The sequence below is a fragment of the Peptoniphilus sp. HMSC075B08 genome, from assembly GCF_001815405.1.
GTDB lineage: Bacteria > Bacillota > Clostridia > Tissierellales > Peptoniphilaceae > Peptoniphilus_A > Peptoniphilus_A harei.
In genome coordinates this window covers 1-57,671 of record NZ_KV820433.1, presented here as the reverse complement: position 1 = coordinate 57,671, position 57,671 = coordinate 1, and the positions used below count along the sequence as shown (strand labels likewise).

The following is a 57,671-nucleotide window of genomic DNA, read 5'->3' as shown; positions in this document are numbered from 1 at the left end:
CTAACATAAATTGTGCAAGTTCACTAATTGTAAGTCCAGATGATCTTTTTGTCCTACCTTCAGCAGTTACAATATAAACTGTCTTACCATCTCGGCTAATTCCAACAGCAGTTCTTGCTCTTACACCGTCAATAGATTTTATGTCTTTTGTATATTTTTTTATTGCTCCATTTTCAACTAGAATGGCATGACCGCCAATCATCATCTTCCAATTTCTGTTAGGCTCAATATTTGTTCTTACTGTAAGCTTATCTCCAACTTTAACATTATCTTGCATAAATTTTTCTGCATTTTCGGAGAATTGTAAAATCTTCTTCCCTTTAGGCACAGCCATATCTAAATTCTTCCTATAAGAAATTTGTTCTACGACATCATTTTCTGATAAAAGTAATTCCCCAGTTGTCTTATCTCCCCTAGTCTTTGAAGTCCAGAAAGAGTCATACATTTGAATTTTTGATTGATGAGAATATTCTTTAGATGGTTGGTACCAATAAATAGTCTTGTTCAGTCCATCTATTGGAAAAGACTTGCCATTAGGCGCCGTTACACTTCCAGCGAACTTTGTAAGATCAATAAAGGCCTTGTTATTGCTATCAATCCCAAAGGACCAAAGGTCTGTTAAGACTGCTGGAGATGATTTTATTTCCCCATTAATAACAGATGGTCCCAGTGGAGCTCCTTGAAGTTTCATTGTGAAGAAGTCACCATTTACAAGGGCAACTGCATTAGTCCTGTTGGCCATTTGTGAAACAGTGGCCTTATTAGTATAAGTACCTCCACCTGCAACAGTGTTGATCTTTACATGGGGATTGTTTAAATCTACCTTTATTACATTTGTCTCTGCACTTCTTTTATTCTTCTTAACCTTGTATTTGTATCTAACAACTCCTGGAGCAATTGGCTCTTGAAAGAGTAGTTGGTTTTCTGCAAACACATTAGAAGTTATAAAAAGTAAAAATAAAATCAATGCAATACTAATTTTTTTCTTATTCATTTTATCTACCTCACTTAATTAAAAATTATAAATCATACTTTCTTCATTCTCAAAGAATACGTGGATTTGTAACAAAAACTTAATTATGAATTATAAAAGACCTAGATAAGGAAGCATCCTCAACTAGGTCTTTATATAAATTAAATATACAATAAAAAATATCCTGTCATCCAGGATATTCTTTAATTTATTTATTTAATATTTCGTCAAAAGTTTTTGTGAATTCTTTTATATCATCTAAGCTTGTATCACCCATGTGGCCAACCCTAAAAGTTTTGCCAGCAAGTTTTCCATATCCATTGGAAATTAAGAATCCCTTGTTCATAAATTCGTGACTTAAAATATCAAATTTTAAATCCTTAGTATTCTTAACACAAGTTATTGTTGGAGAAAGATGGTCCTTGTTACCAAAGATTTCAAAGTTTTCATCTGCCCATTTTTTAAAATATTGGGACATCTCTTCATGTCTCTTAAATCTATTTTCAAGTCCTTCTTCATTAATAATATAGTTAAGTTGATACTCTGCAGCAACCATATTAGAAATTGCTGGAGTTGATGGATATTGGTAATCGTGTTCTTTAACATAATTATACAAAAGAAGTAAGTCTAAGTAGTGACCTCTGTTTTCAACAGTCTTTGCCCTTTCAACAGCTTTCTCAGAAAAAGATGCAAAGCTAAGTCCTGGTACTAGTGAAAGACACTTTTGTGAAGATGTAATAGCAATATCAATTCCATATTTATCTTGATCAATTGGAGCTCCACCAGCAGAACTTACTGTGTCAAGTGCCCAAACAATGTTAGGATACTTGTCAATAACTGGCTTAAGTCCAGCTAGATCATTTAAGATACCAGATGAAGTTTCATTGTGAGTGATTCCTACAAAATCATAGTCATTTTCCTTCAAAGCTTCTTCTAGTTTATTAGGATCAGTTACTTCTCCGTCTTCTGCTCTTAATATATCTGTCTCTATTCCATTTTCAAGTCCAAGTCTTTGCCAAAGGTCCCCAAAAGTTCCTATAGAACATATAAGAGCCCTTTTCTTAGTGCAAGACCTAATAGCACCTTCCATAAGTCCAGTGCCTGATGATGTTGAAACAAGGATTTCTTCCTTTGTTCCAAATATCTTTTGCATATTTATTGAAATTGATTTTTGAACTTCTGATGCTTCCTTAGTTCTATGTCCAATAACAGGTTTTTCAAATTGTTTTAAAACTTCGCTGCGAACAGACACAGGACCGGGTAAAAATAATTTCATTTTTGTTCCCCCTTTTATTACTAACAAATAATAATACAAATCAATTTTACCGTCAAATAAAAATATTTGTAGGCTTGTATATAATATTTTTGTTTTCTACTATCTTAGATTATATTTATACCTCTAAAGTGAAGATCTCAATCATAAGCTTCTTGTGATAATTTAAATTATAAATTTTTGCCAAATAAAAAACTCTGCCCTAAGACAGAGTTTAAAAATTAATTTTTATTTTAGCTTTGCAAAAATCATCTTACCTGCAGAAGTTTGAAGGGCCGATGTAACAACTACATTTACCTTTTCTCCAATTAGGTCCTTACCATTTTCAACAACGATCATAGTGCCGTCGTCAAGATAAGCAAGACCTTGCTTGTGCTCCTTGCCCTCTCTCACAATTAAAATCTCCATTTCTTCTCCAGGAAGGTAAAGGGGCTTAACTGCATTGGCAAGCTCGTTGATATTCAAAACATCTAAGTTTTGCACCCTAGCCACCTTGTTTAAATTAAAATCATTAGTAACAATTTTTCCATTTAATTCTGTGGCAAGTTTTAAAAGTTTTGAATCTACTTCAGGAATTTCTTCTATTTTTCCATTGTAAATTATAACTTCTACATTTTTTAATTCTTGGATTTCTGCAACAGTATCTAGCCCTCTCCTGCCACGATTTCTCTTTAATCCATCAGCAGAATCGGCTATATGTTGTAATTCTTCTAGTACAAAAACGGGAACAACAAGAGGGCCTTCAATAAATCCAGCCTTTGCTATGTCTAGTATCCTTCCATCAATAATGACAGAAGTATCCAAGACTTTTGGAATGCCTGTGTATTCTTTTACTACATCCTTTGGCTTAACATTTCTCTTTGCAGCCAAGGATGTAAGATCCCTAACTTTTTCTGATATAGTGTCCTTGTTTGACATTCCAATAGTAAGACCTAAATAACCAAGCATACCATAGAGTAAAATAGAAATTACTGAACCCACATAGGGAATTGGTATCTTGTAAATAGGTTGTGAAATTAAGAATGCTATTATAAGACCTAATATTAGGCCTACGGCACCAAGTATTACTTCTGTAAAAGATTTTGTTTGGATTTGTCTTTCCCAAATAACTAATAAATCTTCCAAGGCTTTAAAAACCCTTGGAGAAAGTATAAAAAATATAAGTGCAAATAAAAATACAATAACCACAGAAACACCTGTGATAATTTTTTGACTTCCAATACCTCTTACAAAATCAATATCTGATAAAACAGATACAATAAAAATACCTACTAATGCGCCGATTACAGTAAATAGAAACTTAAATATTTTGGACACAATTCTTCGGTTTTTGCTAATAAAAATCCCTCCTTATCCAAAAATGGCATCGTCAATTAACTTTGTCACTTCTTCAACATTTTTTTCAAAGACAAGAACCATTTCTGATACAATGATTTGCTTTGCTTCAGTCAATATTTTTCTCTCGCCCGTTGATAAAGATTTCTCCCTATCTAGATTTTCAAGAGATCTAACAACATCAGCAATTTCAGTTAAGTCACCAGATTTTATCTTGTCAAGATTGAACCTGTATCTCCTATTCCAGTTTTTAGGCATAGAAATTTCCACCTTGGATTTCAAAGTTTCCAAAACTTTTTCCATGGTTTCATTGTCAGAAATATCTCTAACACCAATTTCTTCCGCATTTTTAACAGGCACCATTACCTTAAGATCATTTATGGGTAACCTCATTATGTAATACTTGTGGACATTTCCAAGGATTTCTCTCTCTTCTATTCCAACAATTTCGCCTGCACCGTGCATAGGATATACAATCTTATCACCAATTTTAAACATTACTTACCTCCTCTTGTCCCTTATTCTAGTATAACAGAGGTTTTTATAAAAGTAAACGTAATACTATATCATAATCTTTTGAATTATGCAAAGATTTTTTGGTGATTTTTTTATTTTTTATAATTATAATTTTTCTTTGTGAAATATATAGATGGTCATTGTGAAATCTATTTGAAGTAATTTAAAATCTTTTTAAGTTTATTAAAATTTTATAAATAAGCTTTACTAAATAATTTCTTATGATTTAATTAATTTTTAATAAGTTATAAATTTTTCATAAGTCATAATTATTTATAAGTTATAAATTTTTACTAAGTTATAAATATTTACAAGTTCATAAATTTTATTACTAATCAATATAATACGACTTTGTATTTATTTTTGACTTATAAATAAAATTTAACTTTTCTTTTGTTTACTACCTTATATTTATTTCTTATTACTCAATATTAAAAAAAAGCATAAAAAAATCCCCTGATAAATCAGGGGAAAATAATTTATATTTTATCTCTTGTTAGTTCTTCTCCAGATATTCATTTTTTCTGCTTCTTTGATTAGATCATCCCTAAATTCTGGTGCAGCAATGTTAATGATACCTTCTGCTCTTTGCCAAGTAGATTGACCCTTGCAGTTGAACTTACCATACTCAGTTACAAGCCAGTGAGTGTTAGGTCTTGCAGCTGTAATAGCTGAGAATGTTTCAAAGTTTGGAACAATTCTTGATTCTTCCTTTCCTGTCTTCTTGTTCATAAACTTAGAAGATAGACAGATGAAGGATTTACCACCCTTAGATAGGTAAGCACCTAGTACGAAGTCAAGTTGTCCACCTGCTCCAGAAATATGTTTAATTCCTGAAGATTCAGAACTTACTTGGCCAAACAAGTCAACGTTTACTGCGTTGTTAATGGAAACAAAGTTATCAAGTTGTGCAATTACTCTTGCATCGTTAGTATAAGATGTTGGTGCTGCCATACATGCTGAGTTACCATCAATGTAGTCATACATTTCCTTTGAACCAGCTGCAAAGCCATAAGCTTGTCTAAATCTATCGATGTTTTTCTTAGCTCCAGTAAGTTTACCCTTCTTAGCCATTTCAACAAAACCATCAACATACATTTCTGTGTGAACTCCAAGGTCCTTTAAGTCAGAATCAGCAATTAGTGATCCAACAGCATTTGGCATTCCACCAATACCTAGTTGAAGTGTAGCTCCATTAGGAATTTCTTCTACAATTAATTCTGCAACTTTTTTATCAACTTCACCAAAGGAACCCTTAGGAAGTGCTGCAATGTCAGGATTATCTCCTTCTATAATGTAGTCAACATCCTTGATGTTAATTTCGTGTTCAAATCCACCAAGTCCTCTTGGCATCTTTTCGTTAATTTCAATTACAACCTTGTCTGCTGTTTCAATAACAGCCATTAGGTGAGAGGCACTAAGTCCAAAGTTAAAGTTACCGTGTTTATCCATTGGAGGTGTAACAATAACTGCTACGTCTACTTTACAGTTTTCTCTGTACCATCTAGGTAGTTCAGAATATCTTAATGGAATATAAAATCCACCTGGAGTTGTGTTAATTCTCTTTCTGTCTGGTCCACCAGCGTGCCAAGAATTCCATACAACTTTTTCTCCTTCTGGATCCTTTTTAAATACTTCTGGTTCCCAAAGAAGCACTCCACCTCTTAAATAAATTTCATTTAATTCATCAAGTCTTTCAGCAAGAGCCTTATCAAAAGCAACTGGTGTACTAACGCCCCATGCGTAGTCAACCCACATATTGTCCTTTACTAGGCCAGCAGCTTCTTTAGCCGTAATTAACTTGTCCTTATAATCCTTAGAATAGTCCATATTTCCTCCTTAAATATAAATTATAAATAATCCCTTAATAGCTTGTGAGACCTTATAAAATTAATGTAATCTAAAAATTCATCCATTACTTCTTTATACTTTTCTTCACTTGTCTCTACAAGTATTTTATTTTTACCCCTTAGGTCAAATATATATGCAGCTTTCACTTTAACTTTATATAACTTTTCATAGATTGCCGAATAAAGTATTAGTTGTTTTTCATAAGTCTTCTTTAATTCCTCTTCATCGAGGGTACTAGTTTTGAAATCAACAATAAAATATTCGCCATTTATTTTTATGACTTGGTCAATGTAACCCTTTACAAGGAATCCTTCTAAGTCGTAGTAAAATAAAAGCTCTCTATCTATTATAACCTTTTCTTCCATTTCTAGATAGTTCAAAGCTAGTTTTCTTGAAATATTTAATTTTTCTTCTGTCAATTCTTCTTCATAATATGTGAAAATTTCTTTTAACTCTTCATCAATATTTTTATCTTCTAGTAAGCTTTGGTCTCCACCATACTTATAGGCGAAGAAGTGAATAATATTTCCTAGGGCCTTGGGATCCATAGTTTGACCTTTTCCTTGACCCATGGTGTAATTGTCGATTCCCAAGAAATATTTGTAATAAAAATCCTTCTTGCTTCTGTCGAAATTAATGAAGTCTGTGACTGTATAATACTCCCTAATCCTATTGTCAAACTTTAGGTCTAGATTAAGAGGTAAATAATTCTTTTCTTCTTCTTTTACTTCTAAGTTTGAAAATTCATATTCTTTTAGGCCTGAAAGATCTCCCAGAAGTGAAAAATAAGATCCAGCTCTTGCCTTATCTAAATTTCCAAATAAAATTAATTCTTTTTTTGCCCTAGTCATTGCGACATATAGGACCCTAATTTCTTCTTCCTCATCAATTGCCCTTAACTTATTAGAAATCTCCCTATAGGAATAATTTGAAAGCTTTGAATTTATTCCAAGCCCCAAGTCCTTGTCCACAAGAATTCTATTTGTCTTTCCATATTTCTTTCCCTTATCCATGTGGGATATTATCAGCCCATCAAACTCAAGACCCTTAGACTTGTGAATTGTTAAGAGATTAATCCCATCTTCAAGGTCTTCAAAGGTCATGGAAGAAATTTGTCTTTCAAAAGACCTGTAGTCCTTGGAATTATTTTCCACAAAATCTCTTGCAAGATCCTTAAAATTATAAATATATTCCCAATCAATTTCCCTTAAAGTTCCAATACCATAAAAATAATTCATTATCTCTTCAATTACTTCATCAAGCATGAGGTAAGATGATTTTTCTCTTGTGTCTTTTATAAAGTTTAAAAATTCTTTTATATTTTTATCTGTGGACTTGTAAGCTAATAGGTCCTCTGAATTATCAATTCCTTGGTTTAAAATCTCAATTAGATCTTTGAAATCAAAAACCAAGAGATTGGAGTTAAAAAGAGACAAAAAGTTTAAAAAGTCTTTTGGACTATAAATTGCAGATAAAATATTTTTAATAAGCCTCAAGACTTCAATCTCGTCAAGCCTTCTCTCACCCTTGTTAAATTTTATCTCGCCTTGGGATAAAATTTTTCCAATTTCATCTATTTGAGCATTGGATCTTGAAAGGATGGCAATGTCTTTTGCATCATATTTTTTTAATAAGTCCTTAACTAAGTCAAGGAGCTCAGCATATTCAGGGGTGTTGTAGAGATAAACTCCTCCCTCGTCTTTGTGTGAAGACTCCATCTCATCATAAGACCCTATTAAGTCCTTAAATTTTTCATTTACAAAATCGATAATCTCCCCATCAGACCTATAGTTTTTATTCATTAGAAGAGACTCTCCACTTTTTTCTATGTCTTCTGAAAAAGAAAAGTAAGATGATAGGTCTGTCCCCCTGAAGGCATAGATGGACTGCTTGGGGTCACCAACTATAAATATGTTGGAAGAAGAAAAGACGCCTATAATGTCATTTTGGATCTCGTTTGTATCCTGGTATTCATCAACTAATATGTAGGAATACTTTTCTATCAATTCACTTTTTATAAGTGGATTTTTTAAAAGTATATGACAGTAAGAAATTATATCGTCGTAATCTAGGCCCCTAATTTCTTCTTTAGATTTTTTATAAATTCTATCTATCGACTTTAAAATTTTTATAATAATTTCGTAGTAAGCTTTGTTATTCTCTTCTAAACCTTTTTTTAACTCTTGAATGAGATCTTTTATCTCTAAAATTTTATCATTTTGTTTTTTTGAACTACCAAGATTTTCTTCTATTTCATTTAAAACTTCGCCGTCAAAGGACACAAGGTCTCTTAAATTTTCAATGTTGTCATCATAAAATCCCTTAAACTTCTTTCCACTAACTTGCCTATATTCATATAAAAGCTCAATTAAGTCTTGGAAGGTCTTTTCTGATGTGGAAAAGTTCAAAGATTTCCTTAAAATATCATCAAAATCCAAATTATTATTTTTAAAATCCCCATAAAGACTTATAAAATTATTTACTTCTTCAAAGGGTGAGCTTTTAAAATCTAAGAGATAGTCTTTAAATTTTTCATCTTCAATCTCATTTAAACTTTCCTTAACGGCTTCTTCCAAAAGATAATCTGACTCTCCATCATCAAGAATCTTAAATTTTGGATTTATGCCTAAAATATAAGAATAGGATTCCACTATCTCGAGAGCAAAGGAGTGGATAGTCATTATGTTAAGGTCCTTATCTTCATAATCTATCCTATTTAAAACAAGGTCCTTTGAAATCCTAGCTCGCATTTCTTCTGCAGCTTTTTTTGTAAAGGTTATAGCAAGAATCCTCATGGGATTGACTTTATTTTTTACAATATTAATAAACCTATTGGTGAGAACCCTGGTCTTGCCAGTACCGGCTCCCGCCATTAGGTTTACATCTTTGTCTAGAGTTGTGACAGCTTTTTTTTGAACTTTACTTAGTTCCATAAAAACACCTTTTATTACTTAGTGAAAAGTGCACTAGCTAGCTTCAAAATAAATTCATTTTCAACCTTATAATAAATCTCTGTTCCATTTCTTCTTGATATTAAAACACCAGCCCTCCTAAGCTTGCCTAGGTGAGACGAAACAGTTGGTTGTGGAATATGAAATTTTTCTTGTAGTGATCCCACATTAGAAGGACCATTATCGATTAAACTCTTTATAATCTTTAGCCTAATTGGATGGGCCATGACCTTTAAAACCTCAGCAGTATTCTCAAGGTTGTCATTTTTGGTTTTCATTTTTTGCCTCCAAGCATGTATTTATTTTTCTTTATTAGTAATTACTTTACTATAGTAAGATTATGTAATTTTTATGAATTTGTCAATAGTTTTTGTATAAATATAAATTATGAAAATATTTCCATTAGCTTAAAATACAATTCTAACATTGTACTTTTTTACAAGAAAAAAATAAAGCCCATGACCTTATTTTAAAAATTTATATATTTAATGATTTTTTTAGATTTTCAATTTGAATAGTGACTGCTTCTTCAGCTGGTCCTCCATAAACTTTTCTATTTTTTAAGGAGTTTTCAATTTCTATAAAGTTATAAAGATCTTCTTTAAAAATTTTGTTAAAGCCTTTATACACATCAAGAGAAATTTCTTCTAATTTTAAATTTTCTTCTATAGCATAATTCACGATTTTACCAACTAAGTCATAGGCTTCTCTAAAGGCAAGTCCCTTTAGGACCAAATAGTCTGCTAAGTCTGTGGCATTTAAGAATCCTTTTTCTGCTGAATCTCTCATCTTATCCTTGTTTAGTTCAAGGCTTTCAATAATTCCTTTCATAATTTTTAATGAAGAAGAAGTCGTCTTTACTGAGTCAAATAAGGCTTCCTTATCTTCTTGAAAGTCCTTATTGTAGGCTAATGGTGTTCCCTTTAAAATTGTAAAAACTGTTATTAAATCTCCAAAAGTCCTTCCACTCTTTCCCCTTATTAACTCTGCCATATCGGGATTTTTCTTTTGAGGCATTATAGATGACCCTGTGGAAAATTTGTCAGAAAACTTAATATAATCATATTCACTAGATGAAAAATAAATTAATTCTTCGCAAAGTCTTGATAGGTGGGTCATAATAAGAGAGTTGTTAAATAAAATTTCAAGAACATAATCTCTATCAGAAACTGAATCCATGGAGTTCTCTGTAGGCTTTTTAAATCCCAAGATTTCACTTGTCATAAACCTATCTATGTCAAAACTTGTTGTAGCAAGGGCACAAGATCCTAGGGGATTCTCGTCTATTCTTAAGAGGCTATTGTTTAACCTCTCAATATCTCTTTTAAACATCTGACCATAGGCAAGGATATAATGAGCAAAGCTAGTAACTTGTGCATGTTGCATGTGGGTAAAGCCTGGCATTATTGTATTTTTATTTTCCTCAGCAAGTGAAATGATTTCTTTTATAAGATTTTTTAAATCCTTATTAATTTCAGCTAAAACTTTCTTAGAATATAATCTAAGGTCTAGGGCACACTGGTCATTTCTAGATCTTGCAGTGTGAAGCTTCTTGCCCACACTTCCCACTCTTTTTGTCAGTTCATTTTCAACGAAAGAATGAATGTCTTCTTCCTTTAAATCTATTTCAAGTTTTTTAGACTTTATTTCTTCTAAAATATTTTTTAGTTCACTGGATATAATTTCAAAATCTTCTTGAGTAATTATTCCTTTTTTACTCAACATCTCAACATGAGCAAGTGAACCAATGATGTCTTCTTCGAATAAAATTTTATCAAAATCTATGGACTTGTTAAATTCATGAGTGAATTCTTCCAGTCCTTCTAAATGAGATCCCCATAAATACATATTAAACTCCTTTATTGATCTTGGCTTCAACTAGGCTTGCTAGTGAATAGAGATTTATAAATCCATCTGCATCCTTGTGAGAAAATAAATCTTCTGCTCCTTCTCCAAAGGAAGCTAAATCTTCACTATAAAGTGATTTGTCTGCTTCTACTCCAGCTGGTATAATATTTCCCTTGTAAAGTTTTAATTTCACCTTACCTGTAACATTTTTTGTGATTTCATTTCCAAAAGCTAAAAGTCCCTTGATTGAATTTGAATACCACTTTCCATCATAAACTAAGTCGGCAAACTTTATAGAAAGATAATCTTTTAAATGGGCTGAATCCTTATCAAGAGTAATAGATTCAAGAATTTCTAGAGCCTTGTATAAGATAGCTCCACCTGGATTTTCATAAACCCCACGACTCTTCATACCAACAAGACGATTTTCTACAATGTCATCAATTCCAATCCCATTTTCTCCGCCAACTTTATTCAAATAATTTAAAATTTCTGCAGGAGTCATTTCCTTGCCATTTATCTTTTTTGCTTCAGCAGATTCAAATTCAATTTCTATATCTGAGACTTCATCTTTAGCCTTCATTGGAGATACAGAAAGTTCCAAAATTTTGTCGTAGTCTGGGAAGTTTTTTGGGTTTTCAAGGTCTAAGCCTTCATGAGAGAGGTGCATAATATTTAGATCCTTTGAATAATTGGTTTCCCTTGATATTTTTAATGGAATATTGTGAGCTTCTGCATAGTCAATTTCTTCTTCACGAGATTTTATGTCCCAAATTCTCCAAGGCGCGATTATTGGCATATCTGGCGCAAAGTGTTTAATCCCCATTTCAAAACGAATTTGATCATTTCCCTTGCCTGTGCAACCATGACATATAGCGTCGCAGTTTTCTTTTTCTGCAATTTCAACTAGGGACTTTGCTATAAGAGGTCTTGCTGTTGCAGTTCCCAAAAGATAATTTTTTTCATATTTTGCACCCATTTTTATAGTTGGGAATACAAAATCTTTTACATATTCTTCTACTAGGTCAACTATATAAATCTTTGAAGCTCCTGTTTTAATAGCCTTCTCTTCTAATCCTTCAAGTTCTTTTTCTTGGCCAACATTTCCAACTACTGCAATAACCTCACAGTTATAATTTTCCTTTAGCCAAGGAATAATAATTGACGTATCAAGGCCACCTGAATATGCTAGAGCAATTTTTTTATAATTAGTTTTTTTCATTTTTATCCTCCAAATTAAATCTTTATTATTACAACAGCTAACTTTGAGACTCAAAAAAAGTATAAAAAAATCGCCCCTATCAAGGGACGAAGAACGTGGTACCACCCAAATTTGTATATTTCTATACCTCAAAAACTATAACGCGTAACCGGGCAAATCTAAATATCGAGATGCCAGTTCCAAGCTCCTATTTCAAATTATCCTCCCTATTTTCTCTCAGCAAACGAAAACTCTCTTCAAGTCTTGGATAATTTTACTTCGCTTTTCAAAACTTTTGATTTGCTTTATATCCTAGCAAGATAATTTTTGTTTGTCAAGTCTAATTATCAAATTTATTTTGTAATTTATATTAAAAAATAATTCTATCTATTAAATGCCAAATAAAAATATTTTTTATAAATTTTAAAATTATTCTAGAATTGTTTCTTTCAAAATAATTTTTAAAAATTTTTATAAAAACTATTGACAAAAGCAATTTATCGTAGTAGAGTGTTCAGAAATCAATGAAGTGGACAAAAAGTATTCTCAGAAACTTTTTAGAGAGCAAGGTTAGGTGAAAGCTTGCAAGTGAAAAGAATATAATAGAACCACAGAGATTCTGTAAGGAAATTAGTATTTACAGAGGTTAACTGCCTTAAAGTTTTGAGATATCCAAAAGATAATTAGAGTGGTACCGCGGACTTCGCCTCTTTCATAGAGGCGATTTTTTTATTATGGAGGGAAAATTATGAAAAAAATATTAAGTATATCAAGTCTTATTCTACTAGTATTAATATTCGGCCTTGTAATATTTTTTACTAAGTCCAAGGACATTTCTAATTCAAGATTAGATGAAATAAAAAAATCAGGAAAAATCGTCATGGGGTGTAATGCAAACTATCCACCTTTCGAATTTCACAAAAATATAGATGGCAAAGACGAAATCCTTGGCCTTGATGTTTTTATTGGAAAGGAAATAGCAGAAGATCTTGGTGTTGAACTAGAGATTTCAGACATGGAATTCTCATCAGTTCTAGCCAGTCTTGAAACTGGAGTAATTGATCTCGCTATCTCTGGAGTTTCAAAAACTCCTGAAAGAGAAAAATCCATGGCCTTTTCAGAAGTTTATTATGAGCCTAAAAATTATTTATTAGTTAACAAAGAAAATCTTGGCAAGTACACTTCAGAAGATGATGTAAAAAACCTCACTATTGGAGTTCAAACTGCAACTAGCCAAGAAGATATTGGAAAAAATTTGGGCATTAAAAAGTTAGTGTCCTTACCTAAGACACCAGACCTAATTGCCCAACTTGACAAGGGTCTTATTGATGGAATTATCGTAGAAAAATGTGTTGGAGATAATTATGAACTTTCAAATGAAAATTTAAAAATTGAAGATTCTTTTTACTTTGATGCTGAACTTCAAGGGACAGCCATTGGACTAAATAAAAATGACACAGAACTTTTAGACCAAGTTAATAAAACTCTTAAAAGACTAAAAGAGGAAGGTAAACTAGACGAATATTATCAAGAAGCTTTAGATTTATCGACTAAGTAGGTGGACCATGGAAAATATTTATAAAATCGAAAATAAAAAACTTTCTAAAAATAATATAATTAATGGTCTAGTTATTTTTGGATTTTTAATATTTATCTTAATCTTTGGAAAATTATTAATGGAGTTCTTTGGATCTAGCTTGGAAATTTTAAAAAATTATTCATCTTACTATCTAAAAGGACTTTTGGTTACAATTTCACTTTCATTAATTTCTGTAATCCTAGGCTCCATCTTTGGACTCTTCTTATACCTTATGAAGTCATCAGAAATAAAAAGTTTAAAGGTTTTTGCCTCTTGCTATCTTGAACTTGTCAGAGGAACTCCCATGCTGACTCAGGTATTTTTTATATTCTTTGGTCTAGCAAGTATTGTAGACTTTAAAAGCTTTGGACTTTCTATTTCTTCTTTTGCATATATAACAGGAGTTGTTGCAGTGAGTTTGAACTCTGCCGCCTATGTTGCAGAAATTATAAGGTCAGGTATAAATGCAATAGACAAGGGGCAAATGGAAGCTGCCAAATCTCTTGGAATGAAAAATTCTCTTGCCATGGAAGAAGTTATACTTCCCCAAGCTACAAAAAATATTTTGCCAGCCTTGGCAAATGAATTTATAGCAGTTATTAAGGAAACATCAATTATTTCAACAATTGGTGTGACTGATATTATGTATAATGTAAACCTTGTTAGGGGATCATCTTATAAGGCTCTTGAACCTCTAATACTTGGGTCGCTTCTTTATTTCGCCATTACCTTTACTTTGACCAGATTATTAAAATTTGTGGAGGGAAAATATGATAAAAATTCATAATTTACAAAAATCCTTTGGCGACAAAAAAGTCCTCAAGGGTATTGATCTTACTATAGTAGATTTCACAGTAACCTCAATAATTGGCGCCAGTGGTTCTGGCAAGTCCACCCTGCTTAGGTCTATTAATCTCTTGGAAAAAAGTAATGGCGGAGAAATTTATCTCGATGGATATGAAATTACTGGTGTCAATCCAAACCTAGAAAAAATAAGACAAGAAATTGGCATGGTATTTCAAAATTTTAACCTCTTCCCCAATAAAAGTGTTCTAGAAAATATCACTCTTGCACCTATAAAGGTTAAGGGTGAAGATAAAAAAAGTGCAGAAGAAAATGCCATAAAACTTTTAAAGGCCATGGGACTTGAAGACAAAAAAGATTTTTATCCAGACTCCCTTTCTGGCGGTCAAAAACAGAGGGTTGCAATTGCTAGAGCTCTTGCAAATAAACCCAAGTATCTCTTATTTGACGAGCCAACATCAGCCCTTGACCCAGAAATGGTTAAGGAAGTTTTAAACGTTATAAAATCTTTAAAAGACAAGCTGACAATGGTAATTGTCACTCATGAAATGGGTTTTGCAAAGGAAATATCTGATAATATAGTCTTTATGAAGGATGGAGTAGTTGAAGACTATGGCAGCCCTCAGCATATTTTTAAAGATACAAATAATTTAAACACAAAAAAATTCTTAGAAGCCGTCCTGTAAAAATTAAAATAAATAATTTGTGCATTAAAATAAGGCCCTGGTTTCCCAGAGCCTTTATTTTTTTACATTTTTTCTATATTTATTTTTATGTCGTGACCATTTAGGTTTTCAACTTCTGCATCATTGTCTTCATTAACAACTTCAAGAGCAAGAGTTTCTGACTTTATAAATTCCTTATCTCTTTCAATAGCCTTTTCAACTTCATCGTCAGACTTGTAAGAAATTTTTATGTTATCAAGAATGTCTAGGTCTTTTTTCTTTCTAAGCTGTTGGATCTTTGATACAAATTCTCTTACATAACCTTCATTTAAAAGTTCTTCATTAAGTTCTGTATCTAGGATTATAAAGAGGTTGTTTTCCATTATTACGTCGAAACCTTCTTTTGCAGAAATCTTAACTTCAACATAATCTCTTTCAATTTCTGTTTCTTCTCCACCAAGTTCAAGACTTACTTTTCCTTCTTCAAGTTTTCCAAGTAATTCTTTTGCATCAGCTTCTCTTAAAACTTTGCCAAATTCCTTAACCTTTGAACCTAAAATACTTCCACAAACTCTGAAGTTTGGTTTAAGTTCAAATTCCATAAATTCTGAAAGGTCTTCTTCGAATTGAACTTCTTTTACATTAAGCTCTTCTTTAATAAGTTCAGTTAGGTCTCCAATGATTTCCTTATACTTTCCGTCGATGATTACCTTAGAAAGTGGTTGTCTAACCTTGATCTTAGCTTCTTCTCTTGATGCTCTTCCTAGAGTTACAAGATCTCTTACAAGGTCCATTTTTTCTTCAACCTTGTCGTTAATCATGTTTTCGTCATAAGTTGGATAGTCAGCTAAGTGAACTGATTCTTCATCTGTAAGTGATTTAAATAGTTCTTCTGCTAGGAATGGAACCATAGGTGCAATTAACTTTGTAACACCAAGTAGGACTTCATAAGTTGTCTTGTATACTGCAACCTTAGTGTTGTCCTTGTCAGTCTTCCAGAATCTTCTTCTATTTCTTCTGATATACCAGTTGGAAATATCTTCTATTACGAAGTCTTGGATTTCTCTTACAACTTTTGTAAGTTCAAAGGCTTCCATATCTTCTCTTACATTCTTAACAAGTCTGTTGTACTTGGACAATAACCACTTGTCGATTTCTTCAAGATCATCATAGGAAACTTTTACTTCTCTTGGGTCAATCTTATCTGTATTTGCATATAAACTGAAGAAGTTGTAAGTGTTTCTTAAAGATCTAAAGAATTTTGATTCAATTTCGCGAAGTCCATCTTCATCGAATTTTGTTGGAGTCCATGGTGGAGATACATAAAGTAGGTACCACCTAACTACGTCAGCACCATACTTGTCGAATAGTTCAAAAGGTGCAACTGTGTTGCCACGTGATTTTGACATCTTCTTGCCTTCCTTATCAAGGATAAGGTCGTTAACAAGTACATTCTTATAAGGACTCTTGCCTGTCATGTAAGTTGATATTGCAATAAGAGAGTAGAACCAACCTCTTGTTTGGTCTATCCCTTCACAAATAAAGTCTGCTGGGAAAAGTTCATCAAAGTTGTCCTTGTTTTCAAATGGATAGTGCCATTGAGCAAAAGGCATAGCACCAGAGTCGAACCAAACGTCAATTACGTCTGCTTCTCTTGTCATTGGTTTTCCACACTTAGGACACTTAAGGTGGATGTCATCAACATAAGGTCTGTGAAGTTCAACATCTTCTGCCACATCTTCTATGGCCTTATTTCTCAAATCTTCAATTGAGCCAACAGATTCTGTGTGACCACATTCACATCTCCAAATTGGAAGTGGAGTACCCCAATATCTTGATCTGGAGATTGCCCAGTCATTTAAGTTTTCTAGCCAGTTGCCAAATCTCTTTTCTCCAACAAAGTCTGGGAACCAGTTAACTCCATTGTTGTTTTCAATTAATTTATCCTTGAACTTAGTTACTTCTATATACCATGATGGGTGAGCGTAGTAAATAAGTGGAGTGTGACATCTCCAGCAGTGTGGATAGTTGTGAAGCATCTTTTGTTTTGAGAACATAAGATCATTGTCAATTAAATAGTGAAGGACATCGTGGTCAGCATCAATTACAAATTGACCCTTCCAAGGTGTGTCTGTAAACTTACCATCTTCATCAACTGGTTTTAGCATTGGTAGGTCATATCCCCTTGCAGTTTGGTAGTCATCTTCACCAAAGGCAGGAGCAATGTGAACTATACCAGTACCATCATCAGTTGTTACATAATCTGCACAGATTACAAAGAAGGCCTTCTTGTCTACTTCTAGGAATTTAAGAAGTTGTTCATATTCTATATACTCAAGGTCCTTACCAAGCATTTCTTCTAGAACTTCATAGTCATCGTCTTTAAATACTTGTTTTGCAAGTGGTTTAGCAACATAATAAATATTTCCGTCAGAGTGCTTAACTTTTATATATTCAACCTTAGGGTTAACAGCAAGGGCAACGTTAGATGGAAGTGTCCAAGGTGTAGTTGTCCATGCCAAGAAATATTCATTTTCCTTGTCTTTTAATTTAAATTTACAAGTTGCTGTTGTTGTTTTGATTTCTTCATAACCTTGAGCAACTTCGTGAGATGCAAGTCCAGTTCCACATCTTGGGCAATAAGGAACAATTTTATGACCTTCATAAATTAGGCCGTCCTTAAACATCTTATCTAGTATGTGCCAAACTGATTCAATATAATTATTTTCTAAGGTGATGTATGGGTGGTCTAAGTCAATTAAGTAACCCATTCTTCTTGTTAGAGTTCTCCATTCTTTTTCATATTCAAAAACAGATTCTCTACATTGTTTATTAAAGGCCTCAACACCATAAGACTCAATGTCTTGTTTGTTGTGAAGGTCTAATTTTTTTTCTACTTCAATTTCTACTGGAAGACCATGTGTATCCCAACCAGCTTTTCTCTTAACTTGGTAACCAAGCATTGTATGGTATCTACAAGTCAAGTCTTTAAGAGTTCTTGCCATGACATGGTGGATGCCTGGCTTACCATTTGCTGTTGGAGGTCCCTCATAGAAGATATAATTTTCTCCGTCTTTTCTTGTTTCAACAGATTTGTGTAGAAGATCTATTTCGTCCCAAAATTTTGAGACATTTTCTTCTCTAACACTTACACTGTCTTTAGATAATTCTTTAAATACTTTCATCTAAAACTCCTTTTCTTCCAATTTTTTGTATAAAAAAAGCCCCTTCTCAAAAGAGAAGGGACGAACTAACCGCGGTACCACCCTAATTATAGGAAACTATCACTTAATATTATAACGCAAAATAGCGCAAGAGCTTTTGACTCTTGGGCTCCGAGGTGATATGTAAAATTTCGAAAGGCAGTTTTGCACCAACCAACTGTTCTCTCACTTTCTAGAAGTTACCGTCCTCATCAAAGCCTATATGAAATTGTCAATTGTTTGACTTTTAAACATTTTAATTATTTCTGATTGCATACCAGCAAGTGCCACATGGAATTTACAGTGTCTTGTATCTCCTTCAGGGTGCTTGCTGCAGAAAGAATCTTCTTCTTGTAGACACCTATTGATTACAATAGGGCCATCTACAGCTATAAGTATATCATATAAAGTGATTTCTTCCTTGGGTTTATTTAAATAATATCCGCCCTTAGATCCCCTCTTCGCATCTGTAATACCAGCTAAGTTTAATTTTCTAAGAATTCTAAGTGTAAATCTTTTTGTAACACCTTCGCTTTCGGCGATTTGTGGTGCTCCAATTACCTTTCCCTCGTTCTTAGCAAGATAACTTACAATACGAAATGCATAGTCTGTTTCTTGTGTTATTCTCATATTATCACCTATTTAGGATATTATACCATCAATGTTCACAATTTAAAATAGTCATCTTGAATTTTTCTCAACTTAACAATTTCTGAGTCCTGGTTTAGAGAAACATCATCGTAAGTGAGTAGACTTCCCTTTTTAATATCCCTCTTAGCAATAGCACCTTCAGTTACTATTCCTATTGGTAGGTGGTTTCCCTTCTCTTGGTCTTCCTTCTTCTCAAGACTTCCAAAAATCATTTCTCCACCAATAGAATCAAAGGCCTCTCCCTTTTTGATATCCCTCTTGGCTACAGAAACTGTTTCAGCAAAAGGCCTTCCAATAGGAGCAATAGATTCATCTCTTAATACAACAGCATTTATAATAGAAACAATTGTCTCGATGCTAGTCAAGTGATAGGGCCTATAAATAGCATAGTTTGGACCTTGACCCATAGAAAGATACTCCATTTCCTTATCTATTATGTCTGATTTTGGTCTTACTACTGCAAAAACTCCTGGAGCAATCCCCGTTGCAAAGTCAACAACTCCATAGGAATTTAAAAATCCCCCATCTTCTTTTAGCTTGAAGTCATCTGAAATACTTTTTGGATCAGTATCTATAAAGTGACAGCCTCTTACGTCTGGTACAAATCCAAGGGCATTGCAAACTGCATTGAGTTCAATCATTGTGTTTGTTCCGTCAACAAAGGAGGTTAGCATCCTAGGGTTTATCCCCTTTTTTTCTGCAGCTTCCCTTAAAGTGTCTGGTGTAGCATAATTATTTAATTCATTATTTTTACCCTTGCCTAGGACTAGGACTTCAAAGCCACAAGTTTTTGCAAATTCATAAATTTCTACAATTGCACCAGGTTCGTCTCCCTTAGTTCCAGAATAAACTACTCCCTTTTCATCTGCCAAGACCTTTAAATAAGGACCAACAGTTGCATCCATTTCCACGTTGAGGCTGACAATGTCAACCTTGTTATCAATAGCAATAAGAGAAAGCCTTGTTCCTGTCTCTGTATCTCCAGTGCAATCCACTAGGCAATCTACAAGGGATGCAGCTATTAAATTATTCGTAGTTCCAATATATTTTTTTTCTTTTAAAAGCTTCTTAGCTTCTTCTATGTCATCAGTAAAGGCAAGGTCTTTTTTATCTATATTTGCTGCATCAATAGCAGCTTCCAAAGTTTTTTTATTTCTTGACGCAAATACAAGGGGATAAAAATTTTCATTTTGGCTAAGCAAAGTGAAAAGCGAGCTTCCCATAATACCTGAGCCAACAATTCCAACAGAAATATTCCCAAATTCCTTTAATTTTTTCTGTAAATAAAACATACTTCCTCCAAATCCATTGCAAGATGTAATTTCAAAATTAATCGCAAAGACTATTTTAATCTGATTTAACTTCTATTGCAAATTGCTTTTTTCCCTTAAGATTTTCCCAAGCCTATAGCCGCAGCCAAAGGCAAAGTGAAGATTGTAACCACCACAGTCCCCATCAATATCAAGGGCCTCTCCAATTATATAAAGGTCCTTAAATTTTTTTGATTCATAGTTTTCTGGATTTACTTCATCAAGAGAAACTCCACCTCTTGTCACTTGGGCATTTTTAAATCCAGTGTTTCCAGTTACCCTAAAACGAGATTTTAAAAGTAGTCCAACAATCTTTTCAAAGTCTCCAACAGGAATCATGTTCATGGCAATATTTTTGTCCATATTTAGTGAGTCAACTATATAGTGGATAAACTTTTTGTCTACAATTCCTAATAAATATTCTTCAAGGGAAAAGTCTGGGAACATGTAATACCTGTTGTAGAGCATGTCGATGCTATCTTCATTTAAATTATTTATAAGGGGAACTTCAATTATGTTATTGTCACTAATATTTACCGACATATCTAGAATTGGTGGACCACTAATTCCGTAGTTAGTAAATAAAATTTCCCCTTCTCTCTCATCTACAAGTTTTTCATTCTTTAATAACCTTGCACGACCTAGGACCTTTGTCCCACTTAGGTGTTTTAAATATTTTGAATCTAGTTTTAATTGAGTAAGGGCTGGTTTTAAATCAGTCACCCTTATTCCCATCTTTTTTAGGATTTCAAAGCTAACTCCATCGGACCCACTTGCTGGCATGGCCTTGCCACCAAAGGCAGCTACCACTACATCAGCCTTGAGAGTCTCGTCATTAGTTATAACCTCATATCCCTTTTTTCTCTTCTTGATTTCCTTGACTTGAGTATTAGTTTTTATTTCTATTCCCTTTTTCTCAAGCCAATAAATAAGAATATTTAAGACAGAATTTGCCTTTAAACTTATGGGGTAGACTCTTTCTCCGTCACGAGTTGATTCAAGTCCTAAAATTTTAAAGTAATTTATCAAGTCTTCATTGGTAAATTCTTCTAAGGTTCTTTTTACAAAGTCAGGATAAGAATAATTTTTCTCAGTCAAATTCATGTTTGTGTAATTGCACCTTCCGTTGCCTGTGGCCAACAATTTTTTCCCAATCCTGTCATTTTTTTCTAAAAGAATTACCTTGTTGTTTTCATTTTTTGCATTTATTGCAGTGACAATTCCACTTGCCCCTGCACCAATTATTATTATATCCATATTATCACTCATAAATTATATCCTAAGTTCATATAATTTTACAAGATTTATGCCATTTTATGTTATAATGACTTAGAAATTTGGAGGATGTATGAAAAATAAAATTTATATAACTGGTCACAAAAATCCAGATACTGATAGCATATGTTCTGCCATAGCCCTTGCAGAATTAAAAAAAAAGATGGGCGAAGACGCTGAAGCAATTAGATTGGGAAACCTAAATAAGGAAACAGAATTTGTCCTAGACTATTTTAAGGTTCAAAGACCAAGGCTTAAAACTTCTATTAAGCCACAAGTTCGCGACATAGAAATTGATGCAGCTTACTGTGTCAACCCAAGTCTTTCTATGGCCTCTGCCATGGACCTAATTCAAAAAAATAATATTAGTTCACTCCCTGTAGTTGATGACGATGACAACTTAATTGGGATAGTGAGTCTTTCCAACATAGCATCAACTTACATGGAAATTTGGGACGACTCAATCATTGGCAGGTCTAACACAAGTTTTGAAAATATTTTAGAAGTACTTAAGGGAAAGGTCCTCTATCTTCCCGATAAAGCAAGAGAATTCACTGGCAAGATGGCTGTCAAGGCCATAAAAAATCAAGACCTTATAAGCGAAGGGGACATTGTAATTGTTGGAGACGATGTAAAGGACCAAGAATCTGTAATAAGAAAAGGAGTTTCTCTTTTAATCCTAACTATTTCTAGTAAGCTTGACGATGAACTCATGGAGCTTGCAAAAGAAAATAATGTTGCAGTAATTTCAACTGGCCTATCTACTTTTATGGTGGCAAGACTTTTGCCCCAAGCTGTGCCTGTTGAATATGTAATGACAAGAGACGATTTAGTAGTTTTTCACAAAGACGATTTAATTGACGACGTAAGAGAAAAAATGTCTCAATCGAGATTTAGGTCCTATCCAGTCCTTGACAACAAGAACAAGGTCATTGGAAATATTTCAAGATACCACTTGATTTCAAATTTAAAGAAGAAAATAATTTTAGTAGACCACAACGAGAGGAACCAATCTATTGACGACATTGACGCTGCAGAAATTGTTCAAATTGTGGACCACCATAGGGTTGCAAATATCTCCACATCTTCTCCCATTTATTTTAGAAACGAACCTGTGGGATCAACTGCTACAATTGTTTCAAAAATGTTTTTTGAAAATGGCATTAAACCATCTCGTGAAGTTGCTGGACTTCTTTGTGCAGCAATTATTTCTGACACCCTACTCTTTAGGTCTCCTACTTCAACTGAGACAGATAAGTATGTCTTAAACAAGATGAAAAAAATTGCAGCCATTGATGTTGATGACTTTGCCATGAAGATGTTTAGAGCAGGCACAAGCCTTGAAGGCAGAAAACCTGATGAACTTTTAAAGTCTGATGTTAAAAACTTTTCTGTTGAAGGAGTTAATGTAAGGGTCTGCCAAATTTTTACCATGGACCTAGAGTCAACAGCTTCAGTTGAAAATGAACTAAAAGAAGCCATGGAAAACTTTGTAGCTACATCTGATGCAGAGACTTTTGTCCTAATGATTACAGACATTTTTAAAGAAGTTTCCGAAGTCATCTTAGCAGGTTCCTTCAAGGAAGCTATTGCAAGAAAATTTGACAAGGACCTAGTTGGAGATAAGTTTTTATCAGAAGGCCTTCTCTCAAGAAAGAAACAACTTTTACCAAAAATTTCCTCTGCAATATCAGAAGAAATTTCATAAGAAGATAAAAAAATAAGAGTCTATCACTTGATAGACTCTTATTTTTATTTTTAATTGTTACAAGACTCACCACAGCCACATGAACCGTCGTGGTCATCATGGGAATCGCACCCACATGAATGGTCATGATCGTGGTCGTGTTGGTGGTGGTCATTATCCTTTTCACTGTTTTCATCTATATAGACGTTGACTTCTTTTATTCCATAAACTTTTTCAAGTTCATCGGCAAATTCTACTACAGTTTTTTTGTCAAAGCCATAGATGTAAACTTCACTACCATAATTTAAGATTTCTAATTTTAAAATTCCATCATCATAAAGACTTAAGCCCATAAAGTTTAAGGCACTTTCACCTATAAGATTTTCTAAAATTAATTTTTTAAAGTCTTCATCAATGATGCCTTGCAAGATATACTCGTATCCATTTTCATCTGAATAAACAGCCAAGTCATCTACAATTTTTTTTGATTTCTTATCTTCTTTTAAGACTGTGATTTGATAAGAGTCGCACCTATTAATGTAAATTCTTACAAGGTCTTTTAGGTGTGAAAGGTCTATGTTCTCATCAATAAAAACATCATTTTCAAAATTTATATAATACAATTTATGCCTCCTACTTAGTCAAGAGATAGAATTCAATATAGGCATTTTCCATCTTGTCTTCATCGCCAAAAAAAATATTTGTGAAATAGATTTTATAGTTGCCATCTTCTATTGCTAGGTCTTCTAACTTTATTTGGTCCTTAGTCTTTTCAAGAGTTTTCAGTTTATCCCTTAGGGCCACTAGATCAATGGACTTTTTAAGTCGGTAGTCACCATTTTCTTTTTTATAAATATTTATTTCTTTATTATTTTTTTCAAACTTATAATCCCCAGATTTCGCTTCCTTATCTAGTGAGTAAACAAAAATAATATTCTTGTAGCCTTCTATATCTAAATTAAATCCAAGTTCTCCTTCGTCGACAATGCCATCAGTATAAGAGTAACCACGATAAGATGTGTTTTCAACTTTATTAGAGAAGCCAAAAACCCTTGTGAAACTTTCTTCACTGAGTTTAAAATCCTTTGGAAGATATTTTAGATCTTCAAGTCTGTCTCTCTTATCCATATAAGAAACTATATCTATTATTTGGTTTTTTACAAAGCTATCGAGCTTCACATCAGACCTTATGTCTTCTCCCGCAATCATGTTGTTCTCCTTTAAGAGTTTTTCAAACCTAGCATTTTGTGACCTAGTGCTAAGTCTTGTTGCAGAGGCTGGTCCAATTCCAGTTACCAATATAATGGCAGCCAAGAAAATTGGCACAGTTATATTTGAGTTTTCCCTGTAAAAGATATAGTAAATTAAGGATAAAAATACCCAAAGTCCTCCAGCTAATACAATGTATCTGTTTTCTGTAAGTCCATATTCCTTAATTCTTAGGTAAATTGCAAAAAACATCATCCCAAGTAAAGGAAATAAACTTATTGGAAAAATAATTTTAAATTTATTTATAAATCCAATTGAATCCACTCTTGAAAGGAAAAATAAGTAAACTACAGAAAAAGATGCAAACCAAATTACAAGATTTACTATTAAGTTATTTGGGATTTGCCAAAGGACTAAAATCTTTATAAAGTATGCCAAGAGTATTAATGTGTAAATAATAACTAAAGGTGTAATTATATAGACCAAAAGAATCCTAAAGGGTTTGGGATACTTGTAGTCTGTAAAGGAGTCCCTTACCTTTGGAAAATCTTGGAAAAATGTTATCACGTTAAATAAGATAAAGGAAAATATTCCTATTCTTAAATAAACCATTGATCCAAAATTAAATTTAAAAAGTGAGTCCAAGGCAAAAACTATGCCTGAAATTCCTATAAAGACTATAAAGCTGTAAATATTTGAAATTATAAAGGCTCTTAGGATTTTTGCCACATAGGCTACATAGTCTTCGTGATAATTAAATTTTGCCACGAAAGAAGTCCCCACAACTAAAAAAGCAATCAAGGTGAAAAATACAAAATTATTATTATAGTTTGATAGAGGTCCAGACTCGTCATAAACTAGCTCATAAATCCCGTAGAGTATGGGCAAAGTTATTACATAAGAAATTATTTTTAATAAATTATTATTTTTTAAATTTTTTAGGTCGTAAAAATTTCTAAGTCCCTCGTTAAAAAGTTTGATAAAAGCGTATAAAAATATAGCAAAAACAAAAACTAAACCGTAAGTTATCATTTTATTGTTAAAGTCTTCTGCATATTGATCATAAGTTGCTAATATCAAAAATATGCTTGCAAGTGTAGCTGATATTATTGTAAAGGGAAATCTTTTAAAGGTATCTTTTATACTTTTAAAATTCAAAATTTTTAAATTTAGTTTTTTCATTTCTACCTCCCTTTTTTAATAATATACTAAATACAAGGATTTTTAAAGAATTTCGCTTAAACCTTTATCATTGTATCCACTTTGACATATTTATTTTTTGTATACAAGGATTCCTTCGGAAATGGTATAGAGGACTTCTCCTCTCAAAGTCTTGTCTTTAAAAGGTGTATTAGAAGATTTAGATTTATATTTATCTATCTTATATTCACTATCGAGATCTATTATTGCAAGGTCAGCAATTTTTCCTTGGCTTATTTCTCCTCCCTCAAGTCCATATATTCTTGCAGGATTTGTTGACATAAGTTCAATTAATTTCATAAGGCTAATTTCTTCTGTCAAAACTAAATTTTCATAGCAAATTGAAAAAGACGTCTCAAGACCAATTATTCCCGATGGAGCCTTAGTTATTTCTTTGGATTTTTCTTCTGAAGTGTGAGGAGCATGGTCTGTTGCAATAATTTCTATTGTTCCCTCTTTTATTCCCTTAATAATTCTAAGTCTATCCTCTTCACTCCTTAGTGGAGGATTCATTTTTGCAAGACTTCCATATTCTAAAACTGCAGAATCATTTAGGGCTATGTGGTGGGGTGTTACTTCTGCATAAATATTTGCTCCCATTTCCTTTCCAAACTTCACAAGGTCTACTCCAAGTCCTGTGGAAATATGTTGGATAGAAATCTTTGCCCCAGTGTAAATTGCCATGGCCACGTCTCTTGCTATAAAAGATGTCTCTGCAATATTAGGTGAACCATATATCCCAAGTTTTTCAGAAACTTCTGAATGATTTATTCCATTTTGTCCTATTAAGTCTGGGTCTTCTTCGTGGAAGGAGATAAGAGCGTCAAGTTCCTTGGCCCTATTCATTGCTTCAAGTATAAGTTCAGAGTTCCTATTTGGGATTCCATCATCAGTAAAAGCAACTGCTCCCCTCTTAAAGTTTTCTTCCATATCAACTAGTTCTAAGTCTCCAAAATTTTTTGTAAGAGCTGAAACTGTAAAAACTTTTAGGGGTAGGTCTCTGGCCTTCTTGTAATGTTCAATTATTTTTTCCTTAGAATCAATTTTTGGACTTGTGTTTGCCATTTGGACCACACTAGTAAAGCCACCAGCAATAGCAGCTTGGCTTCCTGTCACTAGGTCTTCCTTTTGAGTTTGACCTGGATCCCTAAAGTGAACATGGACATCTATCAGACCTGGGACTACGACTTTTTCTCTTGCATCAATAACTTCTTCCTTATCACTTGATGCTTCAATATCTTTTGCAATCTTTATAATTTTTCCATCTTCAATCTTTATGTCTAAAACTTCATCTCTTTTAGATACTGGATCAAGAACTCTTCCACCTTTAATTATCATATAAACTCCTCTTAAATAAAATCTTAAAAAATCAAATAAAATTCTACATCCTAAAAAAGACGAGGGTTAACCTCGCCTTTTAAAATATTTTATTCTTCTTCTGCCTCTTCTTCGTCTTCGTCATAAATTTCTAAATCGTCAAAGTCGAAATCATCATCATAAAGGTCGAATTCAATGTCGTCATTTTCATAAACATAATCTTCAAGATCAGCAAGATCTTCTTCAATAATATCTACATAGTCTTCAATTTCTTCACGAGATTCTCTCATTTCATCGATAACATCACTTAGAATATCTACAAGTTCAGAAATAATTTTTCCTTCATTTGTAGTAGTGTCTAAATCATACCCATCACAAAGACCTTGTAAGTAAGATATTCTCTTTAATAAATATTCCATGTTTCCTCCAAATTAAACTCTAGACATATATTCGCCATCTCTAGTGTCAATTCTTATCATATCACCTGTATTGATAAATAGTGGCACGTTGAGAGTAAAGCCTGTTTCAACTGTAGCTGGTTTAGATCCACCACTTGATGTATCTCCCTTTACACCTGGTTCTGTTTGAGTAACTTCTAATTCAACAAAGTTAGGAGGAGTTACCCTAAATGCCTTTCCCTTGTAGAAGTTAATAGTAGCCATGTCATTTTCCTTAATAAAGTTAAGAGCATCTTCCACCATGTCTTTTTCTAATGGGATTTGTTCGTAGGATTCTTGATCCATGAAGTAGTAAAGTTCACCGTCAGAATATAGGTATTGCATTTCTTTGTTTTCAATAACAACTCTTTCAAATTTTTCAGATGGGTTAAAAGTAGTGTCTCTAATTCCACCAGTTAGTACTGATTTAATTTTACTTCTTACAAAGGCAGCTCCCTTTCCTGGTTTAACGTGTTGGAAATCAATAACTTCCCAAACATCTCCATCCCATTCAAATGTAAGTCCTTTTCTTAATTCTCCTGCGTTGATCATATTATCCTCCATATTTAAGTATTATCTTCTATGTCGTAGTAGTTAAGTGAAATTGGCTGAAATTTTATGTATTCAGGCAACAAATAACCATATAAACTGAAGACTCGTGAAGAATATTTAACTCCTATACCTGAGTTTCTATCATATAGGTCTATTAAATATCCATTTAAAGTGCAAGTATTAGCAATTTGTGCATTTTCCTTTAGAATAATTATACCAGATAATGTATTATCATTAAACACAACTTTATCATTTATTATGAAAATTTGACCCCTAGTAGATGATAAAAATTTTAAAGTTCCTGACTTTTGAATAATTATATCTTTTTTTGATACATCATAAAGAGGATTTAATTTTTTGATGTAAGAATCACTTTCTTCATCGTACACTTCTATCTCTTCGAAAATAATATATTCCCCACCCTGATAATCATAAATAAAATCGCCATCAAGATATATTTTTTTATTATTTTTATCTGTCCAATCATCGCATGCAAATTTTTCTCTTAAACTATTTAAAGCTTCTCCATTTACTTTAGATGAATTTAGAATTCCATCTTCTTCCTTATAAATTTTATTTATGTAATGACCTCGGATCCTCCCACCCACAAGAGTATCTTTATATTTGATTTGACTCTTGAGGCTAATTAAGTCTATATACTTATTTTTTTCATCTTCATAATCTTCCCTTTTAAAGTTAAGACTTAATAGTTCTGTATCTTCTGGAAGTTTTTTTATCCCTAACTTATTAGAGGATTCTTTAAAAATAAAATCTTCTAAGTCTTTTTGAAAGTCATCTTGTGAGATTTTTATATTAAGTGTTGACTCCAAAGCATAGTTTGCTTGAAGAGACTCCAGCCTATTTTTACTTATGAAAGTAGAACCAGACATGTAGGAGTAAATAAAATAAAAAAAGATTGCAAGGAGGCTAATGAGTAAAATTGTAAAAATATAAATATATCCCTTTTCTCTTTTACTCATAAAGTCTTGACCTCTTTGCAATCTTTCTTATAATTTCTTCTTTATCCTTATATCCAATTTTTATAGCAAAATAATCTCCTACATCATCAATAGAAAATGAAGAAATGTTGTCTACTAGTGCATTGACTCCGTCGGACTCAATCTTTTCCGTTTTGCCTAACCTGTCCCTCAGAAGAGAATACCTGTAAATTTTATTGTTCTTTAGTCCAAAGAAAACATAATTAAACTTATTTTCAACTGGCTGGATAAAATAAATTTTTCCACCAACAACTGTATAGTAATCGCTTGAAGTGATCTCATCTTTTATGTAACCCAAGGCGTAGGACAAGTCAGATGAAATATTTTCATTTTCGTAGGTTTTTGTCAGGGCCTTCTGAGACACTCCCAAGATTGATGTTATTACCATCCCAATTATTAAGAGCATGGCCATGGACATAACAAGTTCAATCAGTGAATAGGCCTCCCTTTTTGAGGTATACCTCCATCTTAATCTCTTCATCAGAACCTCGTCTCTTTCCTCTTAAAATTATATGGTCTAACTTATCTTCTGACTCCTTCTCAACTTCAATCTTAAATTTATCATTAAAACCATCGGCATCATCAAAGTGAAAATCTAAGTCTTCATTATTGTAAGAGCTACCAATTATTTCTTCCATCCTAGATGACATAAGGCTTATAAGTTCTTCTCTCTCGCCGATATAAGTCTGATTCTTTAAAAGACTTAATACATTAGGAAGAATTGTTGACGCTATTAGTGCCAAGAGAGCAATAGAAAATAAAACTTCAAGCATTAAGTGGCCCTTGTGCTTATTCTTTATAATCAATAAAATTCACCTTACCTGTCACTGGCTGTATTGTAATCTTATATTTCTTATCTCCAATGGAAAAAATCATTGTTCCAGCTGATGATTTTTCATTTACATAAGAGGGCTTACCCTTTTTTGAAAAAGTAATTTCGCTGAGGTTTGTGGACTCTAATTTAAGAAGAGAATTAAATTTAACTTCTTTTGACTTTTTACCAAATTTTATTGAGTAACCTTGGACATTTAAAGTCATTGAAGTCCTCAAATTATTTATTTGAGAATAATTTTTTAAAAATTTTAAATCAAGTGCTAGTTCTTTTACTTGTTCTCTAGCCTGAACCCTGTCCCTTATTTTAAAATTAAGTCCTCCAATGCTAAGTAAAACTAAAATTATGCCTATGCTAATCACTAACTCAATTAGGGTAAAGGCTTTGTTCTTCTTCATAGTAATCAACTTCTTTTAAAAATAAAAGTAAATCTTCATCCTCTTCTGCTATAAAGTAAATATAGCTTATATCGTCTTGGGCTAAGTTTATTCTAGTCCACTGGTTCTCAAGAATTTCTCCACTAAAAGGAAGATTTTCTCCAGCAATATTTATAGTTCCCATTTCTCTAAAAGATTTTTTTGGAAGATATATAGAAAAGGAAAGACCATTGCAGTGCCTGTCCACTCCAAGTTTCACTTTGTCATTTAAATTCTTTTTACTTGCAAAGACAGATGTGATTCCATCTTCTGGATAATAATCTAATTTTATATTATCGCTTTCAATAAACTTTAAACCCTCTTCGCTAGATTTAGTTTTATCTTGTTCAAATATACTTTCACTTTTAATTGAATCGCTTAAATTTAAGGGTTTAGCTGAAATACTATTCTTATCTAAATTTTTTATTGTCTCTTCATGACCCTTGATTTGCTTTTGATTCTTAGCTTTATTCTTAATATTACTTTGTTTTTTATTCTTTAATTGAATATTTTTCTTGGTATTAGTAATTTTTTCAGAGTTTTTCTCATCACTTGCTTCTTGCTTTTCTTTATCTTCTGATTTTTTCTCTTCAATTTGTTTATTTTCTCCAAAGTAAGCCTTCTTTAAATCGCTATAATATATTGCCTTTGAAGGTTTTTCTGCTTTAAGCCTATAATTGAAATTCCCTTCATCACTTCTAGTCAAGTCAATGCTAGAATATCCATAATAATTAATAAGGTCCTCTATTTTATTTAAGTTATTAGAGTTTACGCTCCCCTTAATAATTAAACTTTCAATATCACTTTGAGACTCTTTAGAAAAATTATCTTTACTTATATTGCTTTCCTTAGCAATTTTTTCTAATTTATCTTGTGAGAAGTCATGGAAGCCCTTATATGTAAATTCTTCTTCGATTACAGGCATATTATCCTTAAGGATTGCTTCAGATGTGCTTTGGACTTCATTCTTTAATAGAAAATTATAAAATAAAAATTCAATTAAAAGTAAAATCAAAAGGCTGGATAAGATTTTTTCTCTCTTTGAAAGTTTTCGATATCCAATTTTTTTGCAAAAAATATCATAAATATCCATTTAATTTTTCCTCAAGAAAAGCTGCTAAGTCCTTGTGAAGCCTTGTGTTAGGATGAATTCCATCTATAAGGTCTTCTTCTATGTAGTTTTCTTTAGCATAATCGTAGAAGGATACGACCCTGTAGTCTCCTTCTCTTTCCTTTAAAATCCTATCAAAATCTTCTATCTTTTTATTTACAGAAGTAAAATTTATAAAACTTTTATAGGCTTCGTCAAGATTTAAAAAAGACGTTGGGTAAGGTGTTATTATAAAAATTTTCCCCTTATTTATTTTTAACTTATCTACAATTTTAAAAATATTATCTAAGACATGATCAAGAGATTTTCCATTATAAAAATCATTTAAACCAATGCAAACTAAATTCACATCATATGGAATTAAGTTATCTAGTGTGAAAAGTAATTCGTCACTAGTTAAACCATTAACCCCATAGTTGTCTATATCATAACCTTTTCCCGATAAGTAATAAATTAAGGATTTTCCTCCTACTAAAAATCCCTCAAAAATCGAATCACCTAAGGCACAGAATTTCATAAGCCCTCCTATAAAAGTCCTTCTTCAAGAAAACTAAAGTATCTGTTGTCTCCAATAATTATATGGTCCAAGATATCTATTCCAATAATCTTGGAAGCTTCCATTAAATTTTTTGTTAGCCCGATATCTTCCTTTGATGGGCTGGGGTCACCAGTTGGGTGATTATGTAATAAAATTATGCTGTGAGCATTATCAGATATAGCAGCCCTGAAAACTTCTCTTGCATGGACTATAGTCATATTAATAGTCCCCTTAGAAATTTCCCTGATAAAGTTTATTTCCTTCTTTGTATTGAGGGTCATAATCCTAAAGTGTTCTTGCTCCAATACACTCATCTCGCTCAACACATAATTAGCAGCTATAGATGGAGAAGTAACTCTTATCTTTGTTCCATTACTTGAAACAGCAAGTCTTATGCCCAGTTGGACTGCCGCCAAGATCATAGCAGCCTTGGCCTCTCCTATTCCATCAACCTCCATGAGATTAGAAAGGTTTGCATTCTTTAATGAATTTAATCCATTAGAGTCATTAGCTGTCCTAAGTGACCTCAATACCTTAGTAGCAGTATCAATAGCAGAGTCTCCCTTCCTATTTCCTGTCCTAATAATTAGGGCTAGGAGTTCAGCATTAGAAAGATAATCTGGACCAAACTTAATTAGTTTCTCTTGAGGCCTTTCGTCCTCTGGCATTTCCTTTATAGTGTATTTTTCATAATCTCTCTCTTTCATATAGACCACCAATCACTTATTGCCATAAATTAAAATCAAATAATCTAATTAGGTCTCTATTTATTTTTCCAATTGGAAGACCAACAATATTAAAAAAGTCACCCCTGATTTCTTCAACAAGTAAGGCTCCCTTGCCTTGTATACCGTAGGCACCAGCCTTGTCTTCATATTCTAATGTATCCAAATAATTTTCAATTTCTTCATGGCTTAAGTCATAAAATTTTACAGAAGATTTTTCATAGTCCACATACTTTATGCCTTGAGACAATTTAAAAATAGCATAGGCCGTATAAACATTGTGGACCTTACCACTTAAAGAGTTAATCATTTCTCTCGCCTCATCCCTGTTCTTAGGTTTGCCCATTAATTTTCCATCAAGTTCCACTAGGGTATCAGCAGATAAAACAATAGAGTTTTCATTTTCTTTTGCAACTTCAATACCTTTTCCAAAAGCAAGTCCCATAACAGTTGCCCAGGGAGAAAAACTATCGTCCTTAATTTCATTTATTTCTCTTGTAATAATTTCAAAATCTATAAATTCTCCCAAAATTTCTCTTCTTCTTGGAGAATTTGATGCTAAAATAATTTTTTCCATATATACCTCTACTTAGAAATGTTCGTGTTGTCAACTATATAGATTGAAGTAAGTCCAACAAAAAAACCTGTGAAAATACCAAGAATAACCAAAATTGGAAGATAGGCTAAGATTGCTGTGGTCCTCATTATAAATGAAGCCACAAGAACCTGACCTATATTGTGAAAAAAAGAACCTATTTCACTAATACCAATTAAAGATAAATATTTTCTCAAAAATTTGTGGGCTAAAATCATAGAAAGAGAGCTGAGTATAGCCCCACCCATGGAGAAAAATAAACTTGAAATCGCTCCAGTGACAAGTCCCAACAATATAGTTTTAAAAATAGCTACAAAAAATCCCTCCTTGTAGCCAATTGCAACTATAGTGACTAGGACAACAATATTGGATAATCCAAGTCTTGCTCCTGGAATAGCTACAGGTAGTGGAATCATGGACTCAAAGAGACCAAGCACAATACCAAGAGCACTTAAGAGGGATAGGTAAATTAACTTTTTATTATTATTTCTCATTTTATTATCATATCCAAACTCTCGTCGCTAGGCTTGTCTTCAACAATCTTAAGCATAAGTCTATTGGGTAGACAAATAATAGAATCACCTGTCAAACTAATTTTTCCCATCTTCATGCAAATCTTATCCTTGCAATCAGATTCATGCATATGAACTTCTCCATTATTTATATGAACTTCATTCTTGCCATACTTAGTATCTATATCAAGGTCTAAATTCGTATCTTCATTTAATTCAACTTCCTTATAAATTTTTCCATCAACAGTAATAACAAGTTTTTTAGAAGAAATATTATCTTCTTTTGGTAGCTTGTTGGTAAAAAAATAAATAAGAAAAGAAGAAATAATTATTAAAAAAATAACTAAAACATCAGCTTTTTTTATCTTATTCATGAATTTATTATAGCATACTTTTATTTACTAATGACTTAATAAATAAAATTTTAATTTTTATATTTAAATAATTATAGTTCTTAGTAAAAAAAATAGTTTAAAGTCGGTGTGAAAATTTTTAATTTTGTTCGAATAGAAAAATTGATTTTAAATGATTAATAATTAAATATGAATGATCTCTTATAAAAAAAAGTGGACATTTGGTGTGGATTTTGGCATAAATAGACGGCAAAAAAACAATATTACAGGTTATAAAAAAATCGTGCATCATCATCAACCGCATGAAATACAAATAAACGCGAGTTAACGATAATACACGATAATAGAAAATGGTGCTAAAGATGGGACTTGAACCCATACGATCTTTCGACCGCCAGATTTTGAGTCTGGTGCGTCTGCCAATTCCGCCACTCTAGCAAAATAAAAAAAGAAGTGCCAGGCACTTCTAAATATTGTGGGGTGGATAGTGGGAATCGAACCCACGATCTTCAGGACCACAATCTGACGCCTTAACCAGCTAGGCCATACCCACCACGAACAATAAATATATAATAACAAATTAAAAATGTATTGTCAATAAAGATTTACAATAATTATAAGTTTTCTAATTTTTCTCTTAAATTCTTCAAGGCTCTTGCTCTATGAGAAATTTCATTCTTCTCTTCATGAGACATTTCTGCAAAAGTTTTGTCAAATCCATCTGGTATGAAGATGCTATCATATCCAAAACCATTGTCTCCTCTTTCAACTTCTGAAATTTTCCCCTTACAAACTCCTTCTATTGGAATTATATTCTTATTTGAATCGATTAAGATTATCTGAGTTTTGAAATAAGCTGACCTGTCTTCTTTGTTCTTTAAGTTGTTTAAAAGTTTTTCCCTATTCTTCTTGTCATCATGCTCTGATGCATACCTTGCAGAATGAACTCCTGGTTCACCACCAAGTGCATTAACAAAAAGTCCTGTGTCATCTGCTAGAACTGCTAGGTCAACTCTTTTTGCCATGGCATCTGCTTTTTTTAAGGCATTGTCATAGAGGGTTTCTCCATCCTCTACAACTTCGAAATCAAGCCCATCTATATCAGATTTTCCAAAGATTTCAATATCTAAATCGGCTAAAATTTCTTTTATTTCTCTTAATTTATTTTTATTGTCTGTTGATAAAACTATTTTATTCATAGGTTTTGCTCCAAAATTTCAAAATATTGGAAAATTTCTCCAATTCCTCTTTTTGCTCCTTGTAAAAACTCATTTAACTCTTCAATGGAAAATGTGTCTTTTTCTCCAGTTCCTTGAATTTCCACTAGTTGAAAGTCATCATTCATTACAACATTTAGGTCTACATCTGCATTGGAGTCTTCTTTAAAGTCTAAATCCACTAGGGTTGTTCCATTAACTTTACCTACACTAATAGCTGCAACTTTTGAAATAATTGGATCTTCTTCAAACCTCTTATTCTCTAAGGCTTTTTTAACTGCAAGTTTAAGTGCAATGTAAGAACCTGTTATTGCTGCTGTTCTAGTTCCTCCATCAGCAGATATAACATCGCAGTCTATCCAAATAGTTCTTTCTCCAATTTTATCTAAATCTATACAAGTCCTTAAGGATCTTCCAATTAATCTTGAAATTTCGCTGCTTCTTCCATCAAGTTTCCCCTTGGAAATGTCCCTAACTTTTCTAGTAGGGGTTGATCCAGGTAACATTGAATATTCACTTGATAGCCAGCCCTTATTTTTTCCTCTTAAAAATCCTGGAACCTTGTTTTCGATCATGGCACTACAAATAACTCTTGTCTTGCCACATTCTATTAAAACTGATCCATCGGGATGGTCTAAGTAATTAGGAGTAATCCTTATAGGTCTTGCTTCATCGTTCTGTCTATCTTCTCTCATAATTCCCCTTCTATTTTTCTACAAATGTGTTCATATAGTCTTCTATACCATTATAGAGTCCTTGTGCTAATTTATCAATGTAGTCAGGGTCTTTAATATTTTCTAAATCATCTTCATTGGATAAAAATCCAAGTTCTGCTAATGCAGCAACATTTTTTGTCTTATTTAAAACAATTATAGCTGGCCTATTTTTAATTCCACGATCAACTGCTCCTGTTTCTTTTATAAGAGCTTTTTGTAAGCAGGATGCGAAATCTTTTTGAACTGTATCTTTAATTCTTACGTTCTTTTCTGATGCGTAAAGAACTTCTATCCCCTTGGCACTAGAATTATCAGCACTGTTAAAGTGGATTGATAAAAATAAGTGAGCGTCTCCATCGTTAGAAACACCTGCCCTATCTAGAAGCTTAATGTATTCGTCTCTTGTTCTTGTTATTGTTGGGCTTATTTCACTATTGGCAGATAGTTTATCCATCAATCTCTCAGCAACTAATAGATTTACAGTCTTTTCATAGGTTTCTCCATCAAGAGCAACTGCTCCTGAGTCTTTTCCACCGTGACCAGGGTCAATTACAATTTTTAATTTGCCATTAACTTCTATCTTATCCTTAATTACCCTCTTTTTCTTTTCATCTGATTTATCAAGTTCAGCTTGGTCAAAAATCTTGTCCTTATTGCCATCCTTAATTTCTTTTGTAATCTTGTTAGTTTCTCTTTTTTCTACATTTGACTCAAAATAATTGCTATCGAATATTGATTTTGAATTAGAATTCTTAGTCTTAGATGCAACTTTTTTCGTATTCTTATTGTTAGACTTGTTATTTTTTGTATTCTTATTATTTTTATTAGAATTTTCTTTCTTGTCATCTTCAACAATAGACTTAGTCTTATTTGTGCTTATCTCTGCCCTAACTTTATCGTTATTCCAATCAACATCATAGCCAAAAGTTTCAGAAATAAATCTCAAAGGCACCATTGTCTTGGTTTCTTTTCTTGGGCTTGAATAAAGAGCAAGTTGTGGTGCTTGAGCATTGTCAAGGCTTATTTTTTTACCATTAACTCTTACATTAGAACTATTTATTTTCATGTCAATTACATCTCCATTAAGACTAATCTTAATTGACTTATCCCTGTTGTTCCACTTGACATCTGCTCCGAGATTTTCTGTGATTTCACGGATTGGCACAAAAGTCCTGCCCTGCTTTATGTAGGGGGAGAATTCTGTCTTTAATGTCCTATTATTTACTAGAACTCCAGCTTTCTTAACCTGAAATTGTGTCCTGCCTATGCTTACTTTAAATAAGTTGTTGGCAAATACTGGTGTAATAAGTAATGCCAAGCACAATATTGAAATTTTAATAATTTTTTTCATTTAATTCACCTAGATAAAGTTTATAGACTTTTGTAATTATTGTCAACAATGTAACCGAATTGTAATAATTTTAGACCACTTTATAAAGCTCATCAGGATCAGGATCTTTTAATATTATTTCCTTATCCTCATACTTTACTACAGCTTCATTCTCTCCATTTATTTCTCCAATTTTTGTAACTTTTATCCCCTTTTCCTCTGCTTCTTTTTTAAAGTTATCAAAGCTTTCTTTATCAAATACCATTAACATAGACCCACTTGATATTAACTTCATTGGATTTATTTCATAAAAATCGGAGATTTTCCTAGTTACATCTAAAAGAGGGATTAAGTCATTATAAATTCTTATGCCGTGACCTAAAGCTCTAGAAGTCTCCCACACTGCACCAAAAAGTCCACCTTCAGTGATGTCGTGCATGTGTTTTACAGAGTATTTACCTGCAATTTTAGATTCCTTTAAAACAGAAATTTCTCTCGAAAGAGATTTTGCAAATTCATACTCTTCTTCGTTTAAAATTTCTTTTACCTGGTCTTTTTCATGGGCAATTATACTTGTGCCTTCTATGCCAAGATATTTAGAAACAGCAAGAACATCTCCTGGCTTCACACTTTTTATGTCTGGTCTTCTATCTTTATTGACTCTGCCTAGGACTGTAGTTGAAATTACAATTTTATTTACGGCATCAGTTACCTCAGTGTGTCCACCAACTATATCAACATTTAGTTCTTCTGCAGTTCTTGTTGCATCATTTACAATTTCCTTTAAGTCGTCAATGTCTGCTGTTGGGGGAATCAAAAGTGTCATTAAAACTCCCACTGGGTCTGCACACTGGCAACTCACATCATTTACAGAAATATTTATCGCAAGTGATCCTAGGTTTTTTGAAGCACCTGTTATGGGGTCAGTTGAGGCAACTATTAGGTCTCCTACAAAATCCATTACTGCATTGTCAAGACCAGTTCCTCCACCCATTATCACTTCTTTTCTATTTGAAACAAGCTTGTCAAAAATATATTTTTCTAACAAGTCTGTTTTTAATTTTCCAATTTTCATCCTTTACACCTCACAAAAATTTTACACTTATTTGATTTGCATTTCAAATTTGTTAAATCCATTTTCCTTGTAAAAATTTTTGCTCACAATATCTATATCTTTAAAAGTTTTGTTAAAATAATCCTCATCTTTTACTAGGCCTCTCACTATTATCCTTCCCTTATCAAAATTGTAGGATGTTATGACCAAATTTTTATCTTCAAGTTTTTGTATTTCAGAAACTTTTTCTATAAACTTTTTATTCTTTTCTTGAAACCTATCAGATGATAAATCTATGTCCTCGCCCTCGGTTGCTTCTTGAGTTTTTATTTTTTCACTTATGATTTCATTTTCATTTTTTAGCTTCTTGTAATAAAAAAGATTTGAAATTATTAAAATTAATATAGCAAGAGGAAGGATGAAATTAACATAATTTTTATCTTTTTTTGTTTTATTCTTCTCTTTTTCTTTAGTCTTTAAAATATTAAGTTCTAAATTTTCCCCAAGATACTCATATCCTAAATTGCTATAGGACTTTAGAAGATCCTTAATAGTTTCTGAGTCTGCAATTTTTCCAAAAAGATAAATTTTATCTCCACTTGCAAATTTTTCTATTTTATTAATGTGTCTGATAAAATAATTCTTATATTTAAACAAGAAGTCTTCTTCAACTTTTTGTTCCTCTATATCGTACCTAAGATTAATTATGTTTGAAGCATTTTTCTCTTCTAGTCCATTGTCTTCAACCATTTTTTCAATGTTGTCGTCATAAATTTTCTCATAGGATTTTACTAGCTCATCCTCAATAGAAATCAATTTTATGTAAGTAGCTTGGACTTCTAGAAACTTACCATCCTTTGAGAAAGTTTGACTCTCTGGAAGTATCTCATAATTTTTAACTTCTAATTTATCTAATACTTCTTCAATTTTTAAAATCATGTCCTTGGGAACTAGATTAATAGAAAGTTCTAGGTTATCTCCAAGAGATTTTTTCTTATAAAAAATTTCGTAATCATCAAGGTTAAAACCTCCATAATCTTCCAATTCAAGATTTAAAAATCCTCTTATTTCAGACTCATCAATTTCTGGAATCTTGTAGTTTATATGAATAAATTCACTCGAATCAAATATCACATAGGCCTTGTCCCTCTTATTTAAATCAAGTTTCTTAAAAATCTTTCCCATCTTATAGAAAAAATGATGGTAATCTAAAATATTCCCATCCCTATAAATCCTATAGGGCATGGGAACAGAATTTTTTTCTTCTTCACTTTTTGTCTTGTCAAAAATATTTACAAATCCATCGTTAAGCTTAATTTTTACACTTCTGTCAAACATATTTCACCTACAAATTAAGAAAATAATTATAGCCACAGTCATAAAAGGTCCAAAAGAAATGGAATCCTTGAAAGTTTTCTTCTTGAGTAAAATTAATATTAAAGATATAAATCCTGCACTTATAAAGGAGTCCCTAAATAGGACAAAGGCTTCGTATAAATCATTCGCCAGAAGTCCCATTATAAGAGAATAATAAACATCTCCCAGACCCATCATCTTTGTAACAAAATATATTAGAAAAAATATAAGACCCATTCCCAAAGAATATTTTAGGGAATCGATTAGACCTCCAAGAACAAAAATTTTATAAATCACTACAAAAAATAATAAAATTATGAGGTCAAGGTTATAAATATAACCTGTCTTATAGTCAATAAGTCCAATAAAAAATGCAATTATTAAAATAACAATAACTATTAGGGTCTCAAGAGAAATTTTATATCTCATAAAAACTAAAAGAGCCAAGAGAGAAGTTAGGACTTCAAGATAAAAGTTTTCTCTTCCAATTCTTTCTCCACAATAAGAGCATTTCCCTCTTAAAAATATATAAGAAAAAACTGGAATCATTTCATAAAACTTTAAAGTCTTCTTGCAAGAATCACAATGACTTTGAGAAAATATAAAGTCTTCTCCTCTCTCCCTTCTTTCAAGAAAAACTTTGTAAAAGGATCCAAGAGAACCTCCAAATAAAAATACTAATAAAGATATAAAAATATAATATAAGTTAACTTTCATTATCTTTGACGAGCTTCTTGTCTTGAACTTTTATTGGACCTGGCTCTACTGTTACATCTCCATCAGCTGTTGATGTGATTTTAAAATCTTTTGCTCCATCAAGATGCTTGGCGGGTTTTGGAATCTTTCCTCCTTCAAGATAGGGCTTTAAATCTTCTGCATTAATTTCACCTTTTTTATCGGGATTGTCAATAAAATATAAGATGCCTGCACTTTTTAAGACCTTGACATTGGCATTGTGAGCTGCCGCTTCTGCTGCCAAGTTAGTTGAGCTATATCTCATAGCTGCAATGGAAATTAAAATTGCAATAATTGCTATTACAATTACCAACTCAATTAAAGTAAATCCCTTGTTTCTTTTTTTGTTTTTCATATGTCCCTCCTAAAATTGATTTACCATATCAAAAATTGGTAGTGCAATTGACAGCACTATAAATCCAATTATCAATGCCATTATAATTATTAAAATTGGTCCCATTAGACCAAGGAATTTTTGGTTTCTGGAATTTAATTCTTCGTCATAATATGAAGACATTATAGAAAAAACTTCACTTAAGCTTGAAGACTCTTCTCCAACCCTAATCATTGATAGCAAAATATTTGAAAAAACTTCAGCTTCTTGGAAGCTTTTATAAAGATGCTCTCCTGCTTTCAGTTTAGTTAAAATTTCTTGATACCTTTCTTTTAAACTCATATTTCTTTCCATCTTAGAAATTACTTCAAGACTCCTATCCACTGTTAGGCCTGATCCAAGTAAGAGGTCCATATTAAAGGATAGGTTCATGGATTTAGTCATCTTATAGTAAGAGGATTTTAATAAGAAAGAATTAAAAGTCTTGGGGTGTTTTTGATGATAAATTAATGCAATCGATACCAGTAGTAATATTCCTAGAAATATAAATAAATAGTTTCTATAAATAAAATTTGAAAATCCTAATAAAATTCTTGTAGGAAGTGGTAGCAAGTTATTGTTGTCAGAAAAAATCTCCGCAAAACTTGGGATTACATTTATAATCAAAAAATTAATTATAAAAATTGAAGTAACTAAAAGAATTATAGGATAGGCCATGGCTTCAATAATTTTTGAACGAGTCTTTCTCTTTTTTATGTAGTAATCAGAAAGTTTATTAAAAATTTTTCCAAGACTTGAAGTGTTTTCTCCAACATAAACCATGTTTATAACAAGATTTGGGAAAGCTCCAGTCATATTCATTGCATCTGATAGAGAAGTCCCAGACCTTAAGTTATCTCGAATATCACTTAGAATCTTTCCCTTGTCCTTTGAAAACTGCGTGGATAATATTTCAAAGGCACTTTCTATATTTATTCCAGAATTTATAAAAAGAGAGAGTTGTCTAAATAAAATATAGAGATCTTCATTCTTAAATTTTTTCTTGAAGTCAAAAGAATTTGAAGATTCGATATTCTCTTCTATCTTTATAGGCCTAAGTCCCTCTCTTTTTAATTTCTCCTTGGCTTCTTTTAAGTTGTCAGCCTTAATATTTCCCTTAACTTTTTCCCTGCCCCTAAAGGCCTTGTACTTGTAAATCATAATTCACCAACAGTATGTATGTTCTTATAATACTCATCAAAAGTTGTCTCTCCACCTGCTATTAAGTTTAGAATTTCACTTGATAGGGTCTTCATTCCCTTTTCTATAGCGAGATTTTTTATATTTTTAACAGATTCTCTCCTGCTAATCATGTCCCTAATTTCGGAATCAACAATCATTATTTCAAATACAGCCATCCTGCCAGAGTAACCTTGGTTGCACTTATGACAACCCCTTGCCCTATAGATAAATTCACTTTTTATAAGTGGGTTTGTATTTTTAATCTTTTCCTTACAGTAAGGGCAGAGTCTTCTTATTAATCTTTGGGATATTACACCAATAAGACCTGCAGAAATTAGGTAGGGCTCTATTCCCATATCAATAAGTCTTCCTATTGAAGCTGGTGAAGATTCTGTGTGAAGAGTTGATAAAACTAAGTGACCAGTAATTGATGACGAAATTGCTATGTGGGCAGTGTCTTCATTTCTTATTTCACCAATCATAATCTTATCTGGGTCCATCCTCAAAATTGCTTTTAGGCCCTTCTCAAAACTTAGACCTGTGTTGGGATTTACTTCAATTTGATTTATACCGTCAATTTTATACTCAATTGGGTCTTCAATAGTCATGATGTTTATGTCATCATCTTGAATTTTTCTTAAAAGAGTGTATAGGGATGAAGTCTTACCGGAAGATGTTGGGCCACAAATTAGAATCAAGCCTGATGGTTGAGAAATTAATTTCATTACCTTGTCATAATTTTCTCCCACAAGCCCAATTCCTTCTGGAGTGTAAGAAATTCTTTGGATATCTAAAATTCTTAATACTATTTTTTCGCCACTTCCAGTAGGTGTTGTTGCAACCCTTATGTCAATCTTATCTCCCTTAAAGTCAAAGGAAAATCTTCCGTCCTGAGGGAGTCTCTTCTCTGAAATATCAAGTTGAGATAGAATCTTTATTCTTGTTATTAAATGGGGATAAATCTTTTTTGGCAATTCAATTAACTTATTTAGGGCTCCATCAATCCTGATTCTCACAACTATATTGTCATGCCTTGGTTCTATGTGGATATCACTAGCATTTTTAGCAATACTCTCTCTTAGAATATAATCAAGGGCTCTAACAGCTGGTGAGTCTTCCTTGTCCTCATCTTCTAAGACTATTAAGTCCTCATACTCCTTATTTATATCTTCTAAAAGATAATCTTTTCCATCACTATTATAAATTTCATCTAGGATTAGATTTATCTTATCAATACTAGCTTCCTCAAAAGAAATTTTTCTTCCTAGTTTTTCGCCGAGATTGTAGCTTAAGATCTCGTCATTAATATGTAAAGAGTAGAAGACCACTAGGTCGCCTTCTTCTCTATATGGAGCTATAAAATTTTTTCGACAGTAATTTTCTGTCAAAATATTTTTAAGATCAAAAGAAAAATTATTCACTTTCCTCTCTCCTGTAGTCACAAGTAGAATTACTACATTTTATTGTTTTTTTATTTCTTGAATTCATCTCTGTCAAAATGCTTCCACACTTTGGACATTTTTCATCAATTGGCTTGTTCCAAGATACAAATTCACATTTTGGATATTGGTCACAGCCGTAGAAGATTCTTCCCTTTTTAGATCTCTTAACTACAATTTCTCCATCGTCACAGTCTGGGCACTTAACTCCAATTTTTTCAACAAGAGGTTTAGTGTTCCTGCATTCCGGGAAGCCTGGACATGCCAAGAACTTTCCATACCTACCCATTTTTATGACCATATTTCTGCCACACTTGTCACAGATTTCATCTGTCACTGGATCTTCAATTTCAACTTTTTCTATATTTTCATAAGCCTTGTCAAGATCTTCTTTTAAATCACCATAGAAAGACCTGACAAGTTCCTTCCAAGGTTTTTTGCCTTCAGCAATTTCATCAAGTTCAAATTCCATTTGGGCAGTGAACTTCTTGTCAACTAGGTTGTCAAAATTATCTACTAAGATTTCATTTACTGTTTGACCTAGCTCTGTTGGGACAAATTTCTTCTCTTCAAGAACTACATAATACCTACTTTGGAGAGTAGAAATTGTTGGCGCATAGGTAGAAGGTCTTCCAACTCCCAAGGCTTCAAGCTCCTTAATGAGTGAGGCTTCGTTGTATCTTGGAGGCGGATTTGTGAAGTGTTGTTCCTTCTTAATATCTTTTAATTTTAGAACTTGTCCTTCCTCAAGTGGCGGAAGTTCCTTTGCCTTCTCAAGGCTATAGTCGTAAACTCTTAAGAATCCGTCAAAGTCCAAAGTAGACCCAGTTACCCTAAATAATTCAAGATTAGAAACTATATCTGCTGATATTGTGTTAAAAATTGCATTTGCCATAAGTGATGCAACAAACCTCTTCCAAATTAAGGAATACAATTTAAATTGATCCTTTGAGAGGGAATCTTTTATTGAGTAAGGTGTTTTTGTAACATCAGTTGGCCTAATACATTCGTGGGCATCTTGAATGTTTTCAGATTTTTTAGCTGGTGCCTTTGACTTTCCAAGATAATTCTTACCATAAGACTTTTCTATAAAATTTAGGCATGCATTTTGTGCCTCTTGGGAAATCCTCACTGAGTCAGTTCTCATGTAAGTTATGAGACCTACTGAACCTTCTTTTGGAAGTTTAACACCTTCATAAAGACTTTGGGCAACCATCATAGTTTTCTTTGTGGAAAAATTAATTCTCCTAGAACTTTCTTGTTGCATTGTAGAAGTTGTAAAAGGATTTGGAGACTTTCTAGCTCTTTTTCCCTTCTTCACAGAGTCCACAGTAAACTTGTCCTTATCTACATTATTTATTACTTTGTCAGCATCCTTTTCAGTCTTAAGCTCAACTTTTTTAGCCTTATTATTTTCTTTTACACCATAATAATCAGCAAGAAGTTTCCTTCTTCCTGCCCTTAAATCAGCTTCAATAGTCCAGTACTCTTCGGGGATAAAGCTATCAATTTCCTCTTCCCTATCACAAATTAATTTTAGGACTGCTGATTGAACACGACCTGCTGATAAGCCAGACTTAACTTTCTTCCATAGTAGGGGAGAAATTTTATAACCTGCCAGCCTATCAAGTTCACGTCTTGCTTGTTGAGCATCAACAAGGTTCATATCAATAGTTCTTGGGTTTTTAATTTCTCTTTTTACTGTGTCCTTAGTTATTTCATTGAAGGTAACCCTGTTTTTATCATCTTCATCCATACCTAAAATATAAGAAAGGTGCCAAGATATGGCTTCTCCTTCTCTATCGGGGTCGGTTGCAAGGAATATCTTGTCTGCTTTTTTTGCTTCAGACTTAATTTCTTTAATTAAAGGACCCTTACCATATATATTCATGTATTGTGGTTCAAAATCATTTTCTATATCTATACCAAGTTTAGACTTGGGTAGGTCCCTAACGTGGCCTACAGATGCAATAACATTGTAATTTCTGCCAAGCATCTTTTTTATTGTCTTTGCCTTAGTAGGTGACTCGACTATTACGAGATTTTTTGCCAAAATATCATCTCCTTCTTCCTAAAATTTATTTTAAAATTTGGAATTCGTTCATGGAAATTTTTTCTATAATTCCCTTAAGTTCCAATTTTGTCAGTAGCTTATTTATATAAAATACCTCATTATTTAAATTTATGCAAATATCATTTGTGTTATTTATCCCCTTTTCAATGAGATTATAGACTGCTCTTTCTTCCAAATCTAATTCAATCTTTTCTTCTTTTTCTTTTTTATCCAAAATCCCTGGATAAAAATCTAAGATATCTTTTATTTCTATTAAAGGAATTGCTCCATCACGAATGAGCTTATTTGTTCCAACAGAATAAATGGATGTAATATTGCCTGGGACTGCAAAGACTTCTCTTCCTTGTTCTGCAGCAAGCCTTGCAGTAATTAGACTGCCAGACTTATCCTTTGCTTCAACAACTACGACAGTCTTTGAAAGCCCAGAAATTATTCTGTTCCTCATGGGAAAGGTAAACTTGTTGGCTTCAGTTCCTAAGGGAAACTCACTAATAACTGCTCCCTTTTCAGAGATTTCTTCATAAAGGGCCTTATTTGACTTTGGATAGATTACATCAATTCCTGTCCCCAAGACTGCAATTGTATTTAGATTATTTTGAAGAGCCCTTCTATGAGATAGGGTGTCAATGCCGTAGGCCATGCCACTTACAATTGTGAAGTCATAATACCTCAAATCGTCAATTATCTTATTTACAGCCATGTTCCCATAAGATGAGTGGGACCTTGCTCCAACAAAGGCAATGGGATTATAAATATTTAAATTTCCCCTAACATAAAGAAGAGAAGGTGGATCTTCGATGTACCTAAGTTCATCAGGATAGTCTTCATCGAGGATTGTCACTATGTGAACACCAATTGAATGGGTTTTCTCCCTAATCTTTTCTATTATAAGTTCAAAGTCCTTAGCTCTCTTATCTAACCTCTTGGTACTCTTTTCTGAAAGGACCTTCTCTTCCAAATAATTAACTTTATAAAAATCTTCAAGGGGAATATTTTTATCCATTAAGTAATCCAAAACTTTTAAAGAGTTTTGGCTGGAAAAATTTATTGCATTTAAAAAAATAAGTAAATCTCTTTCATCCATTAGATCCTCCTAGTTGCCCCAGAACTTCTTGTCCATAGTCCTATACTGGATACTTTCAAGTACGTGATCTTCTTTTATATTTTCACAACCATCCATGTCGGCAATGGTCCTTGCAATCTTTAAAATTTTATTGTAAGTCCTTGCACTCATTCCATATTTTTTAAAGGCAAGCTCTAAAATTTTTTCAGAATTATTATCTAAGGCACAGTATCTTTTTAATTTATTTTCAGGAATTTCAGAATTGTATTTAAAAGTCTCATCCTTAAACCTATCCTTTTGAACTTCCCTAACATACTTGACCCTGTTTCTTATAGCTTCAGAAGATTCTCCAGACCTTTCGGAAGAAATATCCTTGTAATTAACTTCAGGTACCTCAAGATGGATGTCAATCCTATCCAAAAGTGGATGAGAAATTTTTGAAAGATACCTTTGAATTTCATAAGGCGAGCAAGTACACTCGTGAGTCTTGGAATTATGGTAGCCACAAGGACAAGGGTTTAAAGCAACAACAAGCTGGAAGTCTGCTGGATACTTAACATTTGCATTAGCACGAGATATTATTATGTCTTTGGATTCCATTGGCTGACGCAAAACTTCTAAGACAGACTTTGAAAATTCTGGCAATTCATCTAGGAACAAGACCCCCTTATGGGCAAGAGATATTTCTCCTGGTTTTGGTATCCTTCCTCCACCTATCAATGAAACTGCTGATGCTGTGTGGTGGGGTGACCTAAAGGGTGGTTTCGTTATAAGTGAGTTGTCGTCTAAGAGTCCTGATATAGAATAAATTTTTGTAACTTCAATGGCTTCTTCAAAGTCTAGCTCTGGCAAGATTGTTGGAAATCTTTTTGCTGCCATGGTCTTTCCCGAACCTGGTGAACCTAAGATTAAAATATTTGACTTTGCAGATGCTGAAATTTCTAGAGCCCTCTTCAAGTTTTCTTGACCCTTTATATCAGAAAAATCCATGTCATAAGAAACCTTTTCCCTCTTTAGACTTCCCATGCATCTTTCAATTTGAATCTCTCCCCTTATAAAAGACACAACTTCTTCCAAGGTCTTCACAGGATAAATTTCTACATCAGATACTATGGCACATTCCTTGCGATTTTCATAGGGAACGATAAATTTTCTGTAGCCCTTCTCCCTCATGGATATGACCATGGGAAGGGCACCCTGGATTTTATTTACCTTACCATCAAGGGCAAGCTCTCCCATGTAGACATAGGGTGAGTAGTCCATATCAAGGCTTTCATCACAACTTAAGAGGCTCACTGCAATGGCTAGGTCAAGTTGAGTTCCGTCTTTTCTAAGATTGGCAGGAGCTAAATTTATTGTAATCCTCTTTTTTGGAAAGTCGTATCCAGAATTTTTTATTGCCGACTTTACCCTCTCTGTTGATTCTTTGACAGCTGTATCTGCAAGTCCAACTAGGATGATTTTTGGCATTCCATTTGATAAGTCTACTTCTACGTCAACTGGATATCCGTTGAGTCCAGTTAAGGTACAAGTTTTTGTGCAAGAGTACATAATACCTCCTTATCTATTTATGTAAATTACTTTTATTTTCTTAATTATATTTTAGCAGAAAACCTTTACAAATTCTAAAGTAATTAAAAAAAGTCAGGCCTTCATACCTGACTTCATTTCATTTTAAAAATCATTTTTCAACTGTAACTATTACTTCCTTATCAACTCTTTTTGAAAGTTCTTGATAATGCTTAGTCATTTCCTTGTTCCTATAGTCTACTTGAGCATCTCTAGGAATTCCCTCAGCAGTTTTAATTGTGCCCTTGGAATTTATAAGTTTGTAAAGACCGTCATACATAACATAATCGCCTTTTTTTTGCTCAAATTGTTCGTAATACTTAATACATCCTCCAAAAGTTTTATTACCTGATTGGACAATTTTTTTGTCTAATATAAAGTAACCTGGTCTCCAAGTTGACTTCTCAACTACAAGTTCCTTCATAAGATCATTAGGAATCTTAATTGTTACCTTTGGATTTCCAAAAGTGAAAGTAGTGTAGGCTTCCTTAATAGGAGCAGCTTTTGGTGCGCTTTCTTTTGCTTTTTCAACTGGCTTAATTTTTTCTGTACTATCTTCTACTTTATTAATATTTTTCAAATCAAATTTTGGGAAAATATTATTTGTTGGAAGAGCAACTGATTCTTGGAAATTTTTAAGGGTATCGTCGCTTCCCTTAAGGCTTGGATCAAACTTCTTTAGACTTTTATCTGAGAACTCGTATCTAACTAGGACCTTTCCATTTTCTTGGTAAAGATTAAGAGCTGGGAAGATGGCTTTTTCTTTTTCTGTACCAATTGAACCAACAAGTCCATTCATTGTTCCCTTTTTATAAAGTCCCTTGTCATAAAAGTTTACAAGACCTTCTGGTGGTGCCTCTTCAATAAAAATATTATTTTCAAAATTATCTTTTACATAAAGAGTAAAGCCATACTTGGAAAAATCTAACTTTTTAAGATTTGAGTAGTCTATATTTCTTGTGTTAAGTCCATTTCCAATATAAACTGCACCATCATTTGGATTCCAGCTAATAGGTTTGTTGAGAGATTCTCCAACATAGCGAATTGGAACATAAGTGCTGTCATTGCAAAGAATTGGAGCCACGTCCATTGTCTTCTTAAGTCCATTGACCTCAAGATTTTTGCTTTTAACATTCATGCCAACTTCTTGACCATTTCCCTTGATTGTAATATTACGAGTAGTATGATCGTAAGTTACGTCAAATCCCAAAGTTTCACTGACAAATCTTAAGGGTACATAGGTACGACTGTTTGATATAAATCCATAAAATTTTGAGTCACCCTTGTAGGCAGTCTCACAATCTGCGCCATCAATTACAAGTGGCGTGTCAAAGTTGTAGGCATAGACATTGGCACTTAAAGTTAGGACCAAGGCAAGCCCAAGTAATAATTTTTTAAATCCTTTCATAAATATCCTCCTTAATCAAAAAACTATCTTATTAAAAATATTTTATCATATTAAAGGCATGATGTTAAAAAAATAGACAAGCTAATTCTTAATTTCTAGATAAAAATAAAAAAACCTCTCCACTATTTCTAGTGAAGAGGTTTAAATTTTTTTCTAATTTTATTAAATTACAAAATTTCCTTCTTTAAAGATTTGAACTTGCTCTCCATTTTCTTTGACGCCAATGATTTCTGTAGTTTCGTCTCCCACCATGAAATCAACATGAGTTAGGGAATCGTTCATTCCCCTTTCCTTTAACTCTTCTATTGAAAGTTTTTCTCCACCTTCAAGGCAAGTTGGATAAGACTTACCTAGGGCAAAGTGGCAGGATGCATTTTCATCATAAAGTGTGTTGTAGAAAAGGACCTTTCTCATGGAAATTGGTGTGTTATAAGAAACTAGAGCGACTTCTCCTAGTCTCTTTGCTCCTTCATCAGTTTCTAAAATATTTTTTAAATATTCTTTTCCAGCTTTTGCGTCATAATCAACAACAAGTCCATCCTTGAATACTAAATAAAAGTCTTCTATTAAATTTCCATTGTAGTTAAGTGGCATTGTTGAATAAACTTTTCCGTTAACTCCATCAAGTCTTGGGGCAGAGAAAACTTCTTCACTTGGCATGTTGGCAATAAATTGTTCTCCATCAGAATTTATATCTCCTGCTCCTGCAAAGATGTAGCCCTTTGGAAGTCCAACTTCAAGGTCTGTTCCCCTTTCAGACTTGTAAATTAATTTTTCAAACTTAGCATCATTTAAGAACTTGCTGTATCTGTTTAAGTTATCTACGTGATTTTCTAGGGCTTTTTCTGGATCATCTTCAAAAAGTCTAACTGAATTAAAGATTTCAAACCAAAGTCTTTTAACAGCTTCATCTTCTTCAAGGTCCGGAAAAACTTTTGTAGCCCAAGATGGAATACTTGCTCCCACAACAATCCAAGAAACGTAATTTGCCATCATCTTTGCAGAAAAATCTCTTAGTGCCTTAGAGTTGGCAAGGTTAGACTGAAATAATTTATCAGAATCTACTCCCTTGAAGGCATCTGGGTCTGAACCTGTAACTGAAAGATACTTTGCCTTTTTTTCCATGTAGTAGTTTTCCTTGTCAACCTTGTGTTTAGGAATGTCTGTTAAGACATCGATGTTTTCATTTTCATACTTAAGTCTAGAAATAACTTGGTCTCTGTAGTCAACTACAACTTCACCAGCACCTAGTTCATAAGCTTTTTTTGTACATTTAATGGCAAAGTCTCTTGCTTCAATGGGACATCTGACTACAAGCTTGTCCCCATCTTTAATCTTTAAACCAATCTTTAAAATTAGTTCTGCGTATTTTTCTATATAGTCATCGACTTTAAAATTTTTATAGTCCATTTAATCATCCCTTCAATTTATAAATTTATTTAAAATTAATATACAACAAATTATTATAAGATGCAAAAAAAGATACTACCCTCACGGAGTAGCATCTTTAAATCAAACTTATTTAGAATATTTCTTTGCTAAGAAGTCCTTGGCAACTTGTGGGAAAAGTGCGTAAGTCAATACGTCTTCATCACATCTTGCAAGGTCCCCAATTTCTGCCTTGTACTTGTCAAAAGCTGGTTCTAAGTGGTTAGCAGGTCTGTCAGTAATAACTTCTGCATCACCAATTATAGATTTTCTAAAAGCTTCGTCAACTTCCACTGGAGTCTTTCCGTAAAGTCCCTTTAGATAATCCTTGATTTCATTTGGAACCATCTTGTATCTCTTGCCAGTCATAACGTTAAAGGAAGCTTGTGTACCAACCATTTGACTCATTGGAGTAACAAGTGGTGGGAAGCCCATGTCTCTTCTAACATTTGGAACTTCTGCAAGAACCTTATCAAATAGATGGTCTTGCTTAGCTGCAGAAAGTTGAGAGCTTAAGTTTGAAAGCATTCCACCAGGCACTTGATAAATTAGTCCCTTTGGATCAACTGTAAGCATTTTAACTCTCATTGTTCCGTCGTTAAGATATTTATTCTTAACTTCTTGGAAGTAAGGTGCAAGTTCATTTAGAATGTCTAGGTCAAGGTCAACATCGTATCCTGCTTCTTTTAAGATAAGAGCAAGAGTTTCTGTTGGTGGTTGACTTGTTCCACCTGAGAAAGGAGAAATTGCTGTGTCAATAATATCGGCACCTTCTTCAATTCCCTTTAGGTAAGTCATAGATCCACAACCAGTTGTTTCGTGAGTGTGAAGTTCTATTGGAATGTCAATTACCTTTCTCATTGATCTAACTAGGTCTCTTGAAACAGGTGGAGTTAAAATTCCAGCCATGTCCTTGATGGCAATGGAGTCTGCTCCCATTTCTTGAACCTTCTTTGCAAGGTCAGTGAAGTATTCAATAGTGTGAACTTCTGATGTCGTATAACAAATTGCAACTTGAGCTTCTGCTCCAGCCTTCTTTGTTGCCTTAAGAGATGTTTCAATATTTCTTACATCATTAAGTGCATCAAAAATTCTTATTATATCAATTCCATTTTTAACAGATAGTTCAATAAATTTTTCTACGATGTCATCTGGATAGTTTTTATATCCTAAAAGATTTTGACCTCTTAGAAGCATTTGTGTCTTAGTGTTTTTAAAATTAGACTTAATTTTTCTAAGTCTTTCCCATGGATCTTCGTCTAAATATCTTATGCAGGAGTCAAAAGTTGCTCCTCCCCAACATTCGATTGCCTTGTAGCCAACCTTGTCAAGTCTTTCTAGTGCAGGTTCCATATCCTTGTAAGTCATTCGTGTTGCCATAAGTGATTGGTGAGCGTCACGAAGAATAGTATCAACAAATTCTATTTTTTTCATAAATCCTCCTAGGTATTCTATACGTTCAGATTATTCTTATTAACTTAAGTATAACATAAATCCTTCAAATTTTTTAATACTTAAATGGGTTTTATAACAAATAATTTTTGTTGCTCTATAAAGTTTTCATTATATTTTGTAATTCTCTTTACAAAGCCATTGTCATTTAGTATAATGCTATCGGCTTATAAATTATCGCGGCGAAAATTTATAAGGAGTTTGATAAAAATGGCAAAAATGATGGATCCAAAGTTCAAGCAATCAAGAAGACTTGGACTAAATGTATGCGGTCACCCAAAGGCAATGAAAAGAGCTACAAGAGGTACTGCAAGAAGTGATAAAAAACTTACTGAATACGGTAAGCAACTTTTAGAAAAACAAAGATTAAGAGCATACTACGGTGTACTTGAAAAACAATTTGTTAATCTATTCAAAGAAGCTCAAAGAACTCAAGGCCAAACTGGTCCAAACCTTGTAATATTCCTAGAAACTAGATTAGATTCTCTATGTTACAGAATGGGCTATGCATCTTCAATTAGACAAGCAAGACAAATGGTTAGCCACGGTCACTTAACTGTAAACGGAAAGAAAGTAAACATTCCTTCTTACAGATGTCAACCTGGCGATGTTATTGCACTATCAGCTAAAGGAAGAAAAGTTGACCTATTTAAAGAAAACTACAACACTAACATTGTTGTAAACTATCCTTACATTTCTAAGGACGAAGACTTTAAGGCAACTTTAGTTTCTCTACCAAACAGAGAAGATGTTCCAATAGAAATTGAAGACCAATTAATCGTTGAATTCTATTCAAAGAACATGTAATGAAAATGAAAAAGACCCAGCCAGGGTCTTTTTTGTTACTAAAAAAGTGGAGGTCAGTCCCCCACTTTTTTATTGCAAATTTTTAATTAGATATTTTGAAAATTTTTCACTTATTCTTTAAATATAAAAAATCCCATTAAAAAAGTCCCATGGATTTCCATGGGACCTTTATTTTTATTTAATAAATTGACTTAAGAAAATTATAACTATAACAATTGGTGATATATATTTTATACTGACATTCATCCAGGTCTTAACAAAAGGACTTTTAATGTTTGCTGCCTTAAGAACATTTTCCATCTTCCAAGCTCTTGCTGAGAAAAGAGCAATTAGTAGACAACCAATTACTAAGATATAATTACTTTCAACATTATCCAAGAAGGCAAAGGCTGGATCATAGAAAATTGATACAGCTGCAATAAGAACTATTATTGCACTTGCAAGCATTAGGGCCTTGATTCTTTCTAGTTTAAATCTTTCCATAAATTGTCCTACAATTGCTTCAAGAACCCCAACAGAAGAAGTAAAGGCAGCAATATAGAAACCAAAGTAAAATAGAACTGAAAGTACTCTACCAAATGGTACAACGTTAAAAGCAAGTGGAAGAGTTAAGAATGTAAGTCCAACTCCTTCCCCTGGTGTAAGCCCTGTTGCAAAAACTATTGGAAGAATCATAAATCCAGATAAAATTCCTGCAAATACTAGGGCTAGACAAATAACTGTTGAGTCCTTAAAGATATTTTCGTCCTTTTCCTTGATGTAAGAACCAAATACCATAGACCCAAGCATGGCAAGTCCCAAGGCAAAGAAGGCCTGTCCCAAACAAGTTATAATTGAGTTAAAGGAAAATTTGGAGAAGTCTGGTTTAAATAAGAAAGTAATACCCTCTTTTGCACCAGGTAGTCTAAGTCCAAAGAAAATGATAATTATCATAATTACAAATAAAACTGGAATTAAGATCTTTGAAACTCTTTCGATTCCCTTTTGAACTCCAAGAATAATAACTGCGTTGTTAAGGACGAAGTTAACTAAGAAAAATATAAAAACTGTTGTCTTTTTAGCGTTAAAGGCATCAAAGTAAGCTTGAATTCCTTGGCTATCAAGTCCAACAAAGTCACCCATAAATGCTCCCGCTATATATTTTATTATCCATGCATAAATAACTGAAGTGTAACCTACAATTATTAGGGCAGCAAGTGTGTGTAAGTAACCAGCTAGATACCATTTTGTGTTTGGTTTTAAAGTCTTGTAAGCATCTATGGCGGCATTACCCGTTGCATAACCTATGGTAACTTCACAAGTCATTAGGGGAATTCCTATAACTAAGATAATTAAAATATACAAGAATATAAATATTGCTCCACCGTTTTCGCCAACTACGTAAGGAAACCTCCAAAGAGTTCCTATACCAAGGGCAAGGCCAATGGCAACCATAATAAATCCTAGGATTGATGAAAATCCTTCATTTTGTTTTGACATACGCTCTCTCCTTTTTTATATACTAGAAATACTAACACAAAAGCCAATTTTTTTAAATAGATTTAGTGTATTTTCCCCTTTAAAGCGACAAATTTTTTAAATTATTTATTTTTTCTTAAATTCATTCTCAATCCTATTCGTGGTATAATCTCCTTAGGTGATAATATGAAAAAAGACATTGAATATGTAAAACTTGTGACTTCAACTAATAAACTCATCTTTGATGAGATATGTGCTTTCTTAGAAGACAACTCAATTCCATATTTTGTCAAAGACGAGGGTGACTATATGCGTCTCATCTCTGGCTTCTCTCTTTATGAAAAGGGAATTTATGTATCAGAAGATGACTTCGACGAAGCGAATGAGCTATTGGTTTACTTTATGAATGACAACGACACAAGTGGGGACTTGTCCTTTGACTGATCTTAAATAAAAATAAAGCTGAGAATTTTTCTTTCTCAGCTTTTTTTATTGGATAAACAATTCTATTAAATTTTTATTTATGGCATTGGGATAAAATTTTATGATTTCGTAGTCCAGGTAACCTCCCAAGACTAGCGGATCATTGTCACAAAAGTCCTTGACTTCATCTCCCAAATAGATTCCTATTCCTCCACCCTCATCCCTTGGGCCAGAGATAATTAAATTCCCCACATCAACTTCATTCTCATGATAGTTTAAGTGTTCCTCAAGTAATTTTTCAAAATCTTTATCCAGCTTTTTATTTTTCTTTAAGTTTCCGATTATTAAATAAGAGTTCATTTTACTTTTCCAAGAAGTCTACAATGTCCTTAAAGACTTCTTCCCTCTCTTCTTCCCTAAAAATTTCGTGCTTCATCATCTTATAAAGTTTTGATTCTATATTTTTGTAGCCAACTTCTTTTAAGAGATTAATAGAAGATTCAAAGCCTTTCTCTCCCCCAATTACTACGTCATCTTCTCCTGCAACAAAAAATATATCAAGATCAGGATTTTTAAACTTGTAGTTTTTTGTGTTTTTTAATTCTCTTACACCTTCAAAGACAGCAAGGTAACCCCTGTTTTTAAAAACTGAAGGCATGTGAGGGTCTCTCTCTGCATCTTTTATATTTTCTTTAGAGTAAGACAACCAATCAAAGTGTTTTTTGTCTCCAGTATAAAGTTTTTTCATTAAATAAATTGTTCTTTGTTCTCCAAAGTAAAAGTTTATAAAATTTCCAAGAAAAATTGCAAGTGGAACTTCTGGAACATAATTTGGTGGCCCTGACAATACTAATTTTTTTATTAGATCGTCGCCCTCTTCAAGATAGATTCTTCCAAAGACAGTGCCAAGTGAGTGACCAATTAAATAAATATCAGTGCCTGGGAATTTATTTTTAAGTGCCTTTGTTATGGCCATGTTATCGTCAACAACCTTCTCCACTCCATCTATATAGCCAGTGGTGTACTTGCCTCCTGTGGACCTTCCGTGCCCCCTGTTGTCAGATATAAAGCAGGAGTATCCCCTTTCATTTAAATACTTAATCAAGTAATAGTATCTTTCCTTGTGCTCAAGAGCTCCATGGATAATTTGCACTAAGGCCTTGGGGTCTTCCACTGGAAAAAATCCTCCGTCTAAAACAAAACCATCGTAGGATTTTATTTTAACTCTTTCAAAGTTTGGAAGTTCATAAAAATCTTTCTCGTTACCAACTTCTATAAAGTCATCATTTTCCTTTTTCACAGAAATAAATTCTAAGTCACATTTTAAATCCACATCTTCATTTTGCAAAAGTTTGTTGGACTTTCTATAGTGAATTTGTGGAATCAAAAAAATAATTAAAATTAATAAGATAATAAAATAAGTCATAATTCACCTCAAGGTCATTATAACAAAATATTCAGTGACTTTGTCCTATAATATTTTTATTTCAATATATTCGCAAATAAAAAGGAAGGTCTCCCTTCCTCTTTAAAATTTTATTTAATGTTGATTGTAACTGTCTTATCCATATCGTTCCACTCTATATCTTGGTCTTCTCCATCGAGTCTGTTACCACTTGTTAGTCCAAAGACTTGTGCGACATTAACTAGGGGAAGATAAATTCTTCCATTAATATTAAGAGCTTTTGATTCAAGTTCTATTGTCTCGCCATTAGACAAGACAATTTTCTTGCCATCGATTTGTATAAGGGCTGTGAGACCCTCTCTTGTAAAGGAAGCTGTCCTTGTTCCTTCATTCCAAATTACTTTGGCATCGAGAATATCAGCCAAAGTCCTAAGTGGTAAGAAAGTTCTATCATATTTTATAAGTGGTTTTACTTCCATGTTTCTTTCTAAAGTTTTGCCATCTTCTATTGTAGTGTAAGTGCCTGTTTTCATATTAATTACAAATTTTTTTGAATTGACTTGTGGCTTACTTTCTTTGTAAGTAATTTTTGTTTCTACCTTGTAAGTTGGCGTCCTATGATTTCTTGCATAGTATCTTGGAAAGTCATTCCATGAGTCTCTTTTATTTTCTGTCTTTTTATTGTCTTCTTCCTCATTGTCTTTAGGATTTTCTTCAGGGTCTTTGTTGTCTTTTTCTCCTTGTTTTTCTTCTGGGTCATTATCCCCTACTTCTCCTGGTTTTTCTTCAGGCTCTTCCTTTTCAGGTGTCTTTTCTCTTAAGATAATTATGTCTTCTGCCTTGATCAAATTACTTGATCCATCTTCGTAAATTAAAGTCACATTTCCCCTATCGTCAACTTCAATTGAAACAACTTGAGGGTTTGCTTCCCTAATTTTTTCTTCAATTTCAGATTTTTCTGTAGGATTTATATTTTCAAGATTTTCAACCTCAGTTTTATCAGGATTTTGTACTGGGAATTTTTCTGCCATTGGAGCTAGAACTTCAATAGGAATTTCAACAATCCTTGATGATCCATCTTTAAAGATTACTTTTACTTTTCCAGTGTAGGTTCCTGAAATCTTAGTACTAATTGTGTCACTAACATCTTCAACTTCTGCTCCATCTGGTAGATTTTTAATATTATCTAAAAGATTTATTTCTCCATTATAAGGAACTTCTTCTTTGATTATATCTGACTCATTAATTTTTGGTATTGGAGTAAT

53 protein-coding genes, 2 tRNA genes and 3 other annotated features (1 of these 58 running past the window's edge) are annotated in these 57,671 nt (G+C 32.9%); of the genes, 6 read left to right on the top strand and 49 right to left on the bottom strand.

From position 1 onward, the window contains the following. The 9 genes from HMPREF3023_RS01780 to HMPREF3023_RS01740 all read right to left on the bottom strand — a co-directional run. Positions 1–994: the beginning of a stalk domain-containing protein gene (locus HMPREF3023_RS01780; RefSeq protein ID WP_070700148.1), read on the bottom strand. Its footprint begins 1,289 nt before the window's first position; only the first 994 of its 2,283 coding nucleotides appear in the window; it begins with the start codon at positions 992–994; its stop codon lies off the left edge, out of view. Positions 995–1,181: 187 nt separating this feature from the next. After that, positions 1,182–2,249, bottom strand: coding sequence for a pyridoxal-phosphate-dependent aminotransferase family protein (locus HMPREF3023_RS01775; RefSeq protein ID WP_070700147.1), 1,068 nt, complete (start codon positions 2,247–2,249; stop codon positions 1,182–1,184). A 225-nt stretch (positions 2,250–2,474) separates the two neighbouring features. Beyond that, positions 2,475–3,563, bottom strand: a complete 1,089-nt coding sequence (locus tag HMPREF3023_RS01770) for a PIN/TRAM domain-containing protein (RefSeq protein ID WP_070700146.1) — start codon at positions 3,561–3,563, stop codon at positions 2,475–2,477. Between the two features lie 33 nt (positions 3,564–3,596). After that, positions 3,597–4,079 carry a CarD family transcriptional regulator gene (locus tag HMPREF3023_RS01765; protein WP_070700145.1) on the bottom strand — a complete coding sequence of 161 codons (483 nt, stop codon included), beginning with the start codon at positions 4,077–4,079 and terminating at the stop codon, positions 3,597–3,599. Between the two features lie 504 nt (positions 4,080–4,583). Beyond that, positions 4,584–5,927: a butyryl-CoA:acetate CoA-transferase gene (locus tag HMPREF3023_RS01760; protein ID WP_070700144.1), complete on the bottom strand. Its 1,344-nt coding sequence runs from the start codon at positions 5,925–5,927 to the stop codon at positions 4,584–4,586. A 20-nt stretch (positions 5,928–5,947) separates the two neighbouring features. After that, positions 5,948–8,881: a UvrD-helicase domain-containing protein gene (locus HMPREF3023_RS01755; protein ID WP_070700143.1), complete on the bottom strand. Its 2,934-nt coding sequence runs from the start codon at positions 8,879–8,881 to the stop codon at positions 5,948–5,950. A gap of 14 nt (positions 8,882–8,895) precedes the next feature. Further along, positions 8,896–9,177 (bottom strand): ArsR/SmtB family transcription factor, encoded by a 282-nt coding sequence (locus HMPREF3023_RS01750; protein ID WP_070700142.1) that lies wholly within the window; start codon positions 9,175–9,177, stop codon positions 8,896–8,898. 199 nt (positions 9,178–9,376) lie between these two features. Continuing rightward, on the bottom strand, positions 9,377–10,747 hold the full coding sequence (gene argH / locus HMPREF3023_RS01745; protein WP_070700141.1) for an argininosuccinate lyase: 1,371 nt from the start codon (positions 10,745–10,747) through the stop codon (positions 9,377–9,379). 1 nt (position 10,748) lies between these two features. Beyond that, a complete protein-coding gene (locus HMPREF3023_RS01740) occupies positions 10,749–11,969 on the bottom strand; it encodes an argininosuccinate synthase (protein WP_070700140.1) in 1,221 nt (406 codons plus the stop codon). A gap of 79 nt (positions 11,970–12,048) precedes the next feature. Beyond that, positions 12,049–12,247, bottom strand: a binding site (T-box leader). 216 nt (positions 12,248–12,463) lie between these two features. Then, positions 12,464–12,662: a binding site (T-box leader), on the top strand. A 34-nt stretch (positions 12,663–12,696) separates the two neighbouring features. Between HMPREF3023_RS01740 and HMPREF3023_RS01735 the strand changes: the two genes are divergently transcribed. The 3 genes from HMPREF3023_RS01735 to HMPREF3023_RS01725 are packed head-to-tail and all read left to right on the top strand — an operon-like array spanning position 12,697 to position 15,017. Beyond that, positions 12,697–13,506, top strand: a complete 810-nt coding sequence (locus HMPREF3023_RS01735; protein WP_070700139.1) for a transporter substrate-binding domain-containing protein — start codon at positions 12,697–12,699, stop codon at positions 13,504–13,506. A 7-nt stretch (positions 13,507–13,513) separates the two neighbouring features. Continuing rightward, positions 13,514–14,314: an amino acid ABC transporter permease gene (locus HMPREF3023_RS01730; protein ID WP_070700138.1), complete on the top strand. Its 801-nt coding sequence runs from the start codon at positions 13,514–13,516 to the stop codon at positions 14,312–14,314. Then, a complete protein-coding gene (locus HMPREF3023_RS01725) occupies positions 14,298–15,017 on the top strand; it encodes an amino acid ABC transporter ATP-binding protein (RefSeq protein WP_070700137.1) in 720 nt (239 codons plus the stop codon). Before HMPREF3023_RS01730 ends, HMPREF3023_RS01725 begins: the two co-directional genes overlap by 17 nt. Before the next feature lie 62 nt (positions 15,018–15,079). Here HMPREF3023_RS01725 and ileS read toward each other — a convergent pair whose 3' ends face one another. The 4 genes from ileS to HMPREF3023_RS01705 all read right to left on the bottom strand — a co-directional run bounded on the left by ileS (position 15,080) and on the right by HMPREF3023_RS01705 (position 21,429). Next, a complete protein-coding gene (gene ileS / locus HMPREF3023_RS01720; protein ID WP_070700136.1) occupies positions 15,080–18,181 on the bottom strand; it encodes an isoleucine--tRNA ligase in 3,102 nt (1,033 codons plus the stop codon). A 53-nt stretch (positions 18,182–18,234) separates the two neighbouring features. After that, positions 18,235–18,424, bottom strand: a binding site (T-box leader). Further along, positions 18,419–18,829 carry an RrF2 family transcriptional regulator gene (locus HMPREF3023_RS01715; RefSeq protein ID WP_070700135.1) on the bottom strand — a complete coding sequence of 137 codons (411 nt, stop codon included), beginning with the start codon at positions 18,827–18,829 and terminating at the stop codon, positions 18,419–18,421. (Overlaps the previous feature by 6 nt.) A 35-nt stretch (positions 18,830–18,864) precedes the next feature. Continuing rightward, positions 18,865–20,142, bottom strand: coding sequence for an NAD(P)H-dependent oxidoreductase (locus HMPREF3023_RS01710; protein WP_070700134.1), 1,278 nt, complete (start codon positions 20,140–20,142; stop codon positions 18,865–18,867). A 72-nt stretch (positions 20,143–20,214) separates the two neighbouring features. After that, positions 20,215–21,429: a BaiN/RdsA family NAD(P)/FAD-dependent oxidoreductase gene (locus HMPREF3023_RS01705; RefSeq protein ID WP_246829165.1), complete on the bottom strand. Its 1,215-nt coding sequence runs from the start codon at positions 21,427–21,429 to the stop codon at positions 20,215–20,217. Between the two features lie 79 nt (positions 21,430–21,508). Here HMPREF3023_RS01705 and HMPREF3023_RS01700 point away from each other — a divergent pair, with 79 nt between their 5' ends. Next, positions 21,509–23,143, top strand: coding sequence for a putative manganese-dependent inorganic diphosphatase (locus HMPREF3023_RS01700; protein ID WP_070700133.1), 1,635 nt, complete (start codon positions 21,509–21,511; stop codon positions 23,141–23,143). A 50-nt stretch (positions 23,144–23,193) separates the two neighbouring features. Here the strand turns inward: HMPREF3023_RS01700 and HMPREF3023_RS01695 are convergent, their stop codons facing one another. From HMPREF3023_RS01695 to HMPREF3023_RS01540, 32 genes are all read right to left on the bottom strand, one after another. After that, positions 23,194–23,745, bottom strand: a complete 552-nt coding sequence (locus tag HMPREF3023_RS01695; protein ID WP_070700132.1) for a hypothetical protein — start codon at positions 23,743–23,745, stop codon at positions 23,194–23,196. A gap of 10 nt (positions 23,746–23,755) precedes the next feature. Next, positions 23,756–25,513, bottom strand: coding sequence for a DUF4153 domain-containing protein (locus tag HMPREF3023_RS01690; RefSeq protein ID WP_070700131.1), 1,758 nt, complete (start codon positions 25,511–25,513; stop codon positions 23,756–23,758). 90 nt (positions 25,514–25,603) lie between these two features. After that, complete coding sequence (locus tag HMPREF3023_RS01685; protein ID WP_070700130.1) at positions 25,604–26,869, bottom strand: dihydroorotase; 1,266 nt, start codon at positions 26,867–26,869, stop codon at positions 25,604–25,606. 89 nt (positions 26,870–26,958) lie between these two features. Beyond that, complete coding sequence (locus HMPREF3023_RS01680) at positions 26,959–27,267, bottom strand: CD1247 N-terminal domain-containing protein (protein ID WP_070700129.1); 309 nt, start codon at positions 27,265–27,267, stop codon at positions 26,959–26,961. A 12-nt stretch (positions 27,268–27,279) separates the two neighbouring features. After that, positions 27,280–27,837: an elongation factor P gene (gene efp, locus HMPREF3023_RS01675; RefSeq protein ID WP_070700128.1), complete on the bottom strand. Its 558-nt coding sequence runs from the start codon at positions 27,835–27,837 to the stop codon at positions 27,280–27,282. A gap of 14 nt (positions 27,838–27,851) precedes the next feature. Then, a complete protein-coding gene (locus HMPREF3023_RS01670) occupies positions 27,852–28,817 on the bottom strand; it encodes a hypothetical protein (protein ID WP_070700127.1) in 966 nt (321 codons plus the stop codon). Next, positions 28,810–29,316 (bottom strand): competence type IV pilus minor pilin ComGF, encoded by a 507-nt coding sequence (locus HMPREF3023_RS01665; RefSeq protein WP_246829164.1) that lies wholly within the window; start codon positions 29,314–29,316, stop codon positions 28,810–28,812. The genes HMPREF3023_RS01670 and HMPREF3023_RS01665 overlap by 8 nt, the downstream gene beginning before the upstream one ends. After that, positions 29,261–29,641 carry a type II secretion system protein gene (locus tag HMPREF3023_RS01660; RefSeq protein WP_246829163.1) on the bottom strand — a complete coding sequence of 127 codons (381 nt, stop codon included), beginning with the start codon at positions 29,639–29,641 and terminating at the stop codon, positions 29,261–29,263. The genes HMPREF3023_RS01665 and HMPREF3023_RS01660 overlap by 56 nt, the downstream gene beginning before the upstream one ends. Beyond that, positions 29,625–30,065, bottom strand: a complete 441-nt coding sequence (locus tag HMPREF3023_RS01655; protein ID WP_070700125.1) for a type II secretion system protein — start codon at positions 30,063–30,065, stop codon at positions 29,625–29,627. The genes HMPREF3023_RS01660 and HMPREF3023_RS01655 overlap by 17 nt, the downstream gene beginning before the upstream one ends. After that, the gene (locus tag HMPREF3023_RS01650; RefSeq protein WP_070700124.1) at positions 30,034–31,176 is read right to left on the bottom strand and encodes a hypothetical protein; all 1,143 of its coding nucleotides are present in this window, start codon (positions 31,174–31,176) and stop codon (positions 30,034–30,036) included. Before HMPREF3023_RS01650 ends, HMPREF3023_RS01655 begins: the two co-directional genes overlap by 32 nt. Continuing rightward, on the bottom strand, positions 31,163–31,711 hold the full coding sequence (locus tag HMPREF3023_RS01645; protein ID WP_070700123.1) for an SGNH/GDSL hydrolase family protein: 549 nt from the start codon (positions 31,709–31,711) through the stop codon (positions 31,163–31,165). Before HMPREF3023_RS01645 ends, HMPREF3023_RS01650 begins: the two co-directional genes overlap by 14 nt. 8 nt (positions 31,712–31,719) lie before the next feature. Continuing rightward, positions 31,720–32,439 (bottom strand): RadC family protein, encoded by a 720-nt coding sequence (gene radC / locus HMPREF3023_RS01640; protein WP_070700122.1) that lies wholly within the window; start codon positions 32,437–32,439, stop codon positions 31,720–31,722. 16 nt (positions 32,440–32,455) lie between these two features. Then, a complete protein-coding gene (locus HMPREF3023_RS01635) occupies positions 32,456–33,034 on the bottom strand; it encodes a Maf family protein (protein WP_070700121.1) in 579 nt (192 codons plus the stop codon). Between the two features lie 8 nt (positions 33,035–33,042). Next, on the bottom strand, positions 33,043–33,546 hold the full coding sequence (locus tag HMPREF3023_RS01630) for a Gx transporter family protein (protein WP_070700120.1): 504 nt from the start codon (positions 33,544–33,546) through the stop codon (positions 33,043–33,045). Further along, positions 33,543–33,938: a NusG domain II-containing protein gene (locus HMPREF3023_RS01625; RefSeq protein WP_210400906.1), complete on the bottom strand. Its 396-nt coding sequence runs from the start codon at positions 33,936–33,938 to the stop codon at positions 33,543–33,545. Before HMPREF3023_RS01625 ends, HMPREF3023_RS01630 begins: the two co-directional genes overlap by 4 nt. Positions 33,939–34,268: 330 nt before the next feature. Continuing rightward, positions 34,269–34,355 (bottom strand) — tRNA-Leu (locus tag HMPREF3023_RS01620). A 38-nt stretch (positions 34,356–34,393) separates the two neighbouring features. Further along, positions 34,394–34,470, bottom strand: a tRNA-His gene (locus HMPREF3023_RS01615). A 61-nt stretch (positions 34,471–34,531) separates the two neighbouring features. Beyond that, positions 34,532–35,116 (bottom strand): RdgB/HAM1 family non-canonical purine NTP pyrophosphatase, encoded by a 585-nt coding sequence (gene rdgB, locus HMPREF3023_RS01610; RefSeq protein ID WP_070700119.1) that lies wholly within the window; start codon positions 35,114–35,116, stop codon positions 34,532–34,534. After that, positions 35,113–35,829, bottom strand: a complete 717-nt coding sequence (gene rph, locus HMPREF3023_RS01605; RefSeq protein ID WP_070700118.1) for a ribonuclease PH — start codon at positions 35,827–35,829, stop codon at positions 35,113–35,115. The genes rdgB and rph overlap by 4 nt, the downstream gene beginning before the upstream one ends. Before the next feature lie 10 nt (positions 35,830–35,839). Beyond that, a complete protein-coding gene (locus tag HMPREF3023_RS01600; RefSeq protein WP_070700117.1) occupies positions 35,840–37,201 on the bottom strand; it encodes an N-acetylmuramoyl-L-alanine amidase in 1,362 nt (453 codons plus the stop codon). Between the two features lie 70 nt (positions 37,202–37,271). Continuing rightward, complete coding sequence (locus tag HMPREF3023_RS01595; protein ID WP_070700116.1) at positions 37,272–38,255, bottom strand: AIR synthase family protein; 984 nt, start codon at positions 38,253–38,255, stop codon at positions 37,272–37,274. A gap of 27 nt (positions 38,256–38,282) precedes the next feature. Continuing rightward, on the bottom strand, positions 38,283–39,572 hold the full coding sequence (locus tag HMPREF3023_RS01590; protein ID WP_070700115.1) for a type IV pilus biogenesis protein PilM: 1,290 nt from the start codon (positions 39,570–39,572) through the stop codon (positions 38,283–38,285). A 3-nt stretch (positions 39,573–39,575) separates the two neighbouring features. Further along, positions 39,576–40,307: a prepilin peptidase gene (locus tag HMPREF3023_RS01585; RefSeq protein ID WP_070700114.1), complete on the bottom strand. Its 732-nt coding sequence runs from the start codon at positions 40,305–40,307 to the stop codon at positions 39,576–39,578. Beyond that, positions 40,297–40,680 (bottom strand): prepilin-type N-terminal cleavage/methylation domain-containing protein, encoded by a 384-nt coding sequence (locus HMPREF3023_RS01580; protein WP_070700113.1) that lies wholly within the window; start codon positions 40,678–40,680, stop codon positions 40,297–40,299. The genes HMPREF3023_RS01585 and HMPREF3023_RS01580 overlap by 11 nt, the downstream gene beginning before the upstream one ends. 9 nt (positions 40,681–40,689) lie before the next feature. After that, positions 40,690–41,859, bottom strand: coding sequence for a type II secretion system F family protein (locus tag HMPREF3023_RS01575; RefSeq protein ID WP_070700112.1), 1,170 nt, complete (start codon positions 41,857–41,859; stop codon positions 40,690–40,692). Beyond that, on the bottom strand, positions 41,856–43,301 hold the full coding sequence (locus HMPREF3023_RS01570; protein WP_070700111.1) for a GspE/PulE family protein: 1,446 nt from the start codon (positions 43,299–43,301) through the stop codon (positions 41,856–41,858). The genes HMPREF3023_RS01575 and HMPREF3023_RS01570 overlap by 4 nt, the downstream gene beginning before the upstream one ends. Beyond that, positions 43,294–45,372, bottom strand: coding sequence for a type I DNA topoisomerase (gene topA / locus HMPREF3023_RS01565; protein WP_070700110.1), 2,079 nt, complete (start codon positions 45,370–45,372; stop codon positions 43,294–43,296). The genes HMPREF3023_RS01570 and topA overlap by 8 nt, the downstream gene beginning before the upstream one ends. A 25-nt stretch (positions 45,373–45,397) precedes the next feature. Beyond that, entirely contained in the window at positions 45,398–46,477 is a 1,080-nt protein-coding gene (gene dprA, locus HMPREF3023_RS01560; RefSeq protein ID WP_070700109.1) for a DNA-processing protein DprA, read from the bottom strand. Between the two features lie 9 nt (positions 46,478–46,486). After that, a complete protein-coding gene (locus HMPREF3023_RS01555) occupies positions 46,487–48,007 on the bottom strand; it encodes a YifB family Mg chelatase-like AAA ATPase (RefSeq protein ID WP_070700108.1) in 1,521 nt (506 codons plus the stop codon). 130 nt (positions 48,008–48,137) lie between these two features. Further along, entirely contained in the window at positions 48,138–49,433 is a 1,296-nt protein-coding gene (locus tag HMPREF3023_RS01550) for a copper amine oxidase N-terminal domain-containing protein (protein WP_070700107.1), read from the bottom strand. Positions 49,434–49,595: 162 nt separating this feature from the next. Continuing rightward, a complete protein-coding gene (locus HMPREF3023_RS01545; protein WP_070700106.1) occupies positions 49,596–50,843 on the bottom strand; it encodes an aminopeptidase in 1,248 nt (415 codons plus the stop codon). A gap of 108 nt (positions 50,844–50,951) precedes the next feature. After that, positions 50,952–52,295: an oxaloacetate decarboxylase subunit alpha gene (locus HMPREF3023_RS01540; RefSeq protein WP_070700105.1), complete on the bottom strand. Its 1,344-nt coding sequence runs from the start codon at positions 52,293–52,295 to the stop codon at positions 50,952–50,954. A gap of 228 nt (positions 52,296–52,523) precedes the next feature. On the opposite strand from HMPREF3023_RS01540, the gene rpsD reads away from it, so the two are divergent. Next, on the top strand, positions 52,524–53,120 hold the full coding sequence (rpsD, locus tag HMPREF3023_RS01535) for a 30S ribosomal protein S4 (protein ID WP_070700104.1): 597 nt from the start codon (positions 52,524–52,526) through the stop codon (positions 53,118–53,120). A gap of 174 nt (positions 53,121–53,294) precedes the next feature. Here rpsD and HMPREF3023_RS01530 read toward each other — a convergent pair whose 3' ends face one another. Beyond that, a complete protein-coding gene (locus HMPREF3023_RS01530; RefSeq protein WP_070700103.1) occupies positions 53,295–54,599 on the bottom strand; it encodes a sodium-dependent transporter in 1,305 nt (434 codons plus the stop codon). A gap of 165 nt (positions 54,600–54,764) precedes the next feature. Between HMPREF3023_RS01530 and HMPREF3023_RS01525 the strand changes: the two genes are divergently transcribed. Further along, positions 54,765–55,022, top strand: coding sequence for a putative signal transducing protein (locus tag HMPREF3023_RS01525; protein WP_070700102.1), 258 nt, complete (start codon positions 54,765–54,767; stop codon positions 55,020–55,022). Between the two features lie 45 nt (positions 55,023–55,067). Here HMPREF3023_RS01525 and HMPREF3023_RS01520 read toward each other — a convergent pair whose 3' ends face one another. The 3 genes from HMPREF3023_RS01520 to HMPREF3023_RS01510 form a co-directional block, all read right to left on the bottom strand. Further along, positions 55,068–55,361 carry a YciI family protein gene (locus HMPREF3023_RS01520; RefSeq protein WP_070700101.1) on the bottom strand — a complete coding sequence of 98 codons (294 nt, stop codon included), beginning with the start codon at positions 55,359–55,361 and terminating at the stop codon, positions 55,068–55,070. A gap of 1 nt (position 55,362) precedes the next feature. Beyond that, on the bottom strand, positions 55,363–56,427 hold the full coding sequence (locus HMPREF3023_RS01515) for an alpha/beta fold hydrolase (RefSeq protein WP_070700100.1): 1,065 nt from the start codon (positions 56,425–56,427) through the stop codon (positions 55,363–55,365). Positions 56,428–56,537: 110 nt separating this feature from the next. Continuing rightward, on the bottom strand, positions 56,538–57,671 hold a 1,134-nt coding region (locus HMPREF3023_RS01510; protein WP_246829162.1), incomplete at its 5' end, for a stalk domain-containing protein.

What these genes read in the sequence shown, in the direction of transcription:
- HMPREF3023_RS01760 (WP_070700144.1), bottom strand. Translation starts at nt 5,927, where the DNA reads ATGGACTATTCTAAGGATTATAAGGACAAGTTAATTACGGCTAAAGAA.
- HMPREF3023_RS01595 (WP_070700116.1), bottom strand. Translation starts at nt 38,255, where the DNA reads ATGAAAATTGGAAAATTAAAAACAGACTTGTTAGAAAAATATATTTTT.
- efp (WP_070700128.1), bottom strand. Translation starts at nt 27,837, where the DNA reads ATGATCAACGCAGGAGAATTAAGAAAAGGACTTACATTTGAATGGGAT.
- HMPREF3023_RS01715 (WP_070700135.1), bottom strand. Translation starts at nt 18,829, where the DNA reads ATGAGAATAACACAAGAAACAGACTATGCATTTCGTATTGTAAGTTAT.
- HMPREF3023_RS01530 (WP_070700103.1), bottom strand. Translation starts at nt 54,599, where the DNA reads ATGTCAAAACAAAATGAAGGATTTTCATCAATCCTAGGATTTATTATG.
- HMPREF3023_RS01655 (WP_070700125.1), bottom strand. Translation starts at nt 30,065, where the DNA reads ATGAAGAAGAACAAAGCCTTTACCCTAATTGAGTTAGTGATTAGCATA.
- rdgB (WP_070700119.1), bottom strand. Translation starts at nt 35,116, where the DNA reads ATGAATAAAATAGTTTTATCAACAGACAATAAAAATAAATTAAGAGAA.
- argH (WP_070700141.1), bottom strand. Translation starts at nt 10,747, where the DNA reads ATGTATTTATGGGGATCTCATTTAGAAGGACTGGAAGAATTCACTCAT.
- dprA (WP_070700109.1), bottom strand. Translation starts at nt 46,477, where the DNA reads ATGGATGAAAGAGATTTACTTATTTTTTTAAATGCAATAAATTTTTCC.
- HMPREF3023_RS01670 (WP_070700127.1), bottom strand. Translation starts at nt 28,817, where the DNA reads ATGAGTAAAAGAGAAAAGGGATATATTTATATTTTTACAATTTTACTC.
- rph (WP_070700118.1), bottom strand. Translation starts at nt 35,829, where the DNA reads ATGAGAGAAGATAGACAGAACGATGAAGCAAGACCTATAAGGATTACT.
- HMPREF3023_RS01590 (WP_070700115.1), bottom strand. Translation starts at nt 39,572, where the DNA reads ATGTTTGACAGAAGTGTAAAAATTAAGCTTAACGATGGATTTGTAAAT.
- HMPREF3023_RS01635 (WP_070700121.1), bottom strand. Translation starts at nt 33,034, where the DNA reads ATGGAAAAAATTATTTTAGCATCAAATTCTCCAAGAAGAAGAGAAATT.
- HMPREF3023_RS01515 (WP_070700100.1), bottom strand. Translation starts at nt 56,427, where the DNA reads ATGACTTATTTTATTATCTTATTAATTTTAATTATTTTTTTGATTCCA.
- HMPREF3023_RS01580 (WP_070700113.1), bottom strand. Translation starts at nt 40,680, where the DNA reads ATGAAAAACAAAAAAAGAAACAAGGGATTTACTTTAATTGAGTTGGTA.
- HMPREF3023_RS01765 (WP_070700145.1), bottom strand. Translation starts at nt 4,079, where the DNA reads ATGTTTAAAATTGGTGATAAGATTGTATATCCTATGCACGGTGCAGGC.
- radC (WP_070700122.1), bottom strand. Translation starts at nt 32,439, where the DNA reads ATGAAAGAGAGAGATTATGAAAAATACACTATAAAGGAAATGCCAGAG.
- HMPREF3023_RS01585 (WP_070700114.1), bottom strand. Translation starts at nt 40,307, where the DNA reads ATGAAAGTTAACTTATATTATATTTTTATATCTTTATTAGTATTTTTA.
- HMPREF3023_RS01600 (WP_070700117.1), bottom strand. Translation starts at nt 37,201, where the DNA reads ATGAAAAAAATTATTAAAATTTCAATATTGTGCTTGGCATTACTTATT.
- HMPREF3023_RS01730 (WP_070700138.1), top strand. Translation starts at nt 13,514, where the DNA reads ATGGAAAATATTTATAAAATCGAAAATAAAAAACTTTCTAAAAATAAT.
- HMPREF3023_RS01575 (WP_070700112.1), bottom strand. Translation starts at nt 41,859, where the DNA reads ATGATTTACAAGTACAAGGCCTTTAGGGGCAGGGAAAAAGTTAAGGGA.
- HMPREF3023_RS01650 (WP_070700124.1), bottom strand. Translation starts at nt 31,176, where the DNA reads ATGGATATTTATGATATTTTTTGCAAAAAAATTGGATATCGAAAACTT.
- HMPREF3023_RS01775 (WP_070700147.1), bottom strand. Translation starts at nt 2,249, where the DNA reads ATGAAATTATTTTTACCCGGTCCTGTGTCTGTTCGCAGCGAAGTTTTA.
- HMPREF3023_RS01545 (WP_070700106.1), bottom strand. Translation starts at nt 50,843, where the DNA reads ATGGACTATAAAAATTTTAAAGTCGATGACTATATAGAAAAATACGCA.
- HMPREF3023_RS01625 (WP_210400906.1), bottom strand. Translation starts at nt 33,938, where the DNA reads ATGAATAAGATAAAAAAAGCTGATGTTTTAGTTATTTTTTTAATAATT.
- HMPREF3023_RS01645 (WP_070700123.1), bottom strand. Translation starts at nt 31,711, where the DNA reads ATGAAATTCTGTGCCTTAGGTGATTCGATTTTTGAGGGATTTTTAGTA.
- HMPREF3023_RS01710 (WP_070700134.1), bottom strand. Translation starts at nt 20,142, where the DNA reads ATGTTTTATTTACAGAAAAAATTAAAGGAATTTGGGAATATTTCTGTT.
- rpsD (WP_070700104.1), top strand. Translation starts at nt 52,524, where the DNA reads ATGGCAAAAATGATGGATCCAAAGTTCAAGCAATCAAGAAGACTTGGA.
- HMPREF3023_RS01555 (WP_070700108.1), bottom strand. Translation starts at nt 48,007, where the DNA reads ATGTACTCTTGCACAAAAACTTGTACCTTAACTGGACTCAACGGATAT.
- HMPREF3023_RS01525 (WP_070700102.1), top strand. Translation starts at nt 54,765, where the DNA reads ATGAAAAAAGACATTGAATATGTAAAACTTGTGACTTCAACTAATAAA.
- HMPREF3023_RS01740 (WP_070700140.1), bottom strand. Translation starts at nt 11,969, where the DNA reads ATGAAAAAAACTAATTATAAAAAAATTGCTCTAGCATATTCAGGTGGC.
- HMPREF3023_RS01540 (WP_070700105.1), bottom strand. Translation starts at nt 52,295, where the DNA reads ATGAAAAAAATAGAATTTGTTGATACTATTCTTCGTGACGCTCACCAA.
- HMPREF3023_RS01685 (WP_070700130.1), bottom strand. Translation starts at nt 26,869, where the DNA reads ATGATAATTAAAGGTGGAAGAGTTCTTGATCCAGTATCTAAAAGAGAT.
- HMPREF3023_RS01665 (WP_246829164.1), bottom strand. Translation starts at nt 29,316, where the DNA reads ATGAAGAGATTAAGATGGAGGTATACCTCAAAAAGGGAGGCCTATTCA.
- HMPREF3023_RS01690 (WP_070700131.1), bottom strand. Translation starts at nt 25,513, where the DNA reads ATGAAAAAACTAAATTTAAAAATTTTGAATTTTAAAAGTATAAAAGAT.
- HMPREF3023_RS01755 (WP_070700143.1), bottom strand. Translation starts at nt 8,881, where the DNA reads ATGGAACTAAGTAAAGTTCAAAAAAAAGCTGTCACAACTCTAGACAAA.
- HMPREF3023_RS01680 (WP_070700129.1), bottom strand. Translation starts at nt 27,267, where the DNA reads ATGGAATATTTATTAAAGAGAATATCTTACTTACAAGGTCTTTGTGAT.
- HMPREF3023_RS01700 (WP_070700133.1), top strand. Translation starts at nt 21,509, where the DNA reads ATGAAAAATAAAATTTATATAACTGGTCACAAAAATCCAGATACTGAT.
- HMPREF3023_RS01735 (WP_070700139.1), top strand. Translation starts at nt 12,697, where the DNA reads ATGAAAAAAATATTAAGTATATCAAGTCTTATTCTACTAGTATTAATA.
- HMPREF3023_RS01550 (WP_070700107.1), bottom strand. Translation starts at nt 49,433, where the DNA reads ATGAAAGGATTTAAAAAATTATTACTTGGGCTTGCCTTGGTCCTAACT.
- ileS (WP_070700136.1), bottom strand. Translation starts at nt 18,181, where the DNA reads ATGAAAGTATTTAAAGAATTATCTAAAGACAGTGTAAGTGTTAGAGAA.
- HMPREF3023_RS01725 (WP_070700137.1), top strand. Translation starts at nt 14,298, where the DNA reads ATGATAAAAATTCATAATTTACAAAAATCCTTTGGCGACAAAAAAGTC.
- HMPREF3023_RS01630 (WP_070700120.1), bottom strand. Translation starts at nt 33,546, where the DNA reads ATGAGAAATAATAATAAAAAGTTAATTTACCTATCCCTCTTAAGTGCT.
- HMPREF3023_RS01520 (WP_070700101.1), bottom strand. Translation starts at nt 55,361, where the DNA reads ATGAACTCTTATTTAATAATCGGAAACTTAAAGAAAAATAAAAAGCTG.
- HMPREF3023_RS01750 (WP_070700142.1), bottom strand. Translation starts at nt 9,177, where the DNA reads ATGAAAACCAAAAATGACAACCTTGAGAATACTGCTGAGGTTTTAAAG.
- HMPREF3023_RS01705 (WP_246829165.1), bottom strand. Translation starts at nt 21,429, where the DNA reads ATGAGTGATAATATGGATATAATAATAATTGGTGCAGGGGCAAGTGGA.